Consider the following 54,114-nt stretch of genomic DNA (forward strand, 5'->3'; position numbering starts at 1 on the left):
CTCGCCTCCTCCTACCTCGCCCAGGGCGTGACCTTCGACTTCGCGGGCGAGGAGCGGCCCTTCCCGCTCGACGCCGTGCCGCGCGTCATCGAGAGCGCCGAGTGGAACGAGGTGCAGAGCGGCATCAAGCAGCGCGTGCGCGCGCTGGAGGCGTTCCTCGCCGACGTCTACGGCCCGCAGAACGCCGTCGCCGACGGCGTGATCCCGGCCGCCCTGCTCTCGAGCTCGAGCCACTTCCACCGCCAGGCCGCGGGAATCGTCCCGGCCAACGGCGTTCGGATCCAGGTGTCCGGCATCGACCTGATCCGCGACGAGGTCGGCGGCTGGCGAGTGCTCGAGGACAACGTGCGTGTCCCCTCCGGAGTGTCGTACGTCATCTCCAACCGCCGGGTGATGGCGCAGACGCTGCCCGAGCTGTTCGTGTCGATGCGGGTGCGCCCCGTCGGTGACTACCCGAACCGGCTGCTGCAGGCCCTGCGCGCCTCCGCCCCCGAGGGCGTCGAGGACCCGACGGTCGTCGTGCTCACCCCGGGCGTCTACAACTCCGCCTACTTCGAGCACACCCTGCTCGCCCGTCTGATGGGCGTCGAGCTCGTCGAGGGTCGAGACCTGTTCTGCACGGGCGGCAAGGTCTTCATGCGCACCACGTCCGGCCCCACCCGGGTCGACGTCATCTACCGTCGAGTCGACGACGAGTTCCTCGATCCGCTGCAGTTCCGTGCCGACTCGATGCTCGGCTCGCCGGGCCTCATGCTCGCGGCCCGCCTCGGCACCGTCACCATCGCCAACGCGGTCGGCAACGGAGTCGCCGATGACAAGCTCGTCTACACCTACATGCCCGACCTCATCCGCTACTACCTCGGGGAGGCGCCGGTGATCAAGAACGTCGACACCTGGCGCCTCGAAGACCCGGGAGCGCTCGAGGAGGTGCTCGACCGGCTCGACGAGCTCGTCGTGAAGCCCGTCGACGGGTCGGGAGGCAAGGGGCTCGTGGTCGGTCCCGACGCCTCGGCCAAGGAACTCGCCGAGCTGCGCTCGCGCCTCCAGGCCGATCCTCGCGGCTGGATCGCGCAGCCAGTGGTGCAGCTCTCGACCATCCCGACCCTCGTCGACGACGGAATGCGCCCGCGCCACGCCGACCTGCGCCCCTTCGCCGTCAACGACGGCTCCGACATCTGGGTGCTGCCCGGCGGCCTCACCCGCGTGGCCCTGCCCGAGGGGCAGCTCGTGGTCAACTCCTCGCAGGGAGGCGGCTCGAAGGACACCTGGGTGGTCGGCCTCGACGAGCGAGGCGGCGAGGCGGAGGCGCGCGACATCCAGGGTCTCGTCGCCGAGCAGGCCGCGGCCACCAGCTCGATCCCGATCGTCTACCCGCAGAACCACACACCCGACCATTCGCCGCAGGACTCGCCCACGAACGACCAAGAGCAGCAGCAGCAGCAGACCCGCAGCGCGGGGGAGGAGGCCTGATGCTCTCGCGGATCGCCGAGTCGCTGTTCTGGATCGGCCGCTACATCGAGCGCTCGGACGGCACGGCGCGCATCCTCGACGTGCACCTCCAGCTCTTGCTCGAGGACCCCTGGATCGACGAAGACACCGCCTGCCGCTCCCTGCTCTCGGTGATGGGATCGACCCCTCCCGACGACATGCGCGAGATCACACGCGCCGACGTGCTGACGATCCTCGCGATCGACCGCACCAACCCGGCCTCCATCGCCTACTCGCTCGGCGCAGCCCGGGAGAACGCCCGCCGTGCCCGCGAGATCGTCTCGACCGAGCTCTGGGAGTGCCTCAACACGACGCGCACCCGGATGCCGCGCCGCGTCTCGGGCGAGCGCGTCTCGGAGTTCTTCAGCTGGGTACGCGAGCGTTCGGCGCTCGCGGTGGGGATCATCGAGTCGGCCACCTCGCGCGACGAGGCGTGGCAGTTCTTCACGCTCGGCCGCTCGATCGAGCGCGCCGACATGACCGCGCGACTGTTGGCGACCCGCTCGCTGACCGAGGCGAGCGGCCCGTCGTGGACCACGATCCTCCGGTCGTGTGGTGCCTATGAGGCCTATCTGCGCACCTACCGCGGCGTGCCGAGCGCGCGGAACGCGGCCGAGTTCCTCCTGCTCGACCGGCTGTTCCCGCGGTCGATCCTCTTCTCGGTCTCTCGCGCGGAGGCGTGCATGCGCGACATCGAGCCGCGTACGGGCCGCGTCGGTCATTCCGGCGACGCCCAGCGCGTGCTCGGACGGATCCGCAGCGAGCTGGAGTATCGACCGGTGACCGACATCCTGGAAGATCTGCCGCGGTACATGGACGGCGTACAGAACGCGACGTCTGCCGCGTCCGAGGCGATCCGTCAACGCTACTTCCCCACCAACGTCATGCCGAGCTGGATCGGGGAGGCGCTGTGAGCAGGCTGCGCATCACACACACGACAGGGTTCACCTACGCGGGCGACGTCGTCGCGTCGTACAACGAGGCGCGTATGCTGCCGGCGTCCTCGGACGGTCAGCTCGTGCTGTTCTCGAACCTCGACATCCGACCCGTCACCTCGGTGCACGCCTACACCGACTACTGGGGCACGCGCGTGGCGTCGTTCGACGTGCTCGACGCGCACCAGGAGCTCTCCCTCACGGCCACCTCCCTCGTCGAGGTGCGCCCGAAGCAGCACCCGGAGCATCCGACCGGGTGGGGGCAGCACTCGGCGCAGGTCGAGACGCGCACCGAGTATGTGGAGCAGTCGAAGCAGACCATTCGCACCGCGCCTCCCGAGGACCTGGTCGCTCTCGCGCGCGAGCTCGCCGACGCCGCAGAGGGCCCGTGCGACGCGGCGCTGTCGATCGCCGAGCGCATCGGCCGCGAGATGACCTATCGGCAGGGCGTCACTGGTGTGCACTCCACGGCGTCGGAGTCGTGGAGCGCCCGAGAGGGCGTCTGTCAGGACATCACCCACATCGTGCTCGGTGCCTTGCGCTCGGCCGGCATCCCCGCGCGCTACGTCTCGGGCTACCTTCACCCCAAGCCGCAGGCCGACATCGGCGAGACGGTGGTGGGCGAGTCGCACGCCTGGGTCGAGTGGTTCTGCGGAGGCGCGTGGCGCGGCTACGACCCCACGAACCTCATCGACATCGGCGACCGCCACGTGATCGTGGGCCGCGGTCGCGACTACAACGACATCGCCCCGTTGCGCGGAGTGTTCGCCGGTCCGCGGTCGTCGAAGCTGTTCGTCCGCGTCGAGATCACGCGGGAGGCGTGAGGGCCGGTCGCCGGACGTCCGCGAGGGTCTCCTCCTCGTTGCGGCTCTCTTGCTCGCGAGCGGCGCGCCGCAACCGGAGGTGGAACCCGAGTCCGATCGCGGCAGCGACGATCCCCGCGGCGGCGCCCACGAGCATCGCCTCGCGGGGCCCTGCGGCGTTCGCGACCCAGCCGACCAGCGGAGCCCCGATCGGGGTGCCGCCCATGAAGATCGCCATGTAGAGCGCCATCACCCGCCCGCGCATCTCGGGCGTCGTCGAGAGCTGGACGTAGCCGTTGGCCGAGGTCATGAGCGTCTGAGCCGCGATGCCGACGAAGGGCAGCAGGATCGCGAACGCCCACACGGTCGGCATGACGCTCGCGAGGGCGAGCGCGAGTCCGAATGCAGCGGCGGCTCCCACGATCAGGCGGAGACGCGGCTGGTCGCGTCGCGCCGAGAGGAGGGCGCCGAGCACCGAGCCGACCGCGATGGCCGAGGTCAGCAGACCGAACTCGCTCGCACCCATGCCGAACTCCACTGTCGCCATCGTCGAGGCGAAGATGGGGAAGTTCAGGCCGAAGGTGCCGATGAGGAACACGATCGCGAGCACCACGACGATGTCGCGACGCTTCGAGACATAGCGGAACCCCTCGAGCAGGGCACCGGGCCCGCGGCTGGCGCGAGGGGCGATGCGCAGTTCGTCGCGGTGCAGGAAGTGCAACGAGAGCAGCACGGCCAGGAAGCTCGCGGCGTTGAGGAGGAACACCCAGCCCGAGCCGATCGCGGCGATGAGCACGCCCGCGAGGGCCGGCCCGATCATCCGCGCCGAGTTGAAGGAGGCGGAGTTGAGCGAGACCGCGTTCGAGAGGTCGCGCTCCTCGACGAGCGCCGAGACGAAGGTCTGGCGCACCGGCGCGTCGATCGCGGCCGCGAAGCCCAGCACGAGGGCGAAGAGGTACACCATCCACAGCTGCACGACGCCGGTGACGACGATCAGCCCGAGCCCGAGGCCCAGCGTGCCCATCGCTCCCTGCGTCGCCATCAGGAGCTTCCGACGGTCGAAGCGGTCGGCGATGAAGCCCGAGAAAGGCACCATCACGAGTGGGGGACCGAACTGCAACGCCATCGTCACGCCGAGCGCGCTCGCGTCGTGGTTGGTCAGGTCGTTGATGACGATCCAGTCCTGGGCGGTGCGCTGCATCCACGTGCCGACGTTCGAGACCATCGCGCCGGCGAACCAGATGCGGTAGTTGGGGACGGCGAGTGAGCGGAACATCGCGCTCATCGGTCGGCCACCTCCCGCAGCAGCGCGGCGGCGTCGTGCAGGAGTCGCAGTTCGCCCGGGGACAGCTCGCGCAGGCGGGCGACGAGCCAGGCGTCGCGGCTGCGGCGCACGTCGAGGACGAGCTCGGTCCCCTCCGTCGTGGGGCGGAGGCGCGTCACGCGGCCGTCGGCAGGGTCGGCCAGGCGTTCGGCCAGGCCCTCGTCGACGAGGCAGGCGACGGTGCGGGTCATCGAGGGCGGGCGCACGCGCTCGGCTTCGGCGAGCTCGCCGAGGGTCTTGGGTCCCTCGCGGTGGAGGAGGGCGAGGACACTGAACTGCGAGTCGCTCAGCTCGTGCTGGGCCTTCTCTTGGCGGAGGCGGCGGCCGAGCCGGCCCACGGCGGTGCGCACCTCGCCCGCGAGGGCGGTCAGGTCGGCGGTGCCGGTGGGACGCTCTGTCGATTGCACATAGTTAGCCTAACAAAAGAAAAGGCGCGCGGGGAACCCCGTCGCCACCGCTCAGCTCCGGGCGGTGCGCACGGCGCCGACGCTCGCCGCGACGACCAGAGCGATGCCGATCGCCTCCACGGGACTCACTCGCTGCCCGAGGACGAGGAACCCCGAGAGCGCAGCAGCTCCCGGGGACAGCGACATCAGGATCGAGAACGTCGACGAGCGCAGCCTCCGCAGGGCCAGCAGCTCGAGGGCATAGGGCACCGCTGAGGAGAGGACCGCGACGGCGAGCCCGAGAAGCAGCACCGGGGGCGCCACCAACGCCGGACCGGCGGTCGCGACGCCGAACGGGAGCGAGACGAGGGCTCCTGCCGTGAGGGCGAGAGCGAGACCGTCGAGACGGGGGAACCGCCCACCCGTGCGCCCGGCGAGGACGATGTAACCCGCCCAGAGCGCCGCCGCGCCGAGCGCGAAGGCGACACCCGCCGGGTCCAGTGCCGTGAACCCGCCCTGCGAGAGCGTCGCGACCCCCGCGAGGGCGAGCGCGGCCCAGAGCAGGCTCAGGAGGCTCCGTCCCGCGATCACGGACAGCACCAGCGGTCCGAGCACCTCGAGCGTGACCGCGGCGCCCTGCGGGATGCGCGCGATGGCCTCGTAGTAGCAGGCGTTCATCCCGGCCAGAGCGAGGCCGTAGGCGAAGACCGTGCCCCAGTCGGAGCGCGAGTAGCCGCGCAGGCGGGGTCGGCAGACGAGCAGCAGCACCGCCGCCGAGAAGACCAGTCGCAGAGTGACAGTGCCGATAGGGCCGGCCGCGGGGAACACCAGCACCGCGAACGAGGCGCCGAGCTGGACGCTCGCGACCGAGCCCAGGACGAGGCCGATCGAGCCGGCGCTGCCCCGCGGTCTGGCCATCGGGATCAGCTGGAGCGTCGCTGCGTCTGGACGGGCTGCACGTTGTAGCCGAGCAGGCCGATTCCCGTGGCGTCCCAGCGCAGGGTCGTCAGCGACACGTTGTCGACCACGGGGAAGGTGTGGCGGTAGGTCTCGGGGTTGATGCCGAGGTAGGCGCAGAGCAGGAGGCGGATGAGCGTTCCGTGCGCGACGACGAGCACGCGGCCGTCGGGATGCTCTCGGTGGATGCGGGCGAGCGAGGTGTTGGCGCGGGCGACCGCATCGAGCCCAGACTCGCCTCCCGGCAGGGGCTGGATCGCCGGCGCGGCGACCCACGCGTGGTAGGCGTCGGGGAACCGCTTCTCCATCTCCTCGGTCGTCAGGCCCTCGCCCTCGCCGAAGTCGACCTCGACGAGTGCCGGGTCGGAACGTACCTCGAGATGCGCCGCGCGTGCGGCCGGGACCGCGGTCCGCACCGCGCGCACCAGGGTGGAGGAGTAGACCGCCTCAAGCCCCGCGTCCACGGACCACGCGGCAAGGGTCGCCGCCTGGTCGTGTCCGCGCGCGGTCAGCGCGATGTCGGAGGAGCCCGCGAAGCGGTTCTCGGAGTGCCAGACAGTCTCTCCGTGTCTGGCGAGGATCAGCGTCGTCACCCCCTGAGCCTATCGAGGGCCCGCCGAGTGTCGTCGGCGAGCGGGCCGACGGTCAGGCGGAGGCGCCGGCGTAGTGTGCGTCGACCAGCACGGGGAGGTGGTCGGAGAGCCCCTGCGGCAGCGTCGACACGCGTTCGATGCGCACCGAGTCGCTGATCGCGAAGTCGAAGTGTCCGCTGAAGTACCGGTAGCGGGCGTAGGTGGGAGCGTCGCTTCGCGACACGAGATAGCCGTTCCGCGTCATCCTTCGGTCGAGTCCGCGGAAGAACCAGGGGTAGTTGTAATCGCCGACCATCAGGGAGGGCACATCCGGTGCGTAGCTCCGCAGTCGCTCGAGGGCCTCGTCGATCTGCTTGCGACGCAACGCGTTGCCGGCTGAGAGTGGGGCAGCGTGGAACGAGGAGACGACGATCGAACCACCCTCGCGATCCTCCAGCCGCACGGCCAGGAGGCGTTCGTGGGCGGGCGACATCACCCGGTCGTGCATCGACTTGCTCAGCTCGAAGGCGGCGCTGCCCGCGAGGTCGAAGCGCGACTGCGAGTAGTAGACCGCGAGCCCGAGCCTGTTGCGCGCGGTGACGGAGGCGAGGCGCAGCTCGCCCACCTCTTGCGGGAGCTTGGTGGTGTCGCACTCCTGGAGGCACAGCACGTCGACATCGTGGCGGGCCGCGAGCGGCGCGATCTCGACGTGCGCCCGGTGCTCGCGGAGGTTGTACGAGATCACGCGGAGGGCGCGTTCGATCTGCTGCATTTCGCCAGTGTAGGGCGGGTCGCCTGGCGATCCGGCGACGCCGGGGCGAACACGGAGGGACGTTCGCGGTCGCGTCGGGTGCCCGTCGGAGCTCCTGGCGAAGGCTCAGCCGCGCCCGGAGTCGCCGCCCTCGGCGTCGGTGCCGTGGACGCCGTCGGTGGGGCCCCAGTCGGGCAGGGGCGGGTTCTGCGCCTCGCCGTCCGGGCCGTCGCCGTCGTCGTCTCCTGCGTCGGTGATCTCGGGGGAGGGGCCGCCGATCTCGTCCAGACCTGCGACGTTCGTCGTCTCGGTCGCGGGGTCGGCGGGCCGCGCGATCTGCTCGGAGGCGCGCGTGGCGTCCTCCTGCCCCGGGTCGTTCACCTGGGTCGGCTCGGTGTCGTTGTCCATGCTGCTCATGCCTTCACGGTAGGTCGCACGCTCCCCATCGGGCACCCCCTTGCGTTCCGCTCCGGGGCGAGGGACGGCCCCTGCCCGGGGGGTCCGGGGCTTCTGTACCCCCTGTTAGGGGTGCACGCCGAGCGCCCTTGATCGAGGGTGTCGCCGACGGGCACGATCACGGAGATCCCTGCTCTTCCGGCCATACGCCGGGACCCAGGGATGCACCCCCCTGAGTGAAAAGCCCCCTGAGTGAAAGGCCCTCCTGTGATCCACCACTCGTCCGACTCGCCCTCCTCTCTCGTCCCGAACGACGATCGCCTCGTCTCGCGCCGCACCGTCGGCACCGCCGCTGCCTGGTCCGTCCCTGCGGTTGCTGTCGCGCTCGCGACCCCCGCCGCGGCCGCCTCGAACGTCGACGTCGGCGCCTTCCTCCTCACCGGCTCCTGCGGCATCCTCGGGGTCCTCGGTCCGGGCTTCACTCTCACGGCCTCCGGGACGGCCCCGATCCCCGCGGGGACGACGGTGACGATCATCGGCAGCGGCGTCGCGAACATCGGCGTGTTCAGCGTCACGGGAGGCGCGGCGTCCGTCATCGTCCTCAGCGGGACGGGACGCCAGATCACGGTGACCGCGCCGCTCCCAGCGGGCGCGACGATCGCCTTCCGTACGACGCTGTCGACCTCGGTCGCCTTCCGCCTGAACGCCGTCGCGGAGCTTCCCGAGGGCTATTCCGGCACGGGAGCCAAGACGGCGGCCACAGTCAACTCCACTCTTATCCTCTGCTCCGCGACCTGAGGCCCGGGCGCCCATGAGGAAGGCCCTCCCACTCCGAGTCTCGGAGGGGAGGGCCTTCTGGGTGTCTGGGCCGTCGGGGAGGCGTCAGCGCCCGTAGGCCGAGGCCGCGGGGCAGTCGAACGGGTCGCCTCCGGCGGAGAGGCCCACGCGGTTGAGGTAGCGCACCACGATGCCGTACGACTCGAGGAGCGACGTCTCGGTGTAGGGGATCTGGTGGGTGGCGCAGTATTCCTTGGCGATGACCTGTGCGCGACGCAGAGCCGGGCGGGGCATGTTCGGGAACAGGTGGTGCTCGACCTGATAGTTGAGGCCACCCATGTAGAGGTCGGTGAACCAGGTGCTGCGGATGCTGCGCGAGGTCAGGACCTGGCGGCGCAGGAAGTCGACACGCGCCTCCGTGGGCAGCAGCGGCATGCCCTTGTGGTTCGGTGCGAACGAGGCGCCCATGTAGAGGCCGAAGACGCCGAGCTGCACTCCGACGAAGGCGAACGCCATTCCCAGCGGGAGCGCCCAGAAGACGACGGCCAGGTAGAGACCCACGCGGACGACGAGCATGGAGATCTCGACCCAGCGCTTGTCGACCTTGCCCTTGCCGAACACGGTGCGGAACCCGTGGACGTGCAGGTTGAGGCCCTCGAGCAGCAGCAGCGGGAAGAAGGCGTATCCCTGTCGGCGGGTCAGCCAGGCGTAGAGGCCTCGCGAGCGGGCGGCGTCTTCGGGAGTGAACGAGACGACGTCGCGGGCGATGTCGGGGTCTTTGCCGAGGACGTTGGGGTTGGCGTGGTGGCGGCTGTGCTTGTTCATCCACCACGAGTAGCTGATGCCGACCACGAGGTTGGCCAGCGTGCGGCCGGCGATGTCGTTGGCCTTGCCCGACTCGAACACCTGGCGGTGCGAGGCCTCGTGCGCGAGGAACGCGAACTGTGTGAGCACGATGCCCAGCGCGGCGGCGAGGAGGAGCTGGAACCAGGAGTCTCCCAGCAGGACGAAGCCCGTCACGATGCCGCCGAGCGCGAGGGTCAGTGCACCGAACATCGTGTAATAGAAGCCCGTGCGGCGGCGCAGGAGGCCGGCATCGCGAACGGTATTGAGCAGGCCGGAGTATTCGCTCGTCGGGTTGACGCGGCCGTCTGCGCGCGGGCGGGTGCGAATGACGCGGGGAGCGGTTGCTCCGTCGGACACTGGGGAGATGGTGGGGGTGCTCATCGGCGCCTCGCTCTTCGTGGCGGTCGTCGGCCTGGACGACCTCTCGGTGAGCGATCCCGGTGGGGCGGTCCGCTCGTGGTTCACCACGTCGGTAGGGGCCGGACGTGGCATCAGGGCGACCGCCGTGAGGGGTGACCTTAGTGAAGACTAGGGGGCCCGCGAGGCCCGCGCACCAGGGCGATTGCCAGCCTTCGTTCGAGGCGCATCGAGAACGGCGCATGCCTCCGAGCGCCGCGGCGCGATCCGTGCCGCAGGAGGCATGCGCCGGTCAGGAATCGAGCGCGTCCTCCGGGCGGCCGCCTTCGGAGCGGCGAGGCGAGCCTCGGCCGGCCGGCCGCGAAGAAGCGCGGGATGGGAGAACGCCGGGAGCCGGAATGGGCTCGCCGCGACGGTGGTTCTCGACCGGGTGCGACACCCGCACTGCCCCTTCCCACGAAAGGCGATCCATGGATCCGTTCTCTCCCCTTGCCGTCGGTGACCTCGCCCTGCCCAACCGCATCGTGATGGCGCCGATGACGCGCCTCCGCGCCGACGAGAGAGGCGTGCCCGGAGCGCTGATCGCCGAGTACTACGCCCAGCGGGCCGGCACCGGGCTCATCATCAGCGAGGGCGTGTTCCCCAGCGCGGAGTCGAAGGGCTACCCCGGCCAGCCGGGCATCGCCACCGACGAGCAGGCAGAAGGCTGGCGTGTCGTCGCCGAGGCGGTCCACGCCGCGGGGGGCCGCATCGTGATGCAGATCATGAATGCGGGCCGCGTCTCCCACCCGGCGATCACCGGCACCGACCGGATCGTCGCGCCGAGCGCCCTCGCGATCGACGGAGAGGTCCGCACCCCCAACGGCGCGGACCGCTTCCCCGTCCCGCACGCGCTGAGCGCCGACGAGCTCGCGACGGTGCGCGACGAGTTCGTCGCCGCCGCCCGTCGTGCCCTCGACGCCGGCGTCGACGGCGTCGAGGTGCACTCGGCGAACGGCTACCTGCTGCACGAGTTCCTCTCGCCGGTCTCGAACGTGCGCACCGACGCCTACGGCGGCTCTCCCGCCGCACGGGCGGCGTTCCCCCTCGAGGTGACGCGCGCGATCGTCGACGAGGTGGGCGCCGGCCGGGTGGGCATCCGTCTCTCGCCGAGCCACAACATCCAGGACGTGCTCGAGACCGACGCCGACGACGTGCGCGCCACCTACGAGGCCCTCGTCGACGGCCTCGCGCCGCTGGGCCTCGCCTACCTCAGCGTGCTGCACGCCGAGCCGACGGGCGGGCTCGTGCAGGATCTGCGTGCGCGTTTCCACGGGGTCTTCGTCGCCAACAGCGGCTTCAGCTCGCCGACGACCCGCGAGGAGGCGATCGCGCTCATCGCCGAGGGCCACGCCGACGCCGTCGCCGTCGGCCGGCCCCTGATCGCCAACCCCGACCTCGTCGAGCGCTGGCAGGGCGGTCACTCCGAGAACGAGGTCGACCAGGCGACGGTGTATGCCGGCGGCGCCAAGGGGTACACCGACTACGAGCCGCTCTCTGCCTGAGCCGACACGGCCGGCCTGAGCCGTCGACGACGAGAAGACCCGCTCTCTCGCAGGGGCGGGCCTTCTCATCGTCCCGGGCCTCCTGGCCCGGCGTGTCTCACTCGGGAGGCGCGAGCCTCGTCTCGGCGGCCTCGTCCTCCACGGTCCCGGCGGGATCCTCGGCGTCCGGCTCCACTGCATCGCCGCGGCGCCCCTCGCCGAGCGCTCGGATCGAGGCGAGTTCGTCCGCGAGCGCCGGGTCCTCCGCGCGGCTCACGAGGCCACCTCGATCTGGCCCGCCGAGATCGCCTCCGCGTACGTGCGGAGGTCGGGTCCGGGCTCGAAGTCGATGAAGCGGTCTTTGAGGCGTGCGGTCAGCTCCGCGAACACGTCCTCCCAGGGCTCGCCCCTCTTGCTCGCCGCGAGCTCGACGACGGCCTCGCGGAGGACCCTGTCCGAGTCGTCGAGGATCTTGGTCCGGGCTTCGTCGTTCCAGCGGATGTCCTGTGCGTCCATGTGTCGACCGTAGGCGCGGCCGTGCCGCGGCCGCAGGGACTTGCGGCACCGGAAGCGGAGGCGTAGAGGCCGCGTGGCCAGGAGTGGACCGCCACCCGGCTCGGCTGCGCTGGCCGCGGCGTCTAGGGTGTCCAGAGATGCTGACGTTCACCGACGACCTCGGTCTGGCCGTCCTCGCGCTGATGGTCCTCGCCGCCTTCGCGGCAGGATGGATCGACGCGGTGGTGGGAGGCGGGGGCCTGCTCCAATTGCCCGCCCTGCTCCTCGTGCCCGGTATCTCGCCGGTCCAGGCCCTGGCGACGAACAAGCTCGCCTCGGTGTTCGGCACGACCACCAGCGCGATCACCTTCTTCCGCCGCGCCAGACCCGACCTGAGGACCGCGCTGCCGATGGCGGCGGTCGCCCTCGTGGGCAGCTACTCCGGCGCGAACCTCGCTGGCCTGCTGCCCGCCTCCGTCTTCAAGCCGATCATCGTCGTGGCGCTCGTCGTCGTCGCGGTCGTGACGATCGCCCGCCCCGCGCTCGGCAGCGTCACCGCGCTCAAGCACGCGGGGCGCCGACACCTCGTGACGGCTGCGGTGCTGGGCCTGCTGATCGGCTTCTACGACGGACTGATCGGCCCCGGGACCGGGACCTTCCTCATCATCGCCCTCATCACCGCCCTCGGCTACGACTTCGTCCTCGCGAGCGCGAAGGCGAAGATCGTCAACGTGGCCACGAATGTGGGGGCGCTTCTCTTCTTCGTGCCCGGCGGGCACGTGATCGGCGTGCTCGGACTCCTCATGGGGCTGGCCAACGTGGCCGGCGCCTATCTGGGGTCGCGGATGGCGGTCGCGCGGGGCAGCCGCTTCATCCGCGTCGCCTTCCTGCTCGTCGTCGGTGCGCTGATCGTCAAGCTCGGCGTCGATGTCTGGACCGAGAACCTGGCCCCGCTTCTCGCCTGAGCCCGCGCGGGGCGTCCCCGCCAGCGGCTCCCTCCAGACTCCAGAAGCCTTGCGCCCCGGCTCATCCGAACGGGATGGAGCCGACCAGGACACCGACGGCGAGCATCACCAGTGACACGACCACCGCGCGCCACAGCACCTTGCGGTGATGGTCGCCGAGGTTCACGGAGGCGAGCGAGACCAGGAGGAGGATCGCCGGCACGAGCGGGCTCTGCAGGTGCACCGGCTGCCCGGTGATGGAGGCTCGGGCCATCTCGACCGGCGAGATGCCGTAGTTGGCCGCGCTCTGCGAGAGCACCGGCAGGATCCCGTAGTAGAACGCGTCGTTCGACATGAAGAAGGTCATCGGGATGCTCAGCACGCCCGTGATCGCGGCGAGGAACGGGCCGAGCGCGGGCGGGATGACCCCCACGACCCACTGCGCCATCGCGTCGACCATGCCGGTGCCGTTGAGTACGCCGATCAGCACGCCCGCCGCGAGCACCATCGACACGACGCCGACGATGCTCGGCGCGTGCTTGACGATCTCGGCCGCCTGCTCCTTCATCTTCGGGAAGTTGATCAGCAACGCGACCGCCGAGCCGACCATGAACACGTAGGGCAGCGGCAGGATGTCGGCCACCAGCAGGGTCATGACCGCGAGGGTGAGCACGAGGTTGACCCAGATCAGCTTCGGGCGCAGCGTCGCGCGGTCGGGGTCGAGCATCGTGTCGGCCATGGCGGTGTCGGCGTCGTCGGCCTGGACGCGGGCGGCGACGGCGACCTGGGCGCCGCGCAGCGCCTCCGGACCGCGCAGGAAGGAGAAGCGCTCGCGGGCGAGGGTGCGGATGCCTCCGGTCAGGGCCGCCAGGCCGCCGGTGCGCGGCGCGGAGCCGGCGCCCACCGCCTCGAACACCGGCTCGGCCAGCGCGAGAGAGCCGAGGCGGCGGCGCTCGCCGAGCCCGAGGAACCAGGCGAACACGAGCGTGACGACCACGCCGACCGCGAGCGAGGGGAGCATCGGCACGAAGATGTCGGTCGGCGAGACCTGGAGGGCCGCCGCGGCGCGCACCGTCGGCCCGCCCCACGGGACGATGTTGAGCGTCCCGTTCGCCAGCCCGGCGACACAGGTGAGCACGACGGGATTCATCCCGAGGCGGAGGTAGATCGGCAGCATCGCGGCCGTCGTCACGATGAAGGTGGTCGAGCCGTCGCCGTCGAGGGACACTGCTCCGGCGAGCAGCGCCGTGCCGAGCACGACCTTCGCCGGATCGTCGCCGAGAGCGCGGACGATGAAGCGGATCAGCGGGTCGAACAGTCCGACGTCGATCATGATGCCGAAGTACATGATCGCGAACATGAGCAGCGCGGCCGTCGGAGCGAGGGTGCCGATCGCCTCCATCACCATGTCGCCGATGCCGAGGCCTGCTCCGGCGAAGAGCCCGAAGATCGTCGGCACGACGATCAACGCGACCATGGGCGTCAGCCGCTTGGTCATGATGAGGGCCATGAAGGCCAGGATCATCGTGAATCCGAGTAGTACCAGCACAGCTGACTCCTTCGTCGTGGCGTTCCGTGCGCCGTGGGAGCCTCGCTCTCACGGTCGTCGCCACCCTAGGGAGACGCGTCGGCCGCCCAGGGGTATCGCTCATTTGCGCGGGATCTGCGCATAGTGTGGGTTCTGCGCATTCTGCGCAAGGAGGGCGGGGAGGCGCGATGCGGTTCGCGACGCACGTCCTGGTGCTCCAGCTCGCCACGGTCTCGGCCTCGGTCCTCGTCTGCGCCGGGCTCGTCACCGCTCTGAGCGTTCACCAGCTGCGCGGCGAAGCGGAGGGGACCGCGCTCGCCATCGCACGCACCGTGGCCGAGGACTCGGACGTCCGCGACGCGGTGACCGCCTCCTCCGCCGACCCCGCCGTCCCCACGCGGGACGAGCTGCAGGCCGGGCCGCTCGAAGGAGTCGCCGCCGCCGTCGAACGGCGCACCGGCGCGCTCTTCGTGGTCATCACCGACGATCAGGGCATCCGCCTTGCGCATCCCGACGAGGCACGGCTCGGCGAGAGGGTATCGACGAGTCCGGACGATGCGCTCGCCGGCAACGAGAGCGTCTCGTGGGGGACGGGCACTCTCGGCGAGTCCGCGCGCGCGAAGGTGCCGGTGATCGAGGCAGGAGGGTCGAGGGTGGTGGGCGAGGTCAGCATCGGCTTCGCGCGCTCCAGCGTCTTCACCGACCTGCCGACCTCGCTGCTCGGGGTGCTCGCGGCGGCCCTCGCCGGGCTGGCGTTGGCCGTCGTCGCCTCCGTCTTCATCCGACGCCGTCTGCTCCGGCTGACGCTCGGGCTCGCTCCGGAGGAGGTGACCGCACTCGTCCAGGATCAGGCCGCGGTGCTCGACGGCGTCGATGAGGGCGTCCTCGCATTCGACCGCGACGGGCGTGTCGGCGTCTGCAACGCGCGAGCGGCGGGTCTGCTGGGCGTCGAGGACCCCGCCCTGCTGCACGGGCGTGCGCTCGCCGAGCTCGGGCTGCCGGCGCCTCTGGCCGAGGCGGTGGCCCGGGCGCTCGGTGCGGCGGAGGTGCCCCGCGGCGTCGGCGAGGAGGGTTTCGTCGTGCGCTCCCGCATCGTCTACGTCGACATTCGGAGGGTGACCCGGGGCGACCGCGACCTGGGCGTCGTCGTCGTGCTGCGCGATCGCACCGCCGTGGCGGCCCTCAGTCGCCGCCTCGACGCGGTGGGAGCGATGACGAACGCCCTGCGGGTGCAGCGACACGAGTTCGCCAACCGCTTGCACGTGGTGTCGGGGCTGATCGACGCCGGGCGCGTCGACTCCGCCCGCGACTACCTCGACGAGGTGCTCACGCGAGGTCCGCTGAAGTACCCGGTGCAGCACGCCGACCGACTCCAGGAGCCCTACCTCCAGGCCCTTGTCGGCGCGAAGGGCATCGAGGCCGCCGAGCGCGGCGTCCTCCTGACGCTGGGGGAGGAGACGCTCGTGCGCGGCACCGTCGTCGAGCCGGAGGATGTCGCGACCGTCGTCGGCAACCTCGTCGACAACGCGGTGCGGGCGGCCGTCGAGGGGCGGCGCGATGTCCGCTTCGTCGAGGTCGAGCTGCTCGATGACGGCGACACCCTGTTCGTCACCGTCGCGGACTCGGGCGACGGGGTCGCCGATCCGGTCTCGCTCTTCGACCGCGCCGGCTCGGGCGACGAGGGTGAGGAGGACCGCGTGCACGGCCGCGGCTTCGGCCTGCCCCTCTGCCGCGACGTCGCGGCGCGCCGCGGCGGGGAGGTGTGGCTCGCGGATGCGGGCGGCGAGACATCCGGGGCGGTGCTGTGCGCGCGCCTCCCGGGAGCGGTACGGCCGCCCGCGGCGGGAGAGGATCAGGCATGAGCACCGATCCGACGCGCACCGTCCTGGTCGTCGACGACGACTTCCGGGTGGCGCAGCTGCACGCCGATCTGGTGGAGGCGCGGCAGGGCCTGCGGGCGCTGCCTCCTGTGCACACCGCGCGAGCGGCCAGGGCTGCCGTGCTCGAGCACGCGCCGGACCTGGTGCTGCTCGACATGCACCTGCCCGACCAGAGCGGGATCGCGTTGTTGCGCGAACTCGACACCGACGCTTTCGTGGTGAGCGCCGCGTCCGACGGTGCCACGGTGCGTCGCGCACTGCATGCCGGAGCGCTCGGCTACCTGATCAAGCCGTTCGACGCGCGGCTGCTCGGCGAGCGCCTCGACGCCTACGTGCGCTTCCGCAACGTGCTGCGCGAGGACCGCGTTGCCGATCAGGAGGCGGTCGAGCGTGCCTTGCGCATCCTGCATTCGGGAGACGCGGCGGCCGCCCCGCCCTCGCGTTCGGCGACCGAGCAGCTCGTGCTGGCTCGCCTGGTCGAGTCGGGCGCCGAGCTCTCAGCCCTCGATGTCGCCGAACGCGCGGGCATCTCGCGGGCGACCGCTCAGCGCTACCTCTCGGGCCTCGCGGGCCGCGGCCTCGTCGAGATGACGCTCAGCTACGGAACCACCGGCCGCCCCGAGCACCGCTACCGCGCGCTCTGAGCCGGGGCTCAGTGCCCGGCGCCGGCGTCCGCCGCCACCCGGCGGCGTTCAGCGGCCTCGGCCGCCATCCGGCGTCCCTTCGGGCTCACGAGCGAGGCGATCACGGTGACGAGCAGCACGCCGATGATGACCGAGAGCGAGAGCCCGGTGCCGATCTCGAAGACCTCCACGTGCTCGCCGTTGTTGATGAACGGGAGGGTGTTCTCGTGCAGCGCGTGCAGGATCAGCTTCACGCCGATGAACGCGAGGATCGCCGCGAGGCCGATGCTGAGGTAGACGAGGCGGTCGAGCAGGCCGTCGATGAGGAAGTACAGCTGGCGCAGGCCGAGCAGCGAGAACGCGGTGGCCGTGAACACGATGAAGACGTCGCTCGTCAGCCCGAAGATCGCCGGCACGCTGTCGAGGGCGAAGAGGATGTCGGTGCCGCCGATCGCGGCCATGACCAGGATCATGGGCGTCAGCACGCGCTTGCCGTCGACCTCCGTGAAGAACTTGTCGCCGTCGTACTTGTCGCTCGTCTTGAAGATCCGCTTGGCCAGGCGCACCATCACGTTGTCGCCGGAGTGGTCGTCTCCGGGCTTGACCAGGTTGAACGCGGTGAGCAGCAGGATCAGGCCGAAGAGGTAGAAGACCCAGGCGAAGGAGTTGATCAGCGCGGCGCCGAGGAAGATGAAGCCCGTGCGGGCGATCAGCGCGAACACGATGCCGAAGAGCAGCACCTTCTGCTGATCGGCGCGCGGCACCTTGAAGCTCGCCATGATGATGAGGAAGACGAAGAGGTTGTCGACCGACAGCGCCTTCTCGGTGATGTAGCCCGCGAAGTATTCGGCGCCCGCCGTCGATCCGCCGAAGAGCAGCACTCCGACTCCGAAGAGCACCGCGATGCCCACGTAGAGCGCCGACCACAGGGCCGACTCCCTGAGCGTGGGCTCGTGGGCCTTGCGGACGTGGAAGAAGAAGTCGAAGAGCAGGAGCAGGACGATGAAGACGATCGTCAGGGTCCAGATCAGGGGCGACACGGTCATGTAGGGGCTGGCCTCGCTCGGGAAGGGGTGGGGACGGTCGTGATGGTCGCTCGTCGCTAGAACGCTAGCGAGCCGCGGTGGGCGCCGAAGCGATCTGGACGGGATCATGAGTATCTTCTCAGTTCGTGCGATCGTGACCGCGTCGTGCGGCCCGTGCCGCACACTGAGACCCATGCCCGGCACCGCAGTCGACAGGACGTTCGAGGACGCGTATGGCGTCACGATCCACTACCGCTGGTGGCCGCATCCCTCGCCCCGCGCCCTCGTGCAGCTCGCGCACGGGGTCGGCGAGCACTCGGGCCGCTACACCGAGCTGGCGGAGGCGCTCGTCGCCGCCGGGTATGCGGTCGCCGCCGACGACCACCGCGGCCACGGGCGCACAGGGATGCAGCAGCACGGCGGCGATGCCTCCCGACTCGGACTGCTCGGCCCCGGCGGCCTCCGCGCGACGGAGGCCGCCATCGTCCGCCTCACCCGCGAGCTCGCCGCCGAGAGCCCGGGCACGCCGATCGTGCTGCTCGGCCACTCGTGGGGGTCGCTGATGGCCCAGCGGATCGTCGACCGCCACGCGGAGGCCTATGCGGCGCTCGTGCTCAGCGGCACGGCCTACCGCCTCCCCGGCTTCATGAACGCGGGCGACCTCGCCCGACGACACCGCGTTCCGGGCGGGCTCGGACTCGAGTGGCTCTCGCGCGACCCGGAGGTGTGGCAGCGTTTCCACGACGACCCCCTCACGTTCACGACTCCTCTGGCGAAGCGGATCGGGCTGATCGAGACCCTGAGGCTCGTGGGCCGCCCCGCGCGGCAGACCGCTCCCGGACGTCCCCTCCTGCTCGTCGTAGGCGCCGACGACACGCTCGGAGGCGAACGCTCGGTGCGCGCGCTCGCGCAGGCGTACCGTCGGCGCGCCGGGTACACCGACGTCTCGGTGCGGGTGTATCCGGAGGCGCGCCACGAGCTGTTCCAGGAGCTCAACCGCGCCGAGGTGACGGCAGACGTGGTCGCGTGGCTCGACGACCGCTTCCCGAGAACTCCCGCGGCCTAGGCTGGCGTCATGCATGGCGAGTACAAGGTCCCCGGCGGAAAACTCGTGGTCGTCGATCTCGACGTCCTCGACGGGAGGTTCGCCGGGTTCCGGCTCGCGGGCGACTTCTTCCTCGAGCCCGACACGGCGCTCGACGACATCGACCGGGCGGTGGTCGGGCTTCCCGTCGAGACCGACGCCACGTCGATCGCCGCAGCGATCCGTGCGGCGCTGCCGAGCGATGCGGTGCTGCTGGGGTTCACCCCCGAGGCCGTCGCCGTCGCCATCCGCCGTTCGCTGAAGCAGGCGACGAGCTGGCGCGACTACGACTGGCAGATCGTGCACGACCGGGCCGTGCCTCCGGCCATGCACCTCGCGCTCGACGAGGTGCTGACCGCCGCGGTGGGCGAGGGCCGGCGGCAGCCGACCCTCCGCATCTGGGAGTGGGACCAGCCGGCCGTCGTGATCGGCAGCTTCCAGTCGTTGCGCAACGAGGTCGACCTCGACAACGCGGCGACGTACGGCATCGACGTGGTCAGACGCGTCTCGGGCGGCGGCGCGATGTTCATGGAGGCGGGCAGCGTCATCACCTACTCGCTCTCGGTGCCGGGCGATCTCGTGCAGGGACTCACCTTCGCCGACTCCTACGCGTTCCTCGACGAGTGGGCGGTCAACGCGTTGCAGTCGCTCGGCATCGACGCGGTCTACCAGCCGCTCAACGACATCACCTCACCGTCCGGCAAGATCGGCGGAGCGGCGCAGAAGCGACTCGGCTCGGGCGCGGTCCTACACCACGTCACCATGAGCTACGACATCGACGCCGAGAAGATGGTGCAGGTGCTGCGCATCGGGCGCGAGAAGCTGTCCGACAAGGGCATCGCCTCCGCCGTCAAGCGCGTCGACCCGCTGCGCAGCCAGACGGGGCTCAGCCGGGCCGAGATCATCGAGCGGATGAAGGCGACCTTCGTGCAGCTGCACGGGGGCACGGCCGGATCGCTCACGGCCGAGGAGTACGCGGCGGCGGAAGAGCTGGTACGGACGAAGTATGCGACTCCGGAGTGGCTGCGGCGAGTGCCGTAGGGGAGGCTGCTCTTCCGCGCGGCTCAGCTCGCGAGGAGCTCCTGGTAGTCGGGATGCTCGGCGATGAACTCGGCGACGAACGGGCACGCCGGCACGATGTGGGCGCCGAAACGCTCGTGCGCGTCGTCGAGAGCTGCTCCGACGAGCGTGTCGCCGAGGCCCTCGTGGCGGCGAGCGGGGGCGATCTCGGTGTGCAGGAAGACGACGTCGGCACCGCGGCGGGCGTAGTCGGCGAGTCCCACCGCCTCGCCGTCGACCCACAGCGTGTAGCGGGAACGGTCTTCGTCGTGGCGCACTTCCGAGGTCATCGCGTCACTCTACGCCGGGCCCAGGGGAGGCCCGCCGAGGCCGGGACTGGACCCGTCGGCGTGTCCGGGGGCGCGCCACGGCCCTGGCACAATTGCCGAATGCCCACCCGCTCCGCGACCGCCGACGGCGTTCCCGGAACCCACAACGCGGTGTTCCATGCCGAGAACCTCGAGGTGTTGCCCCTGCTGGAGGACGGCGCGTTCACCGTCGTCTACCTCGATCCTCCGTTCAACACGGGGCGTGCGCAGGTGCGCACCTCGACGACCTCCGTGCGCTCGGCGAGCGGCACGATCGCAGGGTTCAAGGGCCGCAGCTACGAGCGGATCCGCGGCGACCTGCTCCGCTACGACGACCAGTTCGACGACTACTGGTCGTTCCTGGAGCCGCGGCTCGCCCACGCCTGGCGCCTGCTCGCGGAGGACGGCACCCTCTACCTGCACCTCGACTATCGGGAGGCGCACTATGCGAAGGTGCTGCTCGACGCGCTCTTCGGCCGCGAGTGCTTCCTCAACGAGATCATCTGGGCCTACGACTACGGGGCCAAGGCGACGCGGCGCTGGCCGACCAAGCACGACACGATCCTCGTCTACGTGAAGGACCCGCGCCGCTACCACTTCGACTCCGTCGCCGTCGACCGGGAGCCGTACATGGCGCCCGGTCTCGTGACGCCCGAGAAGGCGGCGCGGGGCAAGCGTCCGACGGACGTGTGGTGGCACACGATCGTGTCGCCGACGGGGCGCGAGAAGACGGGCTATCCCACTCAGAAGCCGGAGGGGATCCTCCGCCGCATCGTGCAGGCGTCGAGCCGCGAGGGCGACGCGGTGCTCGACTTCTTCGCCGGCTCGGGGACGACGGGGGCCGTGGCGCACGCGCTGGGCCGGAGGTTCGTCCTCGTCGACGAGCACGCGGACGCGGTGGCCGTGATGCGTCGGCGCTTCGCCGAGATGGAGCCTCCGCCGCTGTTCCTCTGACGGGCGGCACGTGTGGACGTTCGTCAGCTGCTCGAGCGCACGATCAGCTCGGTCGGCATGAGCGTCCGTTGCTCCATGGGCAGTCCCTCGATCCGGGCGGTGAGCACCTCAGCCATTCGGGCGCCCAGCTCGACGGGACGCTGCCGCACCGTGGTCAGCGCGGGCACGGCGCGCCGGGCGAAGGTGTCGTCGTCGAAGCCGGCGACGGCGACGTCCTCGGGGATGCGGCGGCCCGCCTCCCGGAGCGCCGCATAGGCGCCCACGGCCATCTGGTCGTTCGCGGCGAAGACGGCGTCGAGCTCGGGCTCTCGAGCGAGGAGGCGTCGCATCGCTTCGGTCCCGCTGTCGGGTGCGAAGTCGCCCCACTCGACGAGATCGTCGTCGAGCCCGGCGTTCGAGAGCGCCGTGCGCCAGCCGATCAGCCGGTCCACCCCGGGAGGCATGTCGGCCGGTCCGGCGATTGTCGCGAGGCGTCGCCTCCCGCGCTCGATGAGGTGCGCGGTCGCAGCGGCCGCCCCCTCTGCGTTGTCGACGTCGACGTAGTACGAGCCGCGCTCCTCCGGAGCGAGCGGCCGACCGCCGAAGACGACCGGGAGCGAGCCCGAGAGCGCGGCGTACGAGTGGTCACCCGAGTGGTGCGAGACGACGAGTGCTCCGTCGACGTTGCCGCCGAGGAGGTAGCGGCGGGTCTTCTCGCCGTCGGTCTCGGACGCGATCAGCATCGACAGCGTGTAGTCGGTGTCGGCGAGACGCATCGCCGCGCCCTGCACGATCGACGCGAAGAACGGGTCCGCGAACACGCGCGCCGTCGACTCGGGGACGATCAGGGCGATCGATTGCGCGCGTCGCGACGCGAGCATCCGTGCCGCGTGGTTCGGCACGTAGTCGAGCTCGTCGATCGCCTTCTCGACCGCGGCGACGATCTCGGCCGCCACCTGCGGCGCACCGTTCACGACGCGCGAGACGGTCGCGCGCGAGACTCCCGCGCGCGCGGCGACCATCTCGAGCGTCGGTGCGCGTCCCGCGTTCCGAAGAGACTCCGTCATCGCTCAGCCCAGCCGCTCGGCCGCGCTGCCGCCGATCAGGCGCGCGTAGACGAGGCCGGAGTCCTTCACGGTCCGCTCCTGCGAGTCGTAGTCGACCCGGACGATGCCGAACCGCTTGTCGTAGCCCCACGCCCATTCGAAGTTGTCGAGCAGTGACCACACGAAGTAGCCGCGGACGTCGGCGCCCTGGTCGATGGCGTCGGCGACCTTCTCGACGTGGTCGAGCACGTACTGGGTCCGATCGAGGTCGTGCACGCGGCCGGACTCGACGACATCGTCGTAGGCGGCGCCGTTCTCGGTCACGTACAGCGGAGGCAGGTTCTCGTACTCGAGGCCGAGGCGGGTGAGCAGGTAGCGCAGGCCGTCGGGGTTTACCTCCCAGTCCATCGCGGTGCGTGGCAGACCGCGGGAGGGGAAGGTGAGGAACTCCGAGCCCACCCACGGCGAGCCGAGCTCGCGCTCGGTCGCCTGCGCGAAGTCCTCGGCCCCCTCGGGCAGCGGATGAGCCGAGACGTTGTCGTCGTGATAGTGATTCACGCCGAGGAAGTCGAGCGGGAGGGAGACGAGGTCGAGGTCCCCGTTGACGACGAGCTCCTCCAGTCCCAGGCCGGCGATGTCCTCGAGAAGGTCCTCCGGGTAGTCGCCGCGCAGCAGAGGGTCGAGGAAGATGCGGTTCTGCAGCGCGTCGAAGCGGCGAGCGGCATCGAGATCGGCCTCGTCCTCGGGATCGTCTGGGACGGCGTTCGAGAGGTTCAGGGTGATGCCGAGGTTCTGCGCTCCGAGCTGACGCAGCGTCGAGACCGCGAGCCCATGAGCGAGATGGGTGTGGTGCACGGCCGCGAGCGCGGCCTGCTGCGAGATCACGCCGGGAGCGTGCACGCCGGCGCCGTACGAGAGGAGCGTCGAGCAGAACGGCTCGTTGAACGTCGTCCAGTGCTCGACGCGATCGCCGAGGTGCTCGTACACCGCCTCCGCGTAGTCGCGGAAGCGCTCCGCGGTATCGCGGTTCGTCCAGCCGCCGGTCTCCTCGACGGCCTGCGGCAGATCCCAGTGGTAGAGAGTGAGCCACGGGAGGATGCCCGCGCCGAGCAGCTCGTCGACGAGGCGTGAGTAGAAGTCGAGGCCCTCGGGATTGATCGAGCGGTCGCCAGGCTTGACGCGCGACCAGCTCACCGAGAAGCGGTACGAGCCGAGCCCCAGCTCCTTCATCAGCTGCACGTCGGCGGGCATGCGATGGATATGGTCGACGGCGACCTCGGGGGTGTCTCCGTTCGCGACCGCGCCGGGCACGCGCGCGAAGGCATCCCAGATGCTGTCTTCTTTGCCGCCCTCGTGGCCGGCCCCTTCGATCTGGGCCGCGGCGGTGGCCGAGCCCCAGAGGAATCCGACGGGCCAGTCGCGCACGGCGAGGCGCTCGGCGCGCTGGCTCTGCTGAGAGAGTGTCGGCGAGGGGAGGGAGGGGGTGGGGGCGGCGCTCATTGCAGACTCCTTCGGCGGCTGTCCTGCAATTCTAGAGTGCTGGTAGAGCGCTCTCTCGGTGCAAGCTCAGGGGCGCATCGCGACGAGCCCACCCGCGGGGAGGGAATCGTCGCGATGCGCCCACGTGCGATGGTCAGGCGCGGTGCGCGCCGTGCCCGTCACGCGTGATGGTGCGGAGGGAGTCGGTCGTCACGTCGGGAGCGATGCTTCCCGCGGCCAGGTCGGCACCGGCCCGCGCCGCGAGCTGCGGATCGGTGCGACGCAGCTCCGCCGCATCCTCGGCCGCGAGGTCGTGCGCCTCCTGCATGGCCGACTTCGCCCGCAGCGGCGGAGTCTTGAGGAACCACGAGAGCACGAAAGCCAGCAGCACCACGCCCAGCGAGACCGTGAACACGGTGACGGTCGCGTCGTTGAAGCCGGTCAGGAAGGGCGCCGAGAGAGCCTTGTCGGCGGTGTTGAGGAACGACGTGTCTCCGTCGAGGGCAGAGCCGATCGCCGCGGAGTCTTGCGACTGCAGCAGCTTGAGGATGCCCGCGTTCGCCGGGTTCGACACCACACTCGGGTCGGAGACAGCGCGTTGCAGATCGCCCGACAGGGTCGGGTTCTTGAATGCGGCGGCGATCGTCTCCGGAATGCGGGTGAACAGCACCGAGAAGATGACCGCCGTGCCCAGCGTTCCACCGATCTGACGGAAGAACGTGGACGCGCTGGTCGCGACTCCCATGTTCGCGACGTCGACGGAGTTCTGCGACGCGAGGGTGAGCGTCTGCATCATCTGCCCGAGGCCCAGGCCCAGCAGCAGCATTCCGCCCATCATGAAGACGACCGGCTTGTCGATCGAGACGAAGGTGAAGTAGAAGAACGCGGCCGACATCAGGAAGGTGCCCACGATCGGGAAGGCGCGGTAGCGACCGGTGCGCGAGATGATCTGGCCCGAGACGATCGAGGCGATCATCAGGCCGAGGATCATCGGCAGCATCAGGAAGCCGGACTCGGTCGGCGTGGCACCGTCGACGAGCTGGAGGTACAGCGGGATCGCCATCATCCCGCCGAACATGCCGAAGCCGACGAGCACGCCCAGGATGGTCGCCATCGAGAAGGTGGGCGAGCGGAAGAGCTTGAGGGGGATCAGCGCGTCGTCCCCCATCATCCGCTCAGCGAGGATGAAGCCCGCGATGCCGAGGCCGCCGATGATGTAGCAGACCCAGGCCACGGCCGAGCCCCAGCCCCACTCGCGCCCCTGCTCGGCGATCAGGAGCAGCGGGCCAGCGGCGACGATGACCAGGGCTGCGCCCCACCAGTCGATGCGGACCGAGCGAATGCCGGCGCGCTTGGGCAGGTGGAGGAAGCGCACGACGATGAACAGCGCCACGGCGCCGATGGGCAGGTTGATCAGGAACACCCAGCGCCAGCCGGTGATGAAGAGGATCTCGGGTGTGCCCGCGAGGACGCCGCCGATGAGCGGCCCGACGACGCTCGAGATGCCGAAGACGGCCAGGAAGTAGCCCTGGTACTTCGCGCGCTCGCGCGGCGGGAGGATGTCGCCCATCACGGTCAACGCGAGAGACATGAGTCCACCGGCGCCAAGGCCCTGCACGGCGCGGAAACCGGCGAGGCCGAGCATGGAGGTCGAGAACCCGGCGAGGGTCGAGCCGATCAGGAAGAGCACGATCGCGATCAGATACAGCGGTCGCCTCCCGAAGATGTCGGAGAGCTTGCCGTAGATGGGCGTCGCGATCGTCGAGACGATCAGGTAGGCGGTGGTCACCCACGCCTGTTGGGAGAGGCCGTCGAGATCATCCGCGATGGTGCGCATCGAGGTGCCGACGATCGTCTGGTCGAGGGAGGACAGGAACATCCCCGCCATCAGCCCGAAGATCACGAACAGGATCTGGCGGTGGCTCATCACGGCACCCGACGGTGCCGCGGGTACGGAGTGCGAAGTAGAAGCGGTATCGGCCACGAGGGTCCCCTTGTCTGGCGGACGCGTCCAGGCACGGCGATCCGCCGCAAACATTGCGTGCTGCGCAAAGTTACACCGCGTGCGAGGGTCACGACAGGGGCTGCGGCGAGCCTGAGCAGGATCTCAGGAGGAGCGGTCCGGGCGACGGGGAGTCAGAGCTGCGCGGCGACCGCCTCATCGGCCCAGCCGGCCTCGCGCAGCGCCGCTCGCGCCTCCGCACGGGCCGAGTACGGCGTACGCACGCCGCGAATGTCGCGGTAGTCCTGGTGCCCCGGGCCGGCCCAGAGGATCGCATCGCCCTCCTGCGCGAGAGCGACGGCCACGCGAATCGCCCGCTCGGGCTCCTCCACCTCGTGCAGCTCGGCATCCGGCCGCGCCACGCGAGCCGCCTCCATCAGGGTGCGGCGGATGGAGGCGGGGTCCTCGAAGCGGGGATGGTGGTCGGTGACCACGAGGACATCGCTGCCGGTCACCGCCGCCTCCGCCATCGCCGGACGCTTGAGCGCGTCGCGGTCGCCGTCGGCCCCGAACACCATGATCACGCGACCCGGCGTCACGGCGCGCACCGCCGCGAGCGTGCGCTCGAACGCGTCGGCGCTGTGGCCGAAGTCGACGTAGACGGTGGGTCCGCGCTCGCCCGAGACGCGCTCGGTACGGCCGGGGAGGGAGGCGTCCAGCCCGCCGTCGCGGTGGAGCGCCACGCGGATCTCCTCGAGCGGCCACCCCGCCTCGGCCAGCATCGCGATCGCGAGGCCTGCGTTCGCGGCCATGTGCGCGCCGAGGATCGGCACGGATGTCGTGATGCCGCGGCCCTCGCGGTCCTCGATGCGGAAGTGCGTCCGTCCGAACTCCTGTTCGAGCACCTGCACGCGCCAGTCCGCGTCGAGGTGGGGGAGCGAAGTGATCGTGGTGACGGGGACGCCCGCGAGGTCAAGGAGCCGTTCGCCGGCGGTCGAGTCGAGGGAGACGACTGCGCGACGGGAGCGCTCGGGCTGGAAGAGCTGCACCTTCTGGGCGAAATAGGTGTCCATGTCGCCGTAGTCGTCAAGGTGGTCGTGGCTGAGGTTGGTGAAGCCGGCGACGTCGAAGACGACTCCGTCGACCCGATGGCGTGTGAGCGCCTGCGCGCTGACCTCGATCGCCGCCGCGCCGACTCCCTCCTCCTCCATGCGGGCGACCAGCGCGTGCAGCTCGGTCGCCTCGGGAGTCGTCAGCCCGCTGCGCACGGCCGTGTCGCCGATGTGCCGCTCGGCCGTCGAGCTGAGGCCGGCTACCACGCCGAGCTGGCGCAGGAGCCCCTCGATCATGTGCACGGTCGATGTCTTGCCATTCGTGCCGGTCACGCCGAAGAGGGCGGGAGAGCGCCCGGTCGTCCCGTAGACGGCGGCGGCGACGGCGCCCAAGCGGGAGCGCGGATCCTCGACGACCAGCACGGGAAGGCCCGTTGAGCGCGCGGCCGTCTCTCCGGCAGGATCGGTGAGCACGGCGACGGCCCGCCGCTCGCGTGCCTGCGCGACGAAGTCGGCGCCGTGGCGGTGCACACCCGGAAGCGCGACGAAGAGATCGCCCGGCTCGACCTCCCCGGCGACGAGGGTGACGCCCGACACCTCGGTCGACGCATCGTCGCCCTCTGGGCCGAGTTCGAGGGTGCGGGCGAGCGCGGCGAGGGGGATGGTCGGCGCGTTTCGGGGTCGGAGCATGATGTCCTCTCGTCGCCGATCGCGCGAGACCTGACTCCCAAGGGGCGGAGGTGGGCGCGATCGGGGCTGTCGGCGGAGGTCGGGGGCCCTCCAGCGATTCCTTCGAATCTATACAGACATATCGCGCGAGGGGATGACTAGACAACGGGGCCGCCGCGTGCTTCGCCAGCGCGCACACCGGCCCCTTCGAGGAGTCCTGTCTAGGCTCGGAGGATGACGTCGAGCGAGAATCACAGCGGGGCGCAGAGCCCCGTCCGGCGCCGGGCCATCCTCATCGGAGGCGTCGCCGCGGCGGCCGGTGTCTCGGCCTTCGGCGTCAGCAGGGCGCTCGGGAGCGGGGGAGGGGTCGCAGCTCCCGCGGTCCCGTCGACCTCCGCAGCGGCCGTCGTCGAGAGCCCGACTCCGACTCCGAGCCAGACCGCCTCCCCCTCGCCCACCCCGAGCTTCGACCTCTCTGCCCATTCGATCGACGATCCCGCGAGCATCTGGGTCGTGGTCAACAAGCTCCGCTCGCTCGACCCCGCCGACTACGCACCGGCGGACCTCGTCTTTCCCGACGTCTCGTACGTGAACCGCCAGCCCATGCGGCAGGCGACGGCGGACGCTCTCGTCCCTCTGTTCGCCGCCGCCTCGAGCGAGGCGGGACTCTCGCTCGCCGTCCAGAGCGCCTACCGCTCCTACGAGACTCAGGTCAGCGTCTACGCGGGCTGGGTGTCGTCGCGGGGGCAGGCCGGGGCGGATGCCACCAGCGCGCGGCCGGGGCACAGCGAGCACCAGACCGGCTGGGCGGTCGACGTGACCGGCGCGTCCGGCACCTGCGCGCTCGAGATCTGCTGGGGCGATACTCCGGAGGGTCGCTGGGTCGACGCGAACGCGTATCGCTTCGGGTTCCTGGTGCGCTATCTGGCCGACACGACTCCGATCACGGGGTACGAGTCGGAGCCGTACCACCTCCGCTTCGTCGGCACCGAGCTCACCCGTTATCTGCACGACTCCGGCATAACGACGCTCGAACGGGCATTCGGGCTTCCGGATGCGCCCGATTACGCGCCCGGAACGACGAATTAGCGACTCCGGCACTCAGAGTCGGATGAGATCGGGCGTGACACACGCCGCTCGTTACCGTACTGTTATTCGGAGCCCTTTCGGAGGCCCGTCTGACGGGTCTCCCACCATCGCCTGGTGACATGGCCGCTTCCCCCGCTCCTCCGGCACGGACCCCCGACCGTGCAGCCGATCCGTGAGACCTCTGTGCCCCGTCGTTCCCCCGTTCAGTCCCCCTCCTCCGTGACCCCTCGGTCCTCCCCGCCGCCCCGCCCGTCGCGCACGGTTGCGCCCGCAGATCCCCCGAGCTCGGACGGCGCGAGACCGCTCGCCGCGCCACCGCTGACCCGCCGCGAGGCGCGCGAACGCGAGGGCCGCCTCCGCGATGCCCCGCGCCCCTCGGCGCCCGCATCGCCGCGCATCGCGGAAAGAGCCGCCTCCGCCGCTCCGCCGAGTGCCTTCGCCTCCCGCCGCGATCGCCGCGCCGCCGAGGGCCGCCGCGCGCACGCGTCGCGCGCCGGCGCCTCCTTCTTCCGTCCGACGACGAAGCACCTCGTCCTGGCGATGTCGGGCGGACTCGTCGTCGTGGCCGTCGCCTCGGGTGTCGGCCTCACGGTGGGCTCGACCGAGTCGGCCGAGTCGGCCTCCGCGAGCCCCTCGCCGACGAGCGTGCCGATGCTGCCGACGACCGCCCCCGCCTCCTCCCGCGTCGCGCTGAGCGCGGTCTCGACCACGTCCGGCACGGTCGCCGGCGGCACGAGCGTCACCCTCTCGGGCGCGAACCTCGACGCGGTCGCCGCGGTCCGCTTCGGCGGCTCCGAGGGCACGGTCGCCATCGACAACCCCGACCAGATCACCGTCACCGCGCCCCCGGCGAGCGGGCAGACCGAAGGAGTCGTGCCGGTCGCGTTCTTCGACGCGAGCGGGGCGCCTATCACCTTCGATGCCGTGACGGACGCTGCGGCGGCCGTGACGGTCGACGGTGCGCCGGCCGACACCGTGCAGTCCGCGGTCGACACGAGCGGCGAAGACCTCGACACCACGGCCGCACCCACCGCCCAGCCCGCGGCGGACGTCACCGCACCGACCGCCACTCCCCCTGCCGAAGCGGATGCCTCCGCCACGGCCGAGCGCATCGCCACGGAGCCCACCCCTACCGGTGTGCTGGCCGCGGCGAAGGTCGTCGCCTCGGCGATCACCTTCGCGTACACCCCCGACCCCGCGGTCGAGGCGGCGAAAGCCGAGGCCGCTCTCGCCGCAAGCCGCCTCGCCTCGCAGCTCGACTACCTCCGCACCTACTGGTCCGACTACAACAGCGCCCAGTACGGAGTGATCGGCGGCAACGACTGCGTCAACTTCACCTCGCAGTCGCTCATCGCGCGCGGCTGGACGATGGACGGCGAGTGGAACTACTCGCGTGCCGCCGGGTACAGCTCCGCCTGGGCCTCCTCGACGGCGTTCAACGCCTATCTCACGGCGCACCCCGAGCGGGCGACCCCGATCGCGAACTCGCAGCGCGAGAGGGTCAAGCCGGGCGACATCGTGCAGTTCGACTGGGACGGCTCCGGAGACTGGGACCACACGGGCGTCGTGACGAGCGTCACGGGAAACACGATCCTGTACTCCTCGCACACGGCCGACAATCACGATCAGAGCGTCGACTCCGCCTCGGCCGCGCGCATCATGTTCTGGGGCATCTGAGCCGGCGACGCCACACCCCGGACACGTCGAAGGGGCCGTCACCGCTCAGCGGGGACGACCCCTTCGGACGATTCCTACTTCCTGAAGACGTCCTTGACGTCTTCTCCGACCTTCTTGGCCTGCGCCTTGGTCTGGTCGGCCTGACCCTCGGCCTCGAGGCGCTCGTTGTCGGTCAGCTTGCCGACCGCCTCCTTCGCCTTTCCGACCAGGTTCTCGGCCGCGTTGCGGATCTTGTCATCAGCACCCATGAGGGGCTCCTTTCGTTCGATTCGGTTCTTCTCCGGCGAGTGCCGGAGACGGTGAGGGCGGAGGCCGCGTGGATCAGGCCACGCGGTCCTCTTTCGAGAAGCCGGCGCGTGCACTCGAGGCGATCTCGAGGACGACGGGGAGGCGTGCTCCCAGCAGCCGGTCCATCGAGACGACCTCCTCGTGCACGGCGTCGACCACTGCACGGGGAGAGACGCCGGCGCGGGGGAGTGCGCGGACCTTGAGGGCGGTCTCGGAGCCGTGGCGGTACGCCGAGACGGTGACGTCGAGGAGGTCGCCGCGACCCGCGAGCGCGTTCTCCAGGACGTCCTCCGCGAACCCGGTCGCGATCTCGATGCGACCCGCCGGCCCGGCCCCGTCCGCCTCGTCGGTCAGCACGGTGCCCGTGCGTCCTCGGCCGTGGGCCAGGGCCAGCGCGAGGGCGAGCACGATGCACAGGAGGCAGATCCCGACGATCGCGTAGAGAGGCCACAGGACCGCGGCGTCGCTCCACGTCGTGCCCGCCTCGGGCGAGATCCGCGAGACGAGAGCGGCCCCCCGACCTTCGCCGAAGGAGGCGACAGAGTCGCGGACCGGCTGCGAGACGGCGACGAGGGTGAGCCCGGCGGCCACCGCGGCGAGCACGAGCCCGACGAGGAGCAGCACGAAGCGATTGACGAAGCGGTTGCTCGTGGTCATCAGATCCTCCCGGAGTCGGCGACGCGCACGGAGGCGCGCGGCGCGGGCGCGGCGGCGATGCGGGCGAGCTCGGCGTCGACTGCCGACTGCACACCGTCGCGGTCAACGGCGATTCCGGACGAGGGCGTGATCTCGACGATCGCGGAGCGACGCCCTACCGAGGCCCTCGTGTCCTCGCGCCGCGAGCGGGCACTCGTGCGAGCGGTGCGCGCGAGGGCTGAGGCGATCACGCCGTCGTCGACGACCACGGCAAGGCGATCATCGTCGATGGTGTGTCGGGCGCGGGCTCCGGGCGCCACGGCCAGCACGATCAGGATCAGCGCGAGCACTCCCACGACCACGGCGATGCCGATCAGCGCGCCGGAGGCGAGCGACCCGACTCCGACGATCGCCGCCAGGATCGCCGAGGGGGCGAAGAGCAGCGGTGCGGCACCGATCACGGCGAGCACCGCCTCCGTGCCGACGTAGGCGGCGACCAGGGCGAGGATCGCCAGGACGACGATCTGCGCCGCGGATCGGGAGCGGTGCGTCTCGCGTCGCAGATAGCGGCGGTAGTGCGTGTCCGGAGCGAGGGTGCGCGCCGGGGTCGCGGAACTCATACGACTCTCCTCGTGGGTCGGGTGCGGGTGCCGGTGACGCGGACGTCCACCCGGCTGACGGAGCGACCGGTGAGGGCCTCCATCCGGGAGGCGATCCGGGCGCGGCCTCGGTGGAGGCGCTCGAGCACCGTCTCGGACGAGGCCGGGGCGTCCGGGTCGACCACCACGGGGGTGGTGACAGCGAGTGCGAGCCCGCCATGATCGTCGGAGAGGTGGACGCGGATCGCGGAGAACTCCACGTTCAGCTCCTCGTGCACGATCGCCGACGCCATCCGCTCGATCGAGCGCGCAGAGACGGTGACGGTGCCCGCCACCGCTGCGGGACGCGTGTCGAGAACGGTCATGACGACTCCTAGCGCGAGGTGGTGCGGCCGCGGAACACGTCGACCAGGCTGCGCAGGTCGAGGGTCCCGTCGAGGACGCGGGCGATCACGACGCCGAGGCCCATGAAGACGGCGGTGAGGACGAATCCCCAGAAGCCGAAGGCCAGCGCCGCGAAGGCGAGGATGGCGCCGACGGCGACGCCGAGGACGGTGCTGCGGTTGCTGGGCGTGCGGCCGGTGCCGCTGAACTCGCTCATCGGACGCGGCTCTCGGTGTCGTCGTCGCCCTTGTCGTCGCCGGGGATGTGGACGTCGACGATCGCGACGTTGATCTCGGCGACGTCCATGCCGAGCAGCTCGGTGATGGCGTCGGCGACGGCCGCGCGCACGGAGTCGGCGACCTGCTGCATCGGGACCGGGTAGTCGACGACGACGGTGACGTCGGCGGCGACCTGGGTCTCACCGACCTCGACGCTCACGCCCTGTGCGTGGTCGTTGCCGCCGACGGCCTGTCGGAGCGCGCCGAAGGCGCGGGCGGCGTTGTTGCCGAGCGCGTAGACGCCGGGGACCTCGCGAGCGGCGATGCCGGCGACCTTCGCCACGACGCTGTCTTCGATGACGGTGCGGCCCTGGGCGACGCCGGAGGCGGCGCTGCCGCCGAGGCTCGTCACCGTCTCGACGGTGGAGCCCCCGGCGGTCGGGGCGGAGGGAGTGCGAGTGCTGTCGCTCATGATGTCTCCTGGACGTCTTGTCGGCTGCGGTTGCTGAGCAGGCCGGTGGTGGGCCCGGCGGAAACCCGGTCGGGCTGTGCTTTCATGGGAGAGACGGAGCCTCAAGGGGGATCGTCACGGTACGAATCGACTTTTTCCTGACCGTTGCCTGTGTACCGAGGGCCCGGGTCGGAGCGGAGGGGGTGCACCGTGCCCGGACTGGACGCGGCGAGCGATGCGCTCCTCGCCGAGCGTGCCGCGGAGGGCGATGTGCGAGCCTTCGAGGTGCTGGTCAAACGGCACCAGTCGCTTCTGCGCGCGTACGCCTGGCGGTTCACCGGCTCGCAGGCCGACGCCTCCGACGCCGTGCAGAACGCCCTCATCACCGTCTGGGCGCAGCTTCCGCAGCTCAAAGAGCCGGCGAGCGTGCGCAGCTGGATGATGCGGATCGTGAGCCGCGCGAGCGTCGACCTGCTCCGACAGCGGCGCCCCACCGACGACGTCGATGCGGTCGAGCATCCGCCTGCCCGCGAGCCGGGCCCCTTCGAGGCGGCCGAGCAGAGCGACGCGATGAAGGCGCTGGCCGCGGCGCTCGCCGAGCTTCCGGAGTCGCAGCGGCAGTGCTGGCTGCTCCGCGAGGTCGGCGGAGAGTCCTACGGTGAGATCGCCGAGCACCTGGGCCTGACGGTCACCGCCGTGCGGGGCAAGCTCGCACGTGCGAGGGAGTCGCTGGTCGTTGCGATGGAGGACTGGCGATGAGGGAGCAGACGCAATGAACGCCGACGACACGCCTGGCGTCCCTGGGCGGGGCGACCGGCTCGAGCGTGACGACGCCCTCGAGGTCGTCGCGCCGGGCGAGCCGGGAAACGACGAGACCCCAGAGGGCATCGGGATCGACGAGCTGGGCGACTACCTCGATCGAGGGCGCGTGCCCTACGACCCCGCGATCGAGGAGTCACCGGAGCACCGACGGATCCTGCAGGCCCTCGAGCGGGTGCGCGCACTCTCCGGTGCGCTCATCGACGACGACGCCGAGCGGCTCCCGGCCCCCAGCGACAGCTGGTTCGGCTCGATCCTCACGCAGGTCAGTCGGGAGGCTCGCGCTGGTCGCGACATCCCCCTGGCAAGCGTGCAGCCCGACGTGGCGCTGACGATCACGGAGGGCGCGGTCCGGGGCCTGGTGCGGGAGGCGGGTGACAGCGTCCCCGGGGTCCTGGTCGGGCGGTGTCGCCTCGTGGGCGCGGTCGACGAGCCCGGCGCGGAGGTCCTGGTCGAGGTGACCCTCTCGGTGTTCTGGGGAGTGCCCATCGCGCGGGCCGCCCAGCAGGTGCGCGAGCGCATCCACTCGCGACTGCTCACGCAGACAGAGCTGCGGGTCTCGACGATCGACATCCGTGTCGAGGACGTCTACGTCCCTGAAGTGGAGGAATCGTGAGCGGCGGCGACATCTCCGCCCAGGGCGCGACCCTCTCGGCCGCGATCGGAGCCTTGGTACGCGGACTCGACGGCGTGGCGATGCTCGTCCCCGCGCGCTCGGAGGTGCGCGACGTGATCGCCCACGCGGCGGGGAGGCTCGCTCCGGCGGGCAGCGCGCTCGGTGCCGCTACGGGCGGCACCTTCGCCGAGCCTGTGCTCGTGCGCGTCACCGCGGAGGAGATCGTCGTGGCCGTCGACGCGTGCGTCGGCGCAGACTCCTCGGCGCCCGACGTCGCCCGTGCGATCGGGGCCGCGGTGCGAGAGTGGTGCCTCCGCGAGCACCCGCAGCGAGCACCGCGGGTCAGCGTGCGGATCGCGGGCGTCGACTAGCGGTCCTCGCGGTCACGGAGGAACGCCTCGACCTCCTCGGCGCTCGGCGCGGACACGGCAGCGCCGGCCCGGGTGACCGAGAGCGCTGCGGCAGCGCTCGCCCAGATCGCGAGCGCGAGCAGCGCGTCTGGGTCATCGAGCGCGGTGCCCTCGGCGGCGAGTCGCGCCGCGAAGGCGCCGCAGAAGGTGTCGCCCGCGCCCGTGGTGTCGACGACGTCGACTCGGAAGGCGGGGGCACGCAGCGGCTCGCGGTCGCGTACGGCCACGACGACCCCGTCGCCGCCGAGAGTCACGACCACCAGCGGCACCAGTGCGGTCAGGGCCGCAGCGAGGGCGGAGTCGTCGGGCTCGGCGATCCTGCGGGTCGCCGCCAGCTCGCGCGCCTCGTGCTCGTTGACGATGAGCACGTCGAGGGCGTCGAGGAGCGGGGCCGGGAGAGGCCTGATCGGCGCGGCATTGAGGATGGCGGTCGTGCCGGCCGAGTGGGCCGTACGCACCGCCTCCAGCACGGCCTCCAGCGGTGTCTCGAGCTGCAGGAGGAGCGCCCGCGCCTCGCGGACGAGCCGCGCCTCCTGCTCGCTCAGGCCGACGAGCGCGGCGTTGGCGCCGGAGTCGACGACGATCGCGTTCTCTCCCGCGGCATCGACCGTGATCTGCGCCGTGCCGGTGCGCGTCTCGCCTCGGCGCGCGTGCAGCTCGAGCGGCTCCCGGGCGAGCACGGCCGCGAGCTCGTCGCCTGCGGAGTCGGAGCCGAGGCTCGTGACGAACACGGTGCCCGACGCGGTGCGTGCCGCCGCGACCGCCTGGTTGAGGCCCTTGCCGCCGGGGAAGGTGCGGGCGTCGAGCGCGAGCACCGTCTCGCCGGGCGCGGGGATGCGCGCGACCCTGTGCACGTGGTCGAGGTTGGCGCTGCCGAGGACGAGGAGGGACATGCCGTCGACGTTAGGGCACGCGCAAGGGGGTCCGTGGCGCGCCGGCCGCGCCTACGGTGGAGGCATGCAGACTCGAATCTTCGGACGCACCGGTGTGCCCGTCTCCGTCGTCGGCCTCGGAACCTGGCAGCTCGGCGCCGACTGGGGTGACGTCGCCGACAGCGAGGCGCTCGCCGTGCTCGACGCCGCCGTCGACTCGGGTGTGACCCTCTTCGACACCGCCGATGTGTACGGCGACGGTCGCAGCGAGCGCACGATCGGCGCCTACCGAGCTGCGCATCCTGACGCCCCCGTCTTCGTCGCCACGAAGATAGGACGGCGACTCGAGCAGGTCCCGTCGAACTACGTGCTCGAGAACTTCCGTGCGTGGACCGATCGCTCGCGCACCAACCTGGGCGTCGACACCCTCGATCTCGTGCAGCTGCACTGCCCGCCCACCCCCGTCTACTCGGACGATGCGGTCTACGACGCCCTCGACACGCTCGTCGCCGAGGGCGCGATCGCGCACTACGGCGTCTCGGTCGAGCGCACGGAGGAGGCGCTCGCCGCGATCGCGCGCCCGAACGTCGCGAGCGTGCAGATCATCCTCAACGCGTTCCGCCTGAAGCCGCTCGACGAGGTGCTGCCTGCAGCCCAGGAGGCGGGCGTCGGCGTCCTCGCGCGCGTACCGCTCGCCTCGGGGCTGCTCAGCGGCCGCTACACGACCGAGACCACCTTCGCTCCCGACGACCACCGTGCCTACAACCGCGACGGCTCCGCTTTCGACGTCGGCGAGACCTTCTCGGGCGTCGACTTCGCGACCGGCGTCGAGGCTGCTCAGGAGTTCTCTTGGCTCGCCGAGGGCCACGGCCTGTCGCCGGCGGCCGCGGCCCTCGCCTGGATTCTCGAGCGGGACGGCGTGACCGCGGCGATCCCGGGCGCACGCTCCGTCGAGCAGGCGCGGGCGAACGCCTCCGCCGCCGATGCCGTCCCTCTCGGCCCCGCCTTCACGGAGGCGGTCACAGCGCTCTACGACACGTACTTCCGCCCCACTCTCCACGCGCGCTGGTGACGTCCGACTCCCCGTGGAGGGGGAGGGGCGCTGCCCAGAGCGGCCCGGCCGTCTGCCGGCAGGCACAGGCGTCGTGAGGCGAGTCCTCGAACGTGCGTGTCGGACATGTCGACCATCACTGTCACCGACGCGCGGGCCAGCTTCTCTGACCTGATCGCTCGCTCCCACGCCGAAGAGGTGTTCGTCGAGCGCCGCGGTCGCGCCGGGGCCGACGATGCGCAGGCCTTCGATGCCGCGATGGCCGAGGAAGGCGAGAACATCCCCTGGGCTCAGGCGGATCAGCGCATCCAGGGTGTCATCGCCCTCCTCGGCGAGGGGCCACGGCCCCCCGAGCGAAGTCGTCAGCGCCGGGTGCGGTCGGCTCCTTCGAGACGGAGTCGCGTGCCGGCGTGCCCTTGGCTTCTTGACCTCGTCATGTCCTGCCGCCATACTCGTCGGAACGAACTATCAGTTCATCTGATGAACTGCTACTCCCTCAACGTCGAGCGGAAGGAACACCCCATGGGGTTGGCTGTCTGGGCCCTCATCGCGTACATCGCGATCATCGTGATCTGGAGCGTCGCTCTCAAACGCGGCATCGGCGAGGCCATGGTCGTCGGCTTCCTGGCCGTCTGCGCGTTCGGCGGAGGCGACTTCCTGCGCCTCGTGCTGGTCGGCATGCAGGCCGCGTTCGACCAGGAGATCGTGTTTGCGGCGCTCGCGTTCACCTTCATCGGCTTCCTGCTGGCGTCGACCGGAGTGATCGACCGGCAGGTCGACCTGCTCAACTCTCTGCTCGGACGGCTGCGCGGCGGAGCGGGCTACGTCGCGACGGTGGGCTCGGCTCTGTTCGGAGCCGTCGCGCACTCCGGGTCCGCGAACGCGGCGACGATGGGCTCGGTCGCCATCCCGTGGATGAAGCGCTCGAACTGGCCGCCGCACGTGGCGGCGACTCTGATCGCCGGCAACGCCGGCAACGGAACGGTCATCCCTCCGAGCGCATCCTTCTTCATCCTGATCGGCACTGCCACCGTGGCGCCCTACGTCTCGATCGACCAGCTCCTCCTGGCGATGTTCGCCGCAGCCGCCTGGTGCATCCTCTGGCGCCTCATCGTCGTCTTCTACTTCGTCCGCAAGTACAAGATCGGCCGCGTCGCCGCGGCCGACATCCTGCCCTTCGCGAAGTCGTTCCGACGCGGCTGGACCTCGCTGCTCGTGTTCCTGGGCATCATCATCCCCGTGCTCGTCACCCTCGGACCCACGGGCGAGGCCTTGACCGGAGTGCTCGGCGAGGACGTCATGGATTCCATCAGCATCATCGTCTGGATCCCGGTGCTACTCGGTATCTTCGCCGCCCTGCTCGGCTGGAGAGGACTGCCCAAGTCGGGCTCGGAGTGGTATGGGTTCGTCGCGAAGACCGCGCCGCGCTACCGCGATATCGGAGCGACTCTCGTGTTCGCCTTCGCCGGCGGCGCCGTGCTCACCGAACTCGGTCTCGCCGAGCAGCTCTCGAGCGTGCTCAACGGCCTCAACGCGTCACCCGTCGTCATGTCGGTCATCGTCGCCGTCATGGTCGTCCTCGTCGCCGGACCGCTGAGCTCGACCGCGACGATCGCCACCATCGGAGGCATCGGCTTCAGCGTCCTCGTGGCCTCGGGCGTCGATCCAGTCCTCGCGGCCTGCGTCGTCCTGGTCGCGGCCTCGACCGAGGGCGCCTCCCCTCCCGGCGCGGCAGCGATCTACATCGCCACCGGCATTGCTCAAGTGAACCCGGTCAAGACATTCGTTCCCCTGATCGTCCTCTACGTGATCCCCATCCTCGTCATTGCCGCCCTCATCGGTCCGGGATGGCTGCCGGTGCCGCACTGATGCGCGCCCGCCTCCCCCTCTTCTCGCACTTCTCAAGGAGCCTCTGATGCCCGAAGAATCCGCCCCTCGCGACACCCCGCACGGCCCCGGCCGGCAACGCGTCATTTCCGTCATGACCACGGTCTTCGTCGTCCTCCTCGTCACGATGCTCGTGCTCGGCGCGATCCTCGTCCTGCTGCAGATCGCCGGCTTGATCGTCGTGAACGGCGGCTTCATCACCGAAGTCTCGGCCGTGCTCAGCCCGTGGACCTTCGGCGTCGCCGGCGTGCTCGGGATCTGGACGCTGCTCCTCTCTTACGCCCACGGATGGAAGCCCGCCGACTAGGCGGGCCCGCGACACGGAACGAGACCGATATGACTGGAAAGACTCTCCTCGAGCGCTTCGCCGCTCTCCCCGTCGCCAATGTCGGCGACTCCATGGATCGCCTCGGCGTGGTCGACGCGGCGATCCGGCCCGTCTGGCGCGGCGCCCGCCTCGCTGGCCCCGCCTACACGGTCGAAGTCGCCGGTGGTGACAACGCCGGCATCCACGAGGCGATCACCCGACTCAGCCCCGGCGACGTCCTCGTCGTGAACGGCCACGGTATCCAGGACCGCGCGCTCGTCGGCGAACTGATCGGCGAGCGGCTGCGCAAGGTCGGCTGCATCGGCATCGTCATCGACGGCGCCCTGCGCGACGTCGACGACCTCGAGGAGATGGGCTTCCCCGCCTTCGCCCGCGCCGTCAGCCCCGCCGGGCCGTACAAGAACGGTCCTTTCCGGCTCGGCGTGCCCGTCGCGATCGGCTCGGTCGTGGTCGCGCCTGGCGACCTCGTCCTCGGCGACTCCGACGGCCTGGCGATCGTCCCGCGCGGTGAGGCGGAGGCCGTGCTCGGGCGGGCGGAGGCGAAGCACGCCACCGAGTCCCAGACCCGGAAGAGCATCGTGGCGGGACCGTGAGCGCCCCCCGGGAGAATAGGGGCCATGGCCCAGACTCCCGCGGACACGTCCGCCTCGACCGTGCGCAGCATCGACCGTGCGCTCGACCTGCTCGAGCTCCTCGAGTCCAGCGAGACACCGATGCGCTTGGTGGAACTGAGTCGAGGATCCGGTTTGCACAACGCGACCGTGCTGCGGATCCTCGGCTCGCTCCAGCATCGCGGATTCGTCGCCACCGAGAACGGGCTTTACCGCCTGGGCCCGGCGGCGCTCGGCATGGGCCACAGCTATCTGGTCACCGATCCGTTGAGCAGCCGAGCCCGACCTGTGCTGCAACAGCTGGCGAGCAGCACCGGCCTGACCGCCTCGCTCTACGTGCGGATCGGCGACTCCCGGATCCTCACGGTCCGCGTGGACGGGCAGGACCCACTGCGCTACCAGCTTCCCCTCGGCCGACGGCTCCCGCTGCACGTCGGCGCCGGGAAGAACATCCTGGCCGCCCTGCCGGACGACGAGCTCGACCGGATCCTCGACGGACTCGGCGACACCGCCACCGCGGCCGGCGAGAAGGTCACGGCCCAGGAGTTGCGCGCACAGCTCGAGCAGGTCCGCAGGGATGGCTCGCACATCTCCATCAACGAACGCGAGACCGGCGTCGCCGCCGTAAGCGTCCCCCTGCACGCCTCCTCCGGTGATGTGATCGCCGCGATCTCGGCCTCGGGTCCCCTCGAGACCACCCTCCGCGCCCGCCTCGAGGCGCAGGTGCCAGAACTGCGCAGAGCGGCAGCCGCTCTTCAGCGCTAGACCGCCGCGTCGCATGGGCGTCCGGCGAAGGAAGGACACACGATGCGAATCGGATTCATCGGACTCGGCGAGGCCGGAGCTCTCTACGCTGCGGCCGCCGCCGCTCACGGCGACACCGTCTCGGGGTTCGACCCCGCGGCGCCCACCACACCCGAGGGGGTCCAGCGGACGCCCGATGCTACGACCGCCGTCGCCTCCGCCGACCTGGTCATCGTGCTGACCGCCGCATCCCTCAGCGAGCGGATCGCGCGCGACGCCGCGCCCCACCTGCGGGAGGGCGCCGTCTACGCCGACTTCACCACAGCCTCCCCGACCACGATGGAAACCGTCGAACGCATCGTCTCAGACGCTGGCGGGCGCTTCGCCGACGTCGCCATCCTCGGACCGGTCCCGACGAAAGGTGCGCGGACCGAGACGATCGTCAGCGGAGCCGCAGCGGCAGACGTCGAGGCGTACCTCACCTCACTCGGCGCCGACGTCGAGCTGATCGAGGGGCCGGCCGGCGTCGCCACCTCACGCAAACTCCTCCGCAGCGTGCTGATGAAGAGCCTCGCCGCCGTCGTCGTCGAAGCAGTCATCGCCGGACGCGCAGCCGGCTGCGAGCCGTGGATCCGCGAGCAGATCGCCGCTCAGCTCTCAGGCGACGTCGAGGCCAAAATCGAGCGTTATGAGACAGGCAGCCGCAAGCACGCCGTCCGGCGCGGCCATGAGATGGCCTCGGTCGTCGAGTACCTCGACTCGCTCGGGGTCCCGTCCGAGATGTCCGCCGCATCCCGGAGCTTCCTCGAACGACTCGCGAAGGAGAACGCATAGACACCGCTCAGCCCTGCCTCCACGGAGCGGCCGTCACCGTCGTTCTGCCCTCCGTGCTCTCGACGGTGACGGCCGCTGAGGAGACGCGCCCTAGGAGCCGAGCGCGGCGTCGACGATGGTGCGCGCCTCCGCCTGCACCTGGGCCAGGTGCTCGGGTCCGCGGAAGCTCTCGGCGTAGATCTTGTAGACGTCCTCGGTGCCGGAGGGGCGCGCGGCGAACCACGCGTCCTCGGTGACCACCTTGACGCCTCCCACCGTCGCGCCGTTACCGGGTGCCTTCGAGAGCTTCGCGGTGATCTCGCCGCCCGCGAGGGTCGTCGCCGAGATGGCGTCGCCGTCGAGCTTGCCCAGAGCCGCCTTCTGCGCCTTCGTCGCGGCGGCGTCGACGCGCTCGTACACCGGGGCGCCGAAGCGCTCGGTCAGCTCGCGGTAGAGCACCGAGGGGCTCTTGCCGGTCACGGCGACGATCTCGGAGGCGAGCAGGGCCAGCAGGATCCCGTCCTTGTCGGTGGTCCACACGGTGCCGTCGAAGCGGAGGAACGATGCGCCGGCGGATTCCTCGCCTCCGAAGCCCACGGAGCCATCCACGAGACCGGGCACGAACCACTTGAACCCCACCGGCACCTCCCAGAGGCGGCGGCCGAGCGACTCGGCGACACGATCGATGATCGACGACGACACGAGCGTCTTGCCGATGGCCGCGTCGTCTCGCCAGCCGGTGCGGTGGCGGTAGAGGTAGTCGATCGCGACCGCGAGGTAGTGATTGGGGTTCATCAGGCCACCGTCGGGCGTGACGATCCCGTGTCGGTCGGCATCGGCGTCGTTGCCGGTGAGGATGTCGTAGTCGCCGGCGCGGGCGACGACCGAGGCCATCGCGCTCGGCGAGGACGGGTCCATCCGGATCTTGCCGTCCCAGTCGAGGGTCATGAAGCTCCAGGCCGGGTCGACCTCGCCGTTGACCACGGTCAGGTCGAGCTCGTACACCTCGGCGATCAGCTGCCAGTAGTGCACCGAGGCGCCGCCCAGCGGATCGGCGCCGATGCGCACTCCCGCCTTCTTGATCGCGTCGATGTCGATGATGTTCGCGAGGTCGGCGACGTAGTGGGTGCGGTAGTCGTACGTCTCGACCGCGCTGGGCTCCGCCGCGACGACGGCCCGCAGACCGTCGGCGATGATCTCGTTCGCCCGGTTCGCGATCCAGCCCGTGGCATCCGAGTCGGCGGGGCCACCGTGCGGCGGGTTGTACTTGAAGCCGCCGTCGCGGGGCGGGTTGTGCGAGGGCGTCACCACGATGCCGTCGGCGCGGTCGGTGTGCGCCGGGTCGGTGTTGTAGCGGAGGATCGCGTGGCTGAGCGCCGGGGTGGGTACGAAGTCGTCGAACTCGTCGACGAGCACGCGCACCTGGTTGCCGACGAGGACCTCGAGTGCGGTCGTCAGTGCGGGACGCGAGAGCCCGTGGGTGTCGGCGCCGATGAAGAGCGGGCCGGTGATCCCCTGCCCGGTGCGGTACTCCACGATCGCCTGGGTCACGGCCGCGATGTGGTCTTCGTTGAACGCGGTGTCGAACGAGGAGCCGCGGTGTCCGGAGGTGCCGAACACCACCTTCTGCGTCGGATCGGACACATCCGGCTTCTTCTCGTAGTACGCCCTCACGAGGGCCTCGACATCAATGAGATCGGAGGCCTGTGCCGGCTTCCCTGCGCGATCGGTCATAGGTCCCATAGTGGCAGTCCCGGTCCAGCCCCGGTACCGCGCTGGCTAGGCTGTGCGCCATGCCCGATAGCGTCTCCGCGACCCGTACCTACAGCTACCTCGGGCCCAGCGGCACATTCACGGAGGCGGCTCTCGCGCAGGTCCCCGAGGCGCGCGGTCACGAGTGGCGCAGCGTCGCGAACGTGGGGGAGGCGCTCAACGACCTCGTGACCGGCCGGAGCGACGGCGCGGTGATCGCCATCGAGAACTCGGTCGATGGAGGCGTCACCGCCGCGCAGGACGCGCTCGCGAAGATCCCGGGGCTGCGCATCGTCGGCGAGTATCTCGTCCCCGTCTCCTTCATCCTCGTGGGCCGGCCCGGCGCGCGCCTCGAGGAGGTACGGGTCGTCGCCGCGCACCCGGTCGCCTACGGCCAGTGCCGCCGCTGGCTCGACAGGGAGATCCCCAGCCACGAGCACCTCCCGGCGTCCAGCAATGTGCAGGCGACCCTCGACCTGCTGAGCGGATCGCCCGCGCAGGCGGCGATCGCGCCTCCGGGGATCGTCGCCCACCATGCTGTCGAGGTGCTCGCGGAGGACATCGGCGACAACCCGAACGCGGTGACTCGCTTCGTCCACGTGACGCGTTCGCGCCTGCTGCCGGACGCGACCGGCGCCGACAAGACGAGTATCATCGTCGAGCTGCCGTCCGACGAGCCCGGCGCGCTGCTCGATCTGCTCGAGCAGTTCGCGACGCGCGGGGTGAACCTGAGCATGATCCAGTCGCGACCCATCGGCGACGCGCTCGGCCGCTACCGCTTCGTCATCGACCTCGACGGCCATGTGCGTGATGAGAGAGTGGCCGACGCGCTGATGGGGCTGCGGCGCTTCTCGCCGCAGGTGATCTTCCTCGGCTCGTATCCGCGCGCGGATCGACGTCCGGTCACCTCCGTGCGACGCTACGACGACGAGGTGTTCATCGAGGCCCGCGACTGGTTGCGCGGAATCCTCGGCGGCGAGCCGGAGGTCGACGATGACTGAGCAGGGACGATGACCGAGCAGGGTGGAGCGGGACGCGACGACGACGGGCGTGAGGCGGCGTCCGAGCGACTCGATCCGCGGTTCGACCCGGCGTTCCAGCGAGGTTTTGGAGGAGGCGTCGAGCGGGTTCGCGCCGACGATCGCCCCTTCGCCCGGCCGGGAACGCGGCCAGAGGAGTCGGCATCCGGCGCCTTCGCTCCTCGCGCCCGTCGTGCAGGCCCCGCCCTCCCCGAGATCGCCGCTGCCGCCGACTCGCGACGAGAGCACCGGGAGCGGAGGGAAACCGCTGCCGGGCGCCTCCCCGCCCCGGCGAGCGACGAGCCGTCCGGGCAGTCGCAGTCGCCGGCGGTCTCGCCCCGCGAGGCGCCGCTCCTGCGCAACCCCTGGCTGCTCGTGCTGCTGCTGGCCGGGCTCGCAGGCAGCGTCGTCGGCGCCGCGATGGTCTACGCCGGCTACGCGGCGCCGTCCGCGCCCTACTACGGAGACTCGGACACGCCGTCGCCCGAGTACATCCAGCGCCAGCTCGTCTACTACGCGTCGATCCCGCTCCTGGGCTGCCTCCCGTTCTCGGTGCTGATCGCGCTGGGCGTCGCGGCTCTGCGGTGGCGCGGACGCCCGGTGCGGCCGGCCCTTGAGCCGGACGCCCCTCGCGTCGCCTCGGACGAGGACGGGGAGGAGAGCCGCCCGCGTCACGCGCCATTCGGCTCAGGCCCCGGCTCGGCTCAGACCCCGGAGGCGCCGAACAGCAGCCCGAGCAGGTAGGTCACGAGCGCCGCGCCGTAGCCGATTCCGAGCTGGCGCAACGCGCGGGCGAGCGGAGGCGCCCCCGAGAGCAGCCCGACGACCGCGCCGGTCGCGAGCAGCGCGATGCCGACCAGGACGCACGCGACGACCACCGCAGCGAGCCCCGTGAGCCCCAGCAGGTACGGCAGAACCGGGATGATCGCGCCAGACGCGAAGAAGCAGAAGCTCGACAGGGCCGCACCCATGCCGGTGCCGACCGACTCGTGCTCGTCGAAGTCGGGGTCGGCCGCCGGACCGCCGAGGGTGATCGGTGAGGTGATCGCGCCTCCGCGGAGGCCGGCGAAGACGGAGGCGGCGCGCGCGTCCGCCTCCTCCTGCGTCATCCCGCGCGCCCGGTAGACCAGGGCGAGCTCGTTCGCGTCGACGTCCAGGTCGGGCACGACGCCATTCGCGTCGAGGTCGGGGCTCGACGCCGACAGCAGCTCGCGCTGGGAGCGCACCGACACGAACTCGCCCGCCCCCATCGAGAGCGCGCCCGCCAACAGCCCGGCGATGCCGGTGAACAGGACCACGCTCGTCGCGACCCCGCTCGCTCCGACGCCCAAGACCAGCGCGAGGTTCGAGACCAGCCCGTCGTTCGCCCCGAACACCGCCGCGCGGAACGTGCCAGAGAGCCGGTTGCGTCCGCGTTCCGCGAGGCCGCGCACGACCTCGCCGTGGATCCGCTCGTCGGCGGCCATCGCCTCCGTGGCATCGTCGTCGTCGGCGTAGGGCGAGCGGGCCTCGGCGCGCTGGATCAGCGCGAGCACGAAGACCGACCCGAAGCGCCGGGTGAGGAAGCCGAGCAGGCGCGTGCGCAGGTCGGGTCGCGGAGACGGCTCGGCCGCGGCTCCCAGCAGCTCCCGCCAATGCTCCTCGTGGCGGCCCTCGGCTGCCGCGAGCGCGAGCAGGATCTCGCGTTCCTCGCCCGTGCGACGCTGAGCGAGGTCGCGGTAGGTCGCCGCCTCCGCGAGCTCGTCGGCGAGGTAGCGGCGCCAACGGCGCACCTGGGTGGGAGTGGGGCTGGTGGTCGCCATGCGATCTCCTGGGGTAGGCCCGCCGACCCGCGCGAGAGGACCGGTCAGGACGTGCGTCGACTGACCGAAGGTCTCGTTCGCCCGGGTCCTCGCGGAGCCGGGTGGCGCGCCGGGCCCGGATCGTCCCGGACCAGCATGTCGACGTGCCTCGTCGCCCGCTCGGCGGGCGGTGGGAACTACTCCCCTTCGCGGGCTCCACCGTAGCCGAGATCGGCGGTCGGTGCTTCCGGAGCGGGGGAACACCTCCGCGGCAACCTTCGGGCCTCAGTGCGACCGAGCCCGACGCGGGAGCTCCCTCTACACTGCTGGGGTGATTGATCCCGTACTTCTGCGCGAGAACCCGGACATCCTCAAGCGCTCGCAGGAGGCGCGCGGCGACTCCGTCGAACTCGTCGACGAGGCCCTGGAGGCCGACCGGCTCCGTCGCGCGGCGATCACCGAGGCGGAGCGGCTGCGAGCCGAGCAGAACGCGTTCGGCAAGACGGTCGCCACGGCTCCGAAAGACGAGAAGGCGGCGCTCGTGGCCGAGGCCCAGCGTCTCGCCTCCGCCGCCAAGGCTGCCCAGCAGGAGGCGTCGGACGCCGACGAGCGCTTCACCGTGCTCGTGAAGCGCCTCGCCAACCCGATCATCGACGGCGTGCCGGCCGGCGGCGAGGAGGCGTTCGCACTCGTCAAGACGGTCGGCGAGCGGCCGGTCTTCGACTTCACCCCCCGAGACCACCTCGAGATCGGCGAGCTGCTCGACGGCATCGACATGCAGCGCGGCGCCAAGGTCAGCGGCGCGCGCTTCTACTTCCTCAAGGGGCTCGTCGCCCGCCTCGAGATCGCGCTGATGAACCTCGGGCTCGAGAAGGCGCTCGCCGCTGGCTTCACGCCGCTGATCACGCCGACCCTCGTGCGCCCCGAGATCATGGACGGGACCGGTTTCCTGGGCGAGCACGACGACGAGGTGTACCGCCTCCGCGACGACGACCTCTACCTCACCGGCACCAGCGAGGTCGCGCTCGCCGGCTACCACGCCGACGAGATCCTCGACCTCTCGGCGGGAGCCAAGCGCTACGCGGGCTGGAGCACCTGCTACCGGCGGGAGGCTGGCTCGGGCGGGCGCGACACCCGCGGCATCATCCGTGTGCACCAATTCTCGAAGCTCGAGATGTTCGTCTACACGCTCCCGGAGGAGGCGGAGGCCGAGCATGCGCGCCTGCTCTCCTACCAGGAGGACATCTTGCAGAGCCTCGGCCTGCACTACCGCGTGATCGACACCGCCGCCGGCGATCTCGGCCAGAGCGCCGCCCGCAAGTTCGACGTGGAGGCGTGGGTGCCGACGCAGGGGACCTTCCGCGAGCTCACCTCCACCTCGAACTGCACCACGTTCCAGGCTCGGCGCCTCGACACCCGCTACCGCACCGAGTCGGGGAAGACGGCTCCGGTCGCCACCCTCAACGGCACCCTGGTCACCACTCGCTGGATCGTCGCCCTGCTCGAGACCCACCAGCGAGCCGACGGCTCGGTCCTCGTGCCGGAGGCGCTGCGCCCGCACCTGGGCGGCCTCGAGGTCCTCGAGCCCGTCGCGTGAGCGTGGAGCAGGCTCGCCGCCTCATCGCCCTCGACATCGACGGCACCGTGATGCACGAGGACGGCACCATCACGGAGGCGGTCGTCGAGGCGATCTCCCGCGTCGTCGCGGCCGGCAACGAGGTCATGCTCGCCACCGGTCGCTCGCCGGGCGCGACGCTCCCCGTGGCGGCACGCCTGGGCATCACGCCCGAGTATGTGGTGTGCTGCAACGGCGCGGTGACCCTGCGTCGCGACGAGGAGGGCGGCTACCGCCCGCATGTCGTGGAGACGTTCGATCCGAGCGAGATCCTGCAGAGCATCTTCCGGTTCCTCCCCGACGCGCACTACGCCGTCGAGGACGCGGACGGCGCGTTCTTCCACACCGAGTCGTTCCCGGGAGGCGCGGTGCTCGGCGCCGAGACCCAGCGCGTGCCCTTCGAGGAGCTGCTCGGGAGGCTCTGCACTCGCGTCGTCGTCATCTCGCCCGAGACGGGCATCGACGAGTTCTCGGGCCTGATCGAGAAGATGGGCCTGCACCAGGTCAGCTACGCGATCGGGTGGACCGCGTGGCTCGACATCGCTCCCTTCGGCGTCAACAAGTCGACCGCGCTCGAACTCGTCCGACAAGACCTCGGCATCGAGCGCAGCGCCGTGCTCGCCGTCGGCGACGGCCGCAACGACATCGAGATGCTCACCTGGGCCGCCGAGGAGGGCGTGGGCCTGGCGATGGGTCAGGCGCCGGAGGAAGTACGGGCGGTCGCGTCGTCGGTGGTTCCGGCCGTGGAGCAGGACGGCGTGGTCGCAGCGCTCGCGACGGTGCACTGACGCGCTCCGCTGACGCCCGTCGGTTACTATCGGGTGTCTCTCCCACGGGAGCGACCAGGAGGGCTGTCCGAGCGGCCGATGGAGCCAGTCTTGAAAACTGGTGGGCAGAAATGTCTCGTGGGTTCGAATCCCACGCCCTCCGCTTTCTGGCAGGCGCCGACAACCCGCGATCCGCCGACTTCCGGGCTTCTTCGCTCACGGCTGGCTGTCCTCACTCACGTCGCGGGCACACGTTTGTGCCCAATTGGTGCCCACGGCCGAGCCCCTGCGACCCGCGCATGGTGGCTCGACCGTCACGGCGATCGACGCTGTGCTTCTGGCGCTGGTTTAGAGGGTGGATGCGCCGCCGTCGACGGGGAGGATGACGCCGTGGATGTACTTCGCGTCGTCGCCGACGAGGAATGAGACGGCTGCGGCGACTTCTTCGGGCTGGCCGACGCGGTTTGCTGGGGTGCCTTCGTGGAACACGCTGAGGCCCTCACCGAACGGTGCGGTGCCGGGCGTGGCGATGGGGCCGGGGCTGACTGCGTTGACGCGTACCCCGCTGGGGCCGAACTCGGCCGCCCAGACCTTGGTGAGGGTCTCGACGGCGGCTTTGCTGGATGCGTAGAGCGATGCGCCCGCGATGCCCTTGGTGGCCAGCGCGGTCGACAGGTTGACGATGACGCCTTCGCCGCGATCGATCATCTGCGAGACCAGCGCGGTGGTGAGCAGGAAGGGCGCCTTGACGTTGAGCGTGTAGATGTCGTCGAACTGCTTCGCCGTCAGCTCGGTGCTCGGCGCGAACGGGTAGATGCCGGCGGCGTTGACGAGGATGTCGATGTGTCCGTGCTCTTCGAGTTGGACGGAGTCGAGGACGAGGCCTCCCAGCTTGTCGGTGTCGGAGAGGTCGTAGCGGAGGAAGTAGGCGACGCCTCCTGCCGCGGCGATCGCGGAAACGGTCTCCGCTCCCCGGCCCGTGTCTCGGCCCACCACGATCACGTGCGCGCCCTGCGAGGCCAGGTTCTCCGCGATCGCACGGCCGATTCCGCTGGTAGATCCGGTGACCAGTGCAGTCTTCCCGGTGAGATCCGTAGACATGTCGTGTAGCTCCTTTTTGGTACGAGCGACCCAATTGGGTTGCTCGTACCAACTTGGCCCTGCTCGTCTGGGTTGTCAAGACAAAAAACCGTGCACTTTGGGTTGCGAGTACCAGAAACGAGGCTAGGCTCCACCCATGAGCACCAAGGAGCTGCCGGCGCGTGAACGTGATGACGAACCCGCGCTGACTCCGAAGGGACGCGCGACGCGGGCTCGCGTTCTCGCAGCCGCCGCGACGCTCATGCACGATCACGGCGTTGCGGCGACGAGCATCGACGACGTCAAGCGGGAAGCCAGCGTCAGCGCGGGTCAGGTCGCCCATTACTTCGGCGACAAGCACGCACTGATCAAGGCGGTCATCGGATACCAGACCGAGGAGACGCTCGATTCGCAGCGCCCACTGCTCGATCAACTCGACAGCTTCGAGCGACTCGAGGCCTGGGCGGAGCTGAACGCGGCGGGGCTCGAGGCCAGCGGGTGCGTCGGTGGATGTCGGATCGGATCCCTCGCCGCTCAGCTCTCGGAGAGCGCCCCGGACCTCCGGGAGGACCTCGCACGCGGGTTCGAGCGGTGGCGCGAGCCGATCCGCGATGGACTTGCGGCGATGCGCGACCGCGGAGAGCTGCAGCCAACGGCAGATCCCGAGACCCTCGCGACCGCGTTCCTGGCGGCGTTGGAGGGCGGAACGCTGCTGTCCCAGACGAGCCGCGACCCCGCGCCGCTGCGCATCGCGCTCGACACGATGCTGAGCTACGTGAAGACCCTCGCAAGCCTCGTCCCCGCCCGCTGACGCGCTAAACGACTCAAAGCAGAAGGAACACGAATGCCTCTCACCGGTACGTACGAGCCCAGCACCAACGCCTGGGCTCGCGAGCAAGCGGAGACCTATCAAGCGACCGACGGGCGCGAAGCGAACACACTGCAGGGTCGACCCATCATCGTGCTGACATCTGTCGGAGCGAAGTCGGGGAACCTTCGGATCAACCCCCTGATGCGGATCGAGCACGGCGGCTCGTACGCGATCCTCGCTTCCAATGGCGGGAGCCTGAAGAACCCGACCTGGTACAACAACGTCGTCAAGCACCCGCACGTCGAACTGCAGGACGGCGCGGACAAGAGTGACTTCTACGCGCATCTCGCTGAGGGCGAGGAGCGCGCCCAATGGTGGAAGCAGGCCGTGAAGACCTGGCCAGACTTCGACAAGTACGTCATCGGTCTCGAACGAGAGATTCCGGTGTTCGTGCTCACGCCGCTCCCCGCGAACGACGAACGCAGGTAACTGAGGGGCAACGGGCGCCCCCTCGGCGCCCCCGTCGAGCAGGACAGGGTGAGTAGAGCGATGCGAGCGATCACCTTTTCGAGATTCGGCGACCCTGACGTACTGAAAGTCGCACGCGTTCCCTAACCGCACCCGAGGCGCGGCGAGGTGAAGATCCGCGTGCTGTTCGCAGCGGTCAACCCGGCCGACACCATGCTGCGAAGCGGAACGCTCGCCCGCTACCTCGACGGGCTCCCCGGCCCCCACATTCCTGGATGGGATGCATATTGGGCCGTCGGCGCGAGTCTCGCCTCCTCCCCGCCGGCGAACCTTCGAATCGCGCCACGACTCTGTATAGGATGGCGCGACGCCCGGGAGACCCCGCGGCCCCTCCTCCGCACCACTGACGCCTCGACACCCAGGAGACGGATGCGCCGCACGGGCCCTTCGACACAGCGACCGACTCGAGACGACCACCGCACACCGCGGCCTTTCGTCCGGCACGGACGCCAGAAGCGGCACTCGCTGGCGCGCACCCTCGTCGTTGCGGCGGCGACCATCGGCGGAGTCGGCGTCGTCGCGTCCGTGTCGGTCCTCGCGATCGCCGCGAGCCTTCTCGTGCAGTCCGCGCGACCTTCCGTCGACCTGCATCCCGTGGCTGCCGGTTCACGAGTGGAGGCGGCGGCCGAGGCGCCCGCGATCGGGGCTCTCGAGGGCGGCTTCAACATGCTCCTCGTCGGCAGCGACTCGCGTCAGGGGCAGGGAGACGCCTACGGGGACCCGGACGAGGAGACGAGCGTCCTCAACGACGTCAACATGCTCTTGCACGTGTCGGCCGACCATCGCACGGCGACCGTCGTCAGCTTCCCGCGCGACATGTACGTCGACATCCCGAGCTGCGTCGACGTGGGGACCGGCGAGACGGTCCCGGCGCGCTCCGACACGAAGATCAACGAGGCGATGGGCAAAGACGTCAGCCTCGGCTGTGTCGCGGGAGTGGTCGAGGATCTGCTCGGGATCCGGGTCGACTACGGCGCGGTCGTGCAGTTCAACGGCGTCATCGAGATGTCGAACGCGATCGGGGGAGTCGACGTGTGCGTCGCGACCGAGATCGCCGACCCCTACACCAACACCTATCTCGAGCCGGGCACACACTCGCTGCAGGGAATGGCGGCGCTGCAGTTCCTCCGCAGCCGTCACGGCATCGGCGACGGCAGCGACCTGACTCGCATCAGCAATCAGCAGGTGTTCCTCTCGGCGCTCGTGCGGCAGGTGAAGAGCGCCGACACGCTGCTGAACCCGGTCGCGCTCTACGGACTCGCCAAAGCGGCCCTCGGCAACATGACGCTCTCGAACGAGCTCAACAACGTCAACACGATGGTGCAGATGGGTCTTGCGCTCAAGGACGTCGACCTCGCCGACGTCGTCTTCGTGCAGTACCCCACGGGCTCCGTCTCGGGCGGAGTGGTGCCCGCCCGGGAAGCGGGCGATGTGCTTGCCGCGGCCCTGCAAAACGATCAGCCGATCGCGATCACGGGAGGGACGGGCGCCGGAGCGACCGTCGAGGACGGTGCCGCGACTCCCGAGGCCACGTCCACCGAGGTGCCCGAGGGTCCGGCGACGACCGAGCCGATCGCGACCGCGGAGGCTACTCCTGGGAGCACTCCTGCGGCTCCCGCGGGCGAATCCAAGGTTGCGCTGCCAGAATCGGTGACCGGCCAGAGCGCCGACCAGCAGACCTGCTCGGTCGGGTTCTTCGGCTGAGCCGAGAGCGGCCGGCATCCCCGGATGTCGTCTTCCTCGAGCCCTGACCCGTGACGAGCGTCGTCGCGCGGCCGAGAGAGATGACGACTCGATGAGCGCACCCGCCCCCTCCCGCCGACCCGCTGCCCGGCACGGGCGGCTGCGTCCGCAGAGCGGGTGGCGGTTCGTGGCGCGAGTCCTGGCCGCCTGCGTGGGGGTCGGCGTCGTGAGCGCGGTCTGCGTGGTCGCGATCGCCGTGTCGATGATCGCGGGCAGCGCGCGCGCCTCCGTCGACCTCGACATCGGCTCGACGGCCGGCCCGGTACCCGAGATCGGCGCGATCGAGGGAGGAGTCAACATCCTCCTCGCGGGGAGTGACAGCGCCCAGGGCTCCGCGGCAGGCGCCTACGGCGACCGCTCCGAGAACCTCAACGACGTGACCATGCTGATGCACATCTCGCAAGACCACTCCACGGTCGAGGTCATCAGTTTCCCGCGCGACATGTACGTCCCGATCCCCTCGTGCACTGACCCGACCACGGGCGCCGTCTCGGATCCGCTGCGCTCGTCGAAGATCAACACCTCCCTGAGCTACGGCGGCCTGGCCTGCACGGTCAAGACGGTGGAGCAGCTGACGGGCCTCAAGATCCCGTATGCGGCACTGATCCAGTTCCAGGGTGTCATCGAGATGTCCAACGCGGTGGGCGGAGTCGACGTCTGCGTCGCCTCGCCCATCCAGGACGAGTACACGGGCCTCAGCCTCGACGCAGGCACCCACACTCTCGTGGGCGCCGAGGCGCTGGCGTTCCTACGCACACGCCACGGAGTCGGCGACGGCAGCGACCTCACGCGCATTTCGAGCCAGCAGGTGTACCTCTCGTCGCTGGTGCGCAAGGTGAAGAGCGCGTCCACGCTCTCGAACCCCGTCAGCCTCTACGGCCTCGCCAAGGCAGCCGTCTCGAACATGCAGCTCTCGACCTCGCTCGAGAACGTCAACACGCTCGTCTCGATCGGGCTCGCGGTGAAGGACGTCGACCTGTCCAAGGTCGTCTTCGTGCAGTACCCGACCTACATCAAGGGCGACGGCGTCTACCCCAGCGAGGCGGCGGCGACGACGCTGAACTCGGCGCTCCTGGCCGACCAGCCGATCTCGTTGACGGGCACGACCGGCGGAGGATCGGAGTCGACGAACACGCCGGCGGCGACGGGCGCGCCCGCCCCGGCAGACACGTCGACCAGTACTCCGACGGACTCCGCCTCGGCTGCTCCGTCGACGGCGCCCGACGGCCCCGTGACGCTGCCGAGCGATGTCTCCGGTCAGACCGCGCAGCAAGAGACCTGCACGGTCGGGCGCACGCTCGACGAGCAGTAGCGCCTCCTCCAGCGATGTCATGCCGCGGGGGAGGGTGTGGTTATGATGGTCGTCGTGCGTCCGCCTGCGGGCGCCCAGGAGTCGTCGCATAGTCCGGTCGAGTGCACCACCCTGCTAAGGTGGAGAACCCTTTATTGGGTTCCGTGGGTTCAAATCCCACCGACTCCGCGTCTGTCGAAAGCCCCGCTCGCGCGGGGCTTTCGTCGTCTCGGCGGGCATTTCGTTCCCTCTGGGCAGGGGCGGGAGGCGAAGGGCTACCCTGAGCGGATGGCCAGCCCGATCCCCGATGCCCTGTCCGCGCCTCCCGCACGGAGGGACGTCGCCGCGATCCGGGCGGCTCTCGCCGAGATCGGCGTGGGCGACTCCGTCCGCGTCCTCGTCCGCTCGCCGCGCTACGGCCTCTACGGCATCGAGGGCGTGGCACGACAGGCGGTCGGTGGCGAGCTCGTCGCCGCCGACGTGTTCCTCGGCACCGGCGCCGAGGTGCAGAGCATCGCGCTCGCCCCGGAGGCGACGGAGGCCGACGGGCCGCGCTCGGCGGAGGGGCTGCAGCACGGCGACGCTGTGCGGGTGACCTTCTCGACGCCGGCGCTCGGCCCGTTCACCATCACCGGGCCGCTGACGGCGGGAGGACGCGACGCTTTCCTCCTCGTGGGCAGTTGGGTCGTGACCGAGGGCGCGAAGGTGGGCCGCCACGTCGACCGCGTGGAGCGGCTGACCGAGCTGACACTGCACCCGAAGCACGTGCCAGGGCATCGCTCCGCCGTCGAGGAGTGACTCTCGGCGTCAGCTCTGGCAGCGCGGGCACCAATAGGTGACCCGCAGCTGCAGCTCGTCGTCGCCGAGTTCGCCGCGCTCGATCGGAGTGCCGCAACGTCGACACGGGCGATGGTCGCGGCCGTAGACCCACAGTTGCTGCCCCGGACGCAGGTTGCCGGTCGTCGTGCGCTCGATGCGTTCGCGGTTGACGGTGATCATCCGCTGGGCCAGCGCGATCGTACGGTCGAGGTCGCCGCTCTCGCCGACCGGTC

General features: G+C 70.6%; 59 protein-coding genes and 2 tRNA genes (2 of these 61 running past the window's edge). 34 read left to right on the forward strand and 27 right to left on the reverse strand.

All coding sequences use genetic code 11. The features are described 5' to 3' along the window. The 3 genes in view from ITJ45_RS02950 to ITJ45_RS02960 are tightly spaced (each overlapping or abutting the next) and all read left to right on the forward strand, a layout consistent with a single transcriptional unit that may run on beyond the window. A protein-coding gene (locus tag ITJ45_RS02950) for a circularly permuted type 2 ATP-grasp protein (protein WP_194607328.1) crosses the window boundary here: on the forward strand, positions 1 to 1,470 show its 3' portion. Its footprint begins 192 nt before the window's first position; only the last 1,470 of its 1,662 coding nucleotides appear in the window; its start codon lies off the left edge, out of view; it ends in the stop codon at positions 1,468 to 1,470. After that, on the forward strand, positions 1,470 to 2,402 hold the full coding sequence (locus ITJ45_RS02955; RefSeq protein WP_194607329.1) for an alpha-E domain-containing protein: 933 nt from the start codon (positions 1,470 to 1,472) through the stop codon (positions 2,400 to 2,402). The genes ITJ45_RS02950 and ITJ45_RS02955 overlap by 1 nt, the downstream gene beginning before the upstream one ends. After that, a complete protein-coding gene (locus ITJ45_RS02960; protein WP_194607330.1) occupies positions 2,399 to 3,247 on the forward strand; it encodes a transglutaminase family protein in 849 nt (282 codons plus the stop codon). The genes ITJ45_RS02955 and ITJ45_RS02960 overlap by 4 nt, the downstream gene beginning before the upstream one ends. Here the strand turns inward: ITJ45_RS02960 and ITJ45_RS02965 are convergent. From ITJ45_RS02965 to ITJ45_RS02990, 6 genes are all read right to left on the reverse strand, one after another. Next, positions 3,231 to 4,511: an MFS transporter gene (locus ITJ45_RS02965; protein ID WP_194607331.1), complete on the reverse strand. Its 1,281-nt coding sequence runs from the start codon at positions 4,509 to 4,511 to the stop codon at positions 3,231 to 3,233. The genes ITJ45_RS02960 and ITJ45_RS02965 overlap by 17 nt on opposite strands. Then, positions 4,508 to 4,957, reverse strand: coding sequence for a MarR family transcriptional regulator (locus tag ITJ45_RS02970; RefSeq protein ID WP_323742833.1), 450 nt, complete (start codon positions 4,955 to 4,957; stop codon positions 4,508 to 4,510). The genes ITJ45_RS02965 and ITJ45_RS02970 overlap by 4 nt, the downstream gene beginning before the upstream one ends. A gap of 51 nt (positions 4,958 to 5,008) precedes the next feature. Next, positions 5,009 to 5,854: an EamA family transporter gene (locus ITJ45_RS02975; protein WP_194607332.1), complete on the reverse strand. Its 846-nt coding sequence runs from the start codon at positions 5,852 to 5,854 to the stop codon at positions 5,009 to 5,011. A gap of 5 nt (positions 5,855 to 5,859) precedes the next feature. Then, positions 5,860 to 6,486 carry a histidine phosphatase family protein gene (locus ITJ45_RS02980; RefSeq protein WP_194607333.1) on the reverse strand — a complete coding sequence of 209 codons (627 nt, stop codon included), beginning with the start codon at positions 6,484 to 6,486 and terminating at the stop codon, positions 5,860 to 5,862. Between the two features lie 52 nt (positions 6,487 to 6,538). Beyond that, entirely contained in the window at positions 6,539 to 7,237 is a 699-nt protein-coding gene (locus tag ITJ45_RS02985; protein ID WP_194607334.1) for an endonuclease/exonuclease/phosphatase family protein, read from the reverse strand. Between the two features lie 105 nt (positions 7,238 to 7,342). Next, a complete protein-coding gene (locus ITJ45_RS02990) occupies positions 7,343 to 7,633 on the reverse strand; it encodes a hypothetical protein (protein ID WP_194607335.1) in 291 nt (96 codons plus the stop codon). 246 nt (positions 7,634 to 7,879) lie between these two features. Between ITJ45_RS02990 and ITJ45_RS02995 the strand changes: the two genes are divergently transcribed. Next, on the forward strand, positions 7,880 to 8,410 hold the full coding sequence (locus ITJ45_RS02995; RefSeq protein WP_194607336.1) for a hypothetical protein: 531 nt from the start codon (positions 7,880 to 7,882) through the stop codon (positions 8,408 to 8,410). Positions 8,411 to 8,494: 84 nt separating this feature from the next. Here the strand turns inward: ITJ45_RS02995 and ITJ45_RS03000 are convergent, their stop codons facing one another. Continuing rightward, positions 8,495 to 9,616 (reverse strand): fatty acid desaturase family protein, encoded by a 1,122-nt coding sequence (locus ITJ45_RS03000; protein WP_194607337.1) that lies wholly within the window; start codon positions 9,614 to 9,616, stop codon positions 8,495 to 8,497. On the opposite strand from ITJ45_RS03000, the gene ITJ45_RS03005 reads away from it, so the two are divergent. Further along, positions 9,600 to 9,767: a hypothetical protein gene (locus ITJ45_RS03005; RefSeq protein WP_194607338.1), complete on the forward strand. Its 168-nt coding sequence runs from the start codon at positions 9,600 to 9,602 to the stop codon at positions 9,765 to 9,767. The genes ITJ45_RS03000 and ITJ45_RS03005 overlap by 17 nt on opposite strands. 295 nt (positions 9,768 to 10,062) lie before the next feature. Continuing rightward, positions 10,063 to 11,136: an alkene reductase gene (locus ITJ45_RS03010; protein WP_194607339.1), complete on the forward strand. Its 1,074-nt coding sequence runs from the start codon at positions 10,063 to 10,065 to the stop codon at positions 11,134 to 11,136. 97 nt (positions 11,137 to 11,233) lie between these two features. On the opposite strand, the gene ITJ45_RS03015 is transcribed toward ITJ45_RS03010, so the two are convergent. Together ITJ45_RS03015 and ITJ45_RS03020 are read right to left on the reverse strand one after the other, a co-directional pair. Beyond that, entirely contained in the window at positions 11,234 to 11,392 is a 159-nt protein-coding gene (locus ITJ45_RS03015) for a hypothetical protein (RefSeq protein ID WP_194607340.1), read from the reverse strand. Continuing rightward, entirely contained in the window at positions 11,389 to 11,631 is a 243-nt protein-coding gene (locus ITJ45_RS03020) for a hypothetical protein (protein ID WP_194607341.1), read from the reverse strand. Before ITJ45_RS03020 ends, ITJ45_RS03015 begins: the two co-directional genes overlap by 4 nt. Before the next feature lie 137 nt (positions 11,632 to 11,768). Here ITJ45_RS03020 and ITJ45_RS03025 point away from each other — a divergent pair, with 137 nt between their 5' ends. Further along, on the forward strand, positions 11,769 to 12,575 hold the full coding sequence (locus ITJ45_RS03025) for a TSUP family transporter (protein WP_194607342.1): 807 nt from the start codon (positions 11,769 to 11,771) through the stop codon (positions 12,573 to 12,575). A 61-nt stretch (positions 12,576 to 12,636) separates the two neighbouring features. Here ITJ45_RS03025 and ITJ45_RS03030 read toward each other — a convergent pair whose 3' ends face one another. Continuing rightward, positions 12,637 to 14,079: a CitMHS family transporter gene (locus tag ITJ45_RS03030; protein WP_194607728.1), complete on the reverse strand. Its 1,443-nt coding sequence runs from the start codon at positions 14,077 to 14,079 to the stop codon at positions 12,637 to 12,639. A gap of 191 nt (positions 14,080 to 14,270) precedes the next feature. Between ITJ45_RS03030 and ITJ45_RS03035 the strand changes: the two genes are divergently transcribed. Then, positions 14,271 to 15,944 carry a sensor histidine kinase gene (locus ITJ45_RS03035; protein ID WP_194607343.1) on the forward strand — a complete coding sequence of 558 codons (1,674 nt, stop codon included), beginning with the start codon at positions 14,271 to 14,273 and terminating at the stop codon, positions 15,942 to 15,944. Beyond that, on the forward strand, positions 15,941 to 16,606 hold the full coding sequence (locus ITJ45_RS03040) for a response regulator transcription factor (RefSeq protein ID WP_194607344.1): 666 nt from the start codon (positions 15,941 to 15,943) through the stop codon (positions 16,604 to 16,606). Before ITJ45_RS03035 ends, ITJ45_RS03040 begins: the two co-directional genes overlap by 4 nt. Positions 16,607 to 16,614: 8 nt before the next feature. Here the strand turns inward: ITJ45_RS03040 and ITJ45_RS03045 are convergent, their stop codons facing one another. Continuing rightward, positions 16,615 to 17,631 (reverse strand): TerC family protein, encoded by a 1,017-nt coding sequence (locus tag ITJ45_RS03045; protein ID WP_194607345.1) that lies wholly within the window; start codon positions 17,629 to 17,631, stop codon positions 16,615 to 16,617. Between the two features lie 172 nt (positions 17,632 to 17,803). On the opposite strand from ITJ45_RS03045, the gene ITJ45_RS03050 reads away from it, so the two are divergent. Together ITJ45_RS03050 and ITJ45_RS03055 are read left to right on the forward strand one after the other, a co-directional pair. Further along, on the forward strand, positions 17,804 to 18,676 hold the full coding sequence (locus ITJ45_RS03050; RefSeq protein ID WP_194607346.1) for an alpha/beta fold hydrolase: 873 nt from the start codon (positions 17,804 to 17,806) through the stop codon (positions 18,674 to 18,676). 9 nt (positions 18,677 to 18,685) lie between these two features. Next, entirely contained in the window at positions 18,686 to 19,735 is a 1,050-nt protein-coding gene (locus ITJ45_RS03055) for a lipoate--protein ligase family protein (protein WP_194607347.1), read from the forward strand. Between the two features lie 23 nt (positions 19,736 to 19,758). On the opposite strand, the gene ITJ45_RS03060 is transcribed toward ITJ45_RS03055, so the two are convergent. Beyond that, positions 19,759 to 20,043 (reverse strand): GNAT family N-acetyltransferase, encoded by a 285-nt coding sequence (locus ITJ45_RS03060; RefSeq protein WP_194607348.1) that lies wholly within the window; start codon positions 20,041 to 20,043, stop codon positions 19,759 to 19,761. Between the two features lie 99 nt (positions 20,044 to 20,142). Here ITJ45_RS03060 and ITJ45_RS03065 point away from each other — a divergent pair, with 99 nt between their 5' ends. Next, positions 20,143 to 21,015, forward strand: a complete 873-nt coding sequence (locus tag ITJ45_RS03065; RefSeq protein ID WP_194607349.1) for a DNA-methyltransferase — start codon at positions 20,143 to 20,145, stop codon at positions 21,013 to 21,015. A gap of 23 nt (positions 21,016 to 21,038) precedes the next feature. Here the strand turns inward: ITJ45_RS03065 and ITJ45_RS03070 are convergent, their stop codons facing one another. The 4 genes from ITJ45_RS03070 to ITJ45_RS03085 all read right to left on the reverse strand — a co-directional run bounded on the left by ITJ45_RS03070 (position 21,039) and on the right by ITJ45_RS03085 (position 27,203). Then, complete coding sequence (locus tag ITJ45_RS03070) at positions 21,039 to 22,061, reverse strand: LacI family DNA-binding transcriptional regulator (RefSeq protein WP_194607350.1); 1,023 nt, start codon at positions 22,059 to 22,061, stop codon at positions 21,039 to 21,041. 3 nt (positions 22,062 to 22,064) lie between these two features. Further along, complete coding sequence (locus ITJ45_RS03075; protein WP_194607351.1) at positions 22,065 to 23,540, reverse strand: GH1 family beta-glucosidase; 1,476 nt, start codon at positions 23,538 to 23,540, stop codon at positions 22,065 to 22,067. A 133-nt stretch (positions 23,541 to 23,673) separates the two neighbouring features. Further along, a complete protein-coding gene (locus ITJ45_RS03080; protein WP_194607352.1) occupies positions 23,674 to 25,446 on the reverse strand; it encodes an MDR family MFS transporter in 1,773 nt (590 codons plus the stop codon). Between the two features lie 209 nt (positions 25,447 to 25,655). Further along, the gene (locus tag ITJ45_RS03085; RefSeq protein WP_194607353.1) at positions 25,656 to 27,203 is read right to left on the reverse strand and encodes a Mur ligase family protein; all 1,548 of its coding nucleotides are present in this window, start codon (positions 27,201 to 27,203) and stop codon (positions 25,656 to 25,658) included. Positions 27,204 to 27,416: 213 nt separating this feature from the next. Here ITJ45_RS03085 and ITJ45_RS03090 point away from each other — a divergent pair, with 213 nt between their 5' ends. After that, positions 27,417 to 28,271: a M15 family metallopeptidase gene (locus tag ITJ45_RS03090; protein WP_194607354.1), complete on the forward strand. Its 855-nt coding sequence runs from the start codon at positions 27,417 to 27,419 to the stop codon at positions 28,269 to 28,271. Positions 28,272 to 28,490: 219 nt separating this feature from the next. Next, positions 28,491 to 29,948 carry an amidase domain-containing protein gene (locus tag ITJ45_RS03095; protein ID WP_194607355.1) on the forward strand — a complete coding sequence of 486 codons (1,458 nt, stop codon included), beginning with the start codon at positions 28,491 to 28,493 and terminating at the stop codon, positions 29,946 to 29,948. 74 nt (positions 29,949 to 30,022) lie between these two features. Here the strand turns inward: ITJ45_RS03095 and ITJ45_RS03100 are convergent, their stop codons facing one another. From ITJ45_RS03100 to ITJ45_RS03125, 6 genes are all read right to left on the reverse strand, one after another. Further along, positions 30,023 to 30,196: a CsbD family protein gene (locus ITJ45_RS03100; protein ID WP_194607356.1), complete on the reverse strand. Its 174-nt coding sequence runs from the start codon at positions 30,194 to 30,196 to the stop codon at positions 30,023 to 30,025. A gap of 73 nt (positions 30,197 to 30,269) precedes the next feature. Further along, positions 30,270 to 30,893: a hypothetical protein gene (locus ITJ45_RS03105; protein WP_194607357.1), complete on the reverse strand. Its 624-nt coding sequence runs from the start codon at positions 30,891 to 30,893 to the stop codon at positions 30,270 to 30,272. Continuing rightward, complete coding sequence (locus ITJ45_RS03110) at positions 30,893 to 31,492, reverse strand: hypothetical protein (protein WP_194607358.1); 600 nt, start codon at positions 31,490 to 31,492, stop codon at positions 30,893 to 30,895. Before ITJ45_RS03110 ends, ITJ45_RS03105 begins: the two co-directional genes overlap by 1 nt. Beyond that, positions 31,489 to 31,836, reverse strand: coding sequence for a hypothetical protein (locus tag ITJ45_RS03115; protein ID WP_194607359.1), 348 nt, complete (start codon positions 31,834 to 31,836; stop codon positions 31,489 to 31,491). Before ITJ45_RS03115 ends, ITJ45_RS03110 begins: the two co-directional genes overlap by 4 nt. A gap of 8 nt (positions 31,837 to 31,844) precedes the next feature. After that, positions 31,845 to 32,072: a DUF2273 domain-containing protein gene (locus tag ITJ45_RS03120; protein ID WP_194607360.1), complete on the reverse strand. Its 228-nt coding sequence runs from the start codon at positions 32,070 to 32,072 to the stop codon at positions 31,845 to 31,847. Then, positions 32,069 to 32,545, reverse strand: coding sequence for an Asp23/Gls24 family envelope stress response protein (locus ITJ45_RS03125; RefSeq protein WP_194607361.1), 477 nt, complete (start codon positions 32,543 to 32,545; stop codon positions 32,069 to 32,071). The genes ITJ45_RS03120 and ITJ45_RS03125 overlap by 4 nt, the downstream gene beginning before the upstream one ends. A gap of 189 nt (positions 32,546 to 32,734) precedes the next feature. Between ITJ45_RS03125 and ITJ45_RS03130 the strand changes: the two genes are divergently transcribed. Genes ITJ45_RS03130 through ITJ45_RS03140 form a run of 3 tightly spaced genes read left to right on the forward strand, consistent with a single transcriptional unit; the run spans position 32,735 to position 34,330 of the window. Beyond that, complete coding sequence (locus ITJ45_RS03130) at positions 32,735 to 33,283, forward strand: RNA polymerase sigma factor (protein ID WP_194607362.1); 549 nt, start codon at positions 32,735 to 32,737, stop codon at positions 33,281 to 33,283. A 13-nt stretch (positions 33,284 to 33,296) separates the two neighbouring features. Continuing rightward, complete coding sequence (locus ITJ45_RS03135) at positions 33,297 to 33,959, forward strand: Asp23/Gls24 family envelope stress response protein (RefSeq protein WP_194607363.1); 663 nt, start codon at positions 33,297 to 33,299, stop codon at positions 33,957 to 33,959. Continuing rightward, on the forward strand, positions 33,956 to 34,330 hold the full coding sequence (locus ITJ45_RS03140) for a hypothetical protein (protein ID WP_194607364.1): 375 nt from the start codon (positions 33,956 to 33,958) through the stop codon (positions 34,328 to 34,330). Before ITJ45_RS03135 ends, ITJ45_RS03140 begins: the two co-directional genes overlap by 4 nt. Here ITJ45_RS03140 and ITJ45_RS03145 read toward each other — a convergent pair. Beyond that, positions 34,327 to 35,262 carry a ribokinase gene (locus ITJ45_RS03145; RefSeq protein WP_194607365.1) on the reverse strand — a complete coding sequence of 312 codons (936 nt, stop codon included), beginning with the start codon at positions 35,260 to 35,262 and terminating at the stop codon, positions 34,327 to 34,329. The two genes, ITJ45_RS03140 and ITJ45_RS03145, sit on opposite strands and share 4 nt — an antisense overlap. 64 nt (positions 35,263 to 35,326) lie before the next feature. Here ITJ45_RS03145 and ITJ45_RS03150 point away from each other — a divergent pair, with 64 nt between their 5' ends. The 6 genes from ITJ45_RS03150 (at position 35,327) to ITJ45_RS03175 (ending at position 40,696) form a co-directional block, all read left to right on the forward strand. Continuing rightward, positions 35,327 to 36,313 carry an aldo/keto reductase gene (locus tag ITJ45_RS03150; protein ID WP_194607366.1) on the forward strand — a complete coding sequence of 329 codons (987 nt, stop codon included), beginning with the start codon at positions 35,327 to 35,329 and terminating at the stop codon, positions 36,311 to 36,313. Positions 36,314 to 36,814: 501 nt separating this feature from the next. Continuing rightward, positions 36,815 to 38,161: a TRAP transporter large permease subunit gene (locus ITJ45_RS03155; RefSeq protein WP_194607367.1), complete on the forward strand. Its 1,347-nt coding sequence runs from the start codon at positions 36,815 to 36,817 to the stop codon at positions 38,159 to 38,161. 46 nt (positions 38,162 to 38,207) lie between these two features. Next, on the forward strand, positions 38,208 to 38,486 hold the full coding sequence (locus ITJ45_RS03160; protein ID WP_194607368.1) for a hypothetical protein: 279 nt from the start codon (positions 38,208 to 38,210) through the stop codon (positions 38,484 to 38,486). 29 nt (positions 38,487 to 38,515) lie between these two features. Then, positions 38,516 to 39,100 (forward strand): methyltransferase, encoded by a 585-nt coding sequence (locus ITJ45_RS03165; protein WP_194607369.1) that lies wholly within the window; start codon positions 38,516 to 38,518, stop codon positions 39,098 to 39,100. A 24-nt stretch (positions 39,101 to 39,124) separates the two neighbouring features. Continuing rightward, entirely contained in the window at positions 39,125 to 39,883 is a 759-nt protein-coding gene (locus tag ITJ45_RS03170) for an IclR family transcriptional regulator (protein ID WP_228493416.1), read from the forward strand. A gap of 42 nt (positions 39,884 to 39,925) precedes the next feature. Further along, positions 39,926 to 40,696 (forward strand): NAD(P)-dependent oxidoreductase, encoded by a 771-nt coding sequence (locus tag ITJ45_RS03175; RefSeq protein WP_194607370.1) that lies wholly within the window; start codon positions 39,926 to 39,928, stop codon positions 40,694 to 40,696. 90 nt (positions 40,697 to 40,786) lie between these two features. Here ITJ45_RS03175 and pgm read toward each other — a convergent pair whose 3' ends face one another. Further along, positions 40,787 to 42,409, reverse strand: coding sequence for a phosphoglucomutase (alpha-D-glucose-1,6-bisphosphate-dependent) (gene pgm, locus ITJ45_RS03180; RefSeq protein ID WP_194607371.1), 1,623 nt, complete (start codon positions 42,407 to 42,409; stop codon positions 40,787 to 40,789). Positions 42,410 to 42,468: 59 nt separating this feature from the next. Here pgm and pheA point away from each other — a divergent pair, with 59 nt between their 5' ends. Then, entirely contained in the window at positions 42,469 to 43,428 is a 960-nt protein-coding gene (gene pheA, locus ITJ45_RS03185; protein ID WP_194607372.1) for a prephenate dehydratase, read from the forward strand. 9 nt (positions 43,429 to 43,437) lie between these two features. Next, positions 43,438 to 44,190 (forward strand): hypothetical protein, encoded by a 753-nt coding sequence (locus ITJ45_RS03190; protein WP_194607373.1) that lies wholly within the window; start codon positions 43,438 to 43,440, stop codon positions 44,188 to 44,190. On the opposite strand, the gene ITJ45_RS03195 is transcribed toward ITJ45_RS03190, so the two are convergent. After that, positions 44,151 to 45,248 (reverse strand): VIT1/CCC1 transporter family protein, encoded by a 1,098-nt coding sequence (locus ITJ45_RS03195; RefSeq protein ID WP_194607374.1) that lies wholly within the window; start codon positions 45,246 to 45,248, stop codon positions 44,151 to 44,153. The two genes, ITJ45_RS03190 and ITJ45_RS03195, sit on opposite strands and share 40 nt — an antisense overlap. Positions 45,249 to 45,558: 310 nt before the next feature. Between ITJ45_RS03195 and serS the strand changes: the two genes are divergently transcribed. The 3 genes from serS to ITJ45_RS03210 all read left to right on the forward strand — a co-directional run bounded on the left by serS (position 45,559) and on the right by ITJ45_RS03210 (position 47,772). After that, positions 45,559 to 46,824 (forward strand): serine--tRNA ligase, encoded by a 1,266-nt coding sequence (gene serS, locus ITJ45_RS03200; protein ID WP_194607375.1) that lies wholly within the window; start codon positions 45,559 to 45,561, stop codon positions 46,822 to 46,824. Continuing rightward, positions 46,821 to 47,630 (forward strand): HAD-IIB family hydrolase, encoded by an 810-nt coding sequence (locus ITJ45_RS03205; protein ID WP_323742834.1) that lies wholly within the window; start codon positions 46,821 to 46,823, stop codon positions 47,628 to 47,630. The genes serS and ITJ45_RS03205 overlap by 4 nt, the downstream gene beginning before the upstream one ends. 57 nt (positions 47,631 to 47,687) lie before the next feature. After that, positions 47,688 to 47,772, forward strand: a tRNA-Ser gene (locus ITJ45_RS03210). Positions 47,773 to 47,957: 185 nt separating this feature from the next. Here ITJ45_RS03210 and ITJ45_RS03215 read toward each other — a convergent pair. Further along, positions 47,958 to 48,710, reverse strand: coding sequence for an SDR family NAD(P)-dependent oxidoreductase (locus ITJ45_RS03215; protein WP_194607376.1), 753 nt, complete (start codon positions 48,708 to 48,710; stop codon positions 47,958 to 47,960). Positions 48,711 to 48,846: 136 nt separating this feature from the next. On the opposite strand from ITJ45_RS03215, the gene ITJ45_RS03220 reads away from it, so the two are divergent. From ITJ45_RS03220 to ITJ45_RS03245, 6 genes are all read left to right on the forward strand, one after another. Then, a complete protein-coding gene (locus tag ITJ45_RS03220) occupies positions 48,847 to 49,500 on the forward strand; it encodes a TetR/AcrR family transcriptional regulator (protein WP_194607377.1) in 654 nt (217 codons plus the stop codon). 33 nt (positions 49,501 to 49,533) lie between these two features. After that, entirely contained in the window at positions 49,534 to 49,989 is a 456-nt protein-coding gene (locus ITJ45_RS03225; protein ID WP_194607378.1) for a nitroreductase family deazaflavin-dependent oxidoreductase, read from the forward strand. A gap of 147 nt (positions 49,990 to 50,136) precedes the next feature. After that, a complete protein-coding gene (locus ITJ45_RS03230) occupies positions 50,137 to 51,732 on the forward strand; it encodes an LCP family protein (RefSeq protein WP_323742835.1) in 1,596 nt (531 codons plus the stop codon). A 91-nt stretch (positions 51,733 to 51,823) separates the two neighbouring features. Next, on the forward strand, positions 51,824 to 53,083 hold the full coding sequence (locus tag ITJ45_RS03235; RefSeq protein ID WP_194607379.1) for an LCP family protein: 1,260 nt from the start codon (positions 51,824 to 51,826) through the stop codon (positions 53,081 to 53,083). A 77-nt stretch (positions 53,084 to 53,160) separates the two neighbouring features. Further along, positions 53,161 to 53,251: transfer RNA gene (locus tag ITJ45_RS03240), tRNA-Ser, on the forward strand. A 99-nt stretch (positions 53,252 to 53,350) separates the two neighbouring features. Continuing rightward, positions 53,351 to 53,860 carry a hypothetical protein gene (locus ITJ45_RS03245; RefSeq protein ID WP_194607380.1) on the forward strand — a complete coding sequence of 170 codons (510 nt, stop codon included), beginning with the start codon at positions 53,351 to 53,353 and terminating at the stop codon, positions 53,858 to 53,860. Between the two features lie 9 nt (positions 53,861 to 53,869). Here ITJ45_RS03245 and ITJ45_RS03250 read toward each other — a convergent pair whose 3' ends face one another. Next, a protein-coding gene (locus ITJ45_RS03250; protein ID WP_194607381.1) for an Fpg/Nei family DNA glycosylase crosses the window boundary here: on the reverse strand, positions 53,870 to 54,114 show its 3' portion. 547 nt of this gene lie beyond the right edge of the window; only the last 245 of its 792 coding nucleotides appear in the window; its start codon lies beyond the right edge, outside the window; the stop codon is at positions 53,870 to 53,872.

Origin of the sequence: Rathayibacter sp. VKM Ac-2879, assembly GCF_015351245.1 — a bacterium.
Lineage (GTDB): Bacteria > Actinomycetota > Actinomycetes > Actinomycetales > Microbacteriaceae > Rathayibacter.

Coding starts and splice junctions, on each gene's coding strand:
- ITJ45_RS02955 (WP_194607329.1), top strand. CDS start 1,470: ATGCTCTCGCGGATCGCCGAGTCGCTGTTCTGGATCGGCCGCTACATC.
- ITJ45_RS02965 (WP_194607331.1), bottom strand. CDS start 4,511: ATGAGCGCGATGTTCCGCTCACTCGCCGTCCCCAACTACCGCATCTGG.
- ITJ45_RS02975 (WP_194607332.1), bottom strand. CDS start 5,854: ATGGCCAGACCGCGGGGCAGCGCCGGCTCGATCGGCCTCGTCCTGGGC.
- ITJ45_RS02985 (WP_194607334.1), bottom strand. CDS start 7,237: ATGCAGCAGATCGAACGCGCCCTCCGCGTGATCTCGTACAACCTCCGC.
- ITJ45_RS02990 (WP_194607335.1), bottom strand. CDS start 7,633: ATGAGCAGCATGGACAACGACACCGAGCCGACCCAGGTGAACGACCCG.
- ITJ45_RS03005 (WP_194607338.1), top strand. CDS start 9,600: ATGGTGGGGGTGCTCATCGGCGCCTCGCTCTTCGTGGCGGTCGTCGGC.
- ITJ45_RS03000 (WP_194607337.1), bottom strand. CDS start 9,616: ATGAGCACCCCCACCATCTCCCCAGTGTCCGACGGAGCAACCGCTCCC.
- ITJ45_RS03010 (WP_194607339.1), top strand. CDS start 10,063: ATGGATCCGTTCTCTCCCCTTGCCGTCGGTGACCTCGCCCTGCCCAAC.
- ITJ45_RS03020 (WP_194607341.1), bottom strand. CDS start 11,631: ATGGACGCACAGGACATCCGCTGGAACGACGAAGCCCGGACCAAGATC.
- ITJ45_RS03025 (WP_194607342.1), top strand. CDS start 11,769: ATGCTGACGTTCACCGACGACCTCGGTCTGGCCGTCCTCGCGCTGATG.
- ITJ45_RS03030 (WP_194607728.1), bottom strand. CDS start 14,079: ATGATCCTGGCCTTCATGGCCCTCATCATGACCAAGCGGCTGACGCCC.
- ITJ45_RS03035 (WP_194607343.1), top strand. CDS start 14,271: ATGCGGTTCGCGACGCACGTCCTGGTGCTCCAGCTCGCCACGGTCTCG.
- ITJ45_RS03040 (WP_194607344.1), top strand. CDS start 15,941: ATGAGCACCGATCCGACGCGCACCGTCCTGGTCGTCGACGACGACTTC.
- ITJ45_RS03045 (WP_194607345.1), bottom strand. CDS start 17,631: ATGACCGTGTCGCCCCTGATCTGGACCCTGACGATCGTCTTCATCGTC.
- ITJ45_RS03050 (WP_194607346.1), top strand. CDS start 17,804: ATGCCCGGCACCGCAGTCGACAGGACGTTCGAGGACGCGTATGGCGTC.
- ITJ45_RS03055 (WP_194607347.1), top strand. CDS start 18,686: ATGCATGGCGAGTACAAGGTCCCCGGCGGAAAACTCGTGGTCGTCGAT.
- ITJ45_RS03060 (WP_194607348.1), bottom strand. CDS start 20,043: ATGACCTCGGAAGTGCGCCACGACGAAGACCGTTCCCGCTACACGCTG.
- ITJ45_RS03065 (WP_194607349.1), top strand. CDS start 20,143: ATGCCCACCCGCTCCGCGACCGCCGACGGCGTTCCCGGAACCCACAAC.
- ITJ45_RS03070 (WP_194607350.1), bottom strand. CDS start 22,061: ATGACGGAGTCTCTTCGGAACGCGGGACGCGCACCGACGCTCGAGATG.
- ITJ45_RS03075 (WP_194607351.1), bottom strand. CDS start 23,540: ATGAGCGCCGCCCCCACCCCCTCCCTCCCCTCGCCGACACTCTCTCAG.
- ITJ45_RS03080 (WP_194607352.1), bottom strand. CDS start 25,446: ATGAGCCACCGCCAGATCCTGTTCGTGATCTTCGGGCTGATGGCGGGG.
- ITJ45_RS03085 (WP_194607353.1), bottom strand. CDS start 27,203: ATGCTCCGACCCCGAAACGCGCCGACCATCCCCCTCGCCGCGCTCGCC.
- ITJ45_RS03090 (WP_194607354.1), top strand. CDS start 27,417: ATGACGTCGAGCGAGAATCACAGCGGGGCGCAGAGCCCCGTCCGGCGC.
- ITJ45_RS03100 (WP_194607356.1), bottom strand. CDS start 30,196: ATGGGTGCTGATGACAAGATCCGCAACGCGGCCGAGAACCTGGTCGGA.
- ITJ45_RS03105 (WP_194607357.1), bottom strand. CDS start 30,893: ATGACCACGAGCAACCGCTTCGTCAATCGCTTCGTGCTGCTCCTCGTC.
- ITJ45_RS03110 (WP_194607358.1), bottom strand. CDS start 31,492: ATGAGTTCCGCGACCCCGGCGCGCACCCTCGCTCCGGACACGCACTAC.
- ITJ45_RS03115 (WP_194607359.1), bottom strand. CDS start 31,836: ATGACCGTTCTCGACACGCGTCCCGCAGCGGTGGCGGGCACCGTCACC.
- ITJ45_RS03120 (WP_194607360.1), bottom strand. CDS start 32,072: ATGAGCGAGTTCAGCGGCACCGGCCGCACGCCCAGCAACCGCAGCACC.
- ITJ45_RS03125 (WP_194607361.1), bottom strand. CDS start 32,545: ATGAGCGACAGCACTCGCACTCCCTCCGCCCCGACCGCCGGGGGCTCC.
- ITJ45_RS03135 (WP_194607363.1), top strand. CDS start 33,297: ATGAACGCCGACGACACGCCTGGCGTCCCTGGGCGGGGCGACCGGCTC.
- ITJ45_RS03145 (WP_194607365.1), bottom strand. CDS start 35,262: ATGTCCCTCCTCGTCCTCGGCAGCGCCAACCTCGACCACGTGCACAGG.
- ITJ45_RS03150 (WP_194607366.1), top strand. CDS start 35,327: ATGCAGACTCGAATCTTCGGACGCACCGGTGTGCCCGTCTCCGTCGTC.
- ITJ45_RS03155 (WP_194607367.1), top strand. CDS start 36,815: ATGGGGTTGGCTGTCTGGGCCCTCATCGCGTACATCGCGATCATCGTG.
- ITJ45_RS03160 (WP_194607368.1), top strand. CDS start 38,208: ATGCCCGAAGAATCCGCCCCTCGCGACACCCCGCACGGCCCCGGCCGG.
- ITJ45_RS03165 (WP_194607369.1), top strand. CDS start 38,516: ATGACTGGAAAGACTCTCCTCGAGCGCTTCGCCGCTCTCCCCGTCGCC.
- ITJ45_RS03170 (WP_228493416.1), top strand. CDS start 39,125: ATGGCCCAGACTCCCGCGGACACGTCCGCCTCGACCGTGCGCAGCATC.
- ITJ45_RS03175 (WP_194607370.1), top strand. CDS start 39,926: ATGCGAATCGGATTCATCGGACTCGGCGAGGCCGGAGCTCTCTACGCT.
- pgm (WP_194607371.1), bottom strand. CDS start 42,409: ATGACCGATCGCGCAGGGAAGCCGGCACAGGCCTCCGATCTCATTGAT.
- pheA (WP_194607372.1), top strand. CDS start 42,469: ATGCCCGATAGCGTCTCCGCGACCCGTACCTACAGCTACCTCGGGCCC.
- ITJ45_RS03190 (WP_194607373.1), top strand. CDS start 43,438: ATGACCGAGCAGGGTGGAGCGGGACGCGACGACGACGGGCGTGAGGCG.
- ITJ45_RS03195 (WP_194607374.1), bottom strand. CDS start 45,248: ATGGCGACCACCAGCCCCACTCCCACCCAGGTGCGCCGTTGGCGCCGC.
- ITJ45_RS03215 (WP_194607376.1), bottom strand. CDS start 48,710: ATGTCTACGGATCTCACCGGGAAGACTGCACTGGTCACCGGATCTACC.
- ITJ45_RS03220 (WP_194607377.1), top strand. CDS start 48,847: ATGAGCACCAAGGAGCTGCCGGCGCGTGAACGTGATGACGAACCCGCG.
- ITJ45_RS03225 (WP_194607378.1), top strand. CDS start 49,534: ATGCCTCTCACCGGTACGTACGAGCCCAGCACCAACGCCTGGGCTCGC.
- ITJ45_RS03235 (WP_194607379.1), top strand. CDS start 51,824: ATGAGCGCACCCGCCCCCTCCCGCCGACCCGCTGCCCGGCACGGGCGG.
- ITJ45_RS03245 (WP_194607380.1), top strand. CDS start 53,351: ATGGCCAGCCCGATCCCCGATGCCCTGTCCGCGCCTCCCGCACGGAGG.